The organism is Cellulophaga sp. 3_MG-2023 (assembly GCF_030546975.1).
In the GTDB taxonomy this organism is placed as follows: Bacteria; Bacteroidota; Bacteroidia; order Flavobacteriales; family Flavobacteriaceae; genus Cellulophaga.
The window spans coordinates 576,715-634,385 of sequence record NZ_JAUOPS010000001.1 but is presented as its reverse complement, the minus strand read 5'-3'; the positions used below and the strand labels follow the sequence as shown (position 1 = coordinate 634,385).

Here is a 57,671-nt window from a genome sequence, read left to right as displayed (position 1 = left end):
TAATAGGATCTTTTTTTGCCCACTCATCTAATAATGCATCTGGCACATAAGCAGTACCACTAGCCTCTTCATGGCCTCGCATTCTAAAAGTTAAAAACTCTATTAATATTGGTCTAGGATTTTTTCTAATGCTTTCGCACAATTGGTTAACCTTACTATATACCTCTATTATATTATTACCATCTATTTGGTGAGATTCTATGCCGTAACCAATACCTTTATCTACCAAATGCTCACAATAATATTGCTCTTTTGTTGGAGTAGATAAGCCGTAGCCATTATTTTCTATACAAAACAAAACAGGAAGTTGCCAAACAGCAGCAACGTTTAATGCCTCGTGAAAATCACCTTCGCTGGTAGCGCCTTCTCCTGTAAAAACAGCTGTTACTTTGCCATTATCTTTTAATTTATTAGCTAAAGCAATACCGTCTGCAACACCTAATTGTGGTCCAAGATGCGATATCATTCCAACAATATTAAATTCTTGTGTCCCAAAATGAAAACTACGGTCTCTACCTTTGGTAAAACCGTTTGCTTTTCCTTGCCATTGAGAAAATAGTCTATATAAAGGAATTTCACGAGTTGTAAACACACCTAAATTACGGTGCATAGGAAGAATATATTCGTTTTTTTGTAAGGCACTAGTGACACCAACAGCAATGGCTTCTTGACCAATACCACTAAACCACTTAGAAATTTTACCTTGACGTAATAAAATAAGCATTTTTTCTTCAATTAAACGCGGCTTTATCATACGTTTGTACAGTAATAACTGCTCTTCTGAAGAAATTGTTTTATTATTGAATTCCATTTAGCGGAAAATTTTATAAATTGAGAAATAAAAGTAACAAATTAGAAGAGATATTGTTATAAAAATTAATAATTTATCAGAAAATGTTAGATTATTATTAAATTTGAATATATAAAAAAATATTATACGATGAGTTCTATTCCAAGTGTCAATTTACAGGAATTTTTATCTGACGACAAGACACAAAAAGAAAAGTTTATCAATGAAATTGGTAGTGCTTTTGAAAACATAGGTTTTGTTGCCTTAAGTGGCCACTTTTTATCTGATAAGTTAGTGGCAGATTTATATGAAGAAATTAAAGTCTTTTTTAATCAGCCTCAAGAATTAAAAGATAGTTATGAGATTGAAGGTATTGGCGGTCAGCGTGGATATACTTCTTTTGGTAAAGAGCATGCAAAAGGTAAAAAAGAAGGAGATTTAAAAGAGTTTTGGCACTTTGGACAGTATGTAGAAAATGATGCTAAATTAGAAGCCGAATACCCAGATAATGTTATAGTAAAAGAGCAACCTAACTTTAATGTTATAGGTGAAGAAACTTTTAAAATGTTAGAAAAAACAGCTAAGTATGTACTTAGAGCTTTAGCATTGCATTTAAATTTAGAAGAGACGTATTTTGATGATTACATTAAAAACGGAAACTCTATTTTAAGACCTATACATTACCCACCAATTAAAGATGAACCTAAAAATGCAGTACGCGCTGCTGCCCACGGAGATATTAACCTAATTACATTGTTAATGGGTGCCCACGGTAAAGGTTTACAGGTTAAAAACCATAATGGTGACTGGGTAGATGCTATTGCACGTCCAGACCAGTTAATGATTAATGTTGGTGATATGTTATCTAGGCTAACAAACAACAAATTAAAGTCTACCATACACCAAGTGGTTAACCCACCAAAAGAATTATGGGGAACTTCTCGTTATTCTATCCCTTTTTTTATGCACCCTGTTAGTGAAATGCCACTAAATTGCTTAGAAAATTGTGTAGATGATAACAACCCAAAACAGTTTGAAGATATTACTGCTGGTGAATTTTTACACGAAAGATTGATAGAATTAGGACTTATTAAAAAGTAATAATTTTTAAAGAAGTATACACAAACAACTAAATATTGGTATTTTAAAACTCCAATATTTAGTTGTTTTTCTTTTTTAAATTGAAGAACCAATATCCTTAATAAAAGCATTTAACCAATATTATAGTAAAATGGACTTACAAGACCAATTAAAAAACCTTTTTCCGGACCATAAACCAAGTGAAGATGTAGAAAAAAAAGCACCTAAAAGTGATATTTGGCTGCAAGATGACCCTATTATTTGTAAGTACGAGAAAAGAAAAGGGAAACCAATTACCATACTAGAAGGTTATACAGGTGCAGATGCAGATTTTAAGTTGTTAGCTAAAGAATTAAAGCAAAAACTTAGCGTTGGCGGTAGTTTTAAAAACGATAGCATTATAATTCAGGGAGATTATAGAGACCAGATTATGAGCATACTAAAAGAGAAAGGCTTTAACGTTAAACGCGTTGGTGGTTAAAAGTGTTAATTTTTTTTTGATTATTTAGATAAAAATGTAATTTTAATAGTTCAAATCTAGAAAACTACTATGGGGTCCATCTTACACATAACCAACGGAGGAAACTTTACAGATAGATTGAAAAACTTACCTATAAAAGGAGACATTATTACCTGGAATGAGATGTTGTGCGAAGGCAAAACATTAAATAACGTAGGTAGTGAAAGTTTTTGGAAAGCTAGGTTTGATTTTTTAAGCAAAAACTATAAGGTTACTAAAGCAAAGTTTATTGATTTAACATTAAAAGAATACAGGTCTTTATGTAATCATAAAAAAGAAGATAAAATTGTTTTATGGTTTGAGTATGATTTGTTTTGTCAGATTAATATGCTTGCCGTTGTTAGTTGGTTAAAAATGCACCGCAGATACGCAGAAATATCTGTAGTTTGTAGCGGAGAAATAGAAGGAAAATCTAAACTTTATAGTTTATCTGAGTTAACAAACGACCAACTACTGCAGCATTATGAAGAGCGTACGTTTTTACGACAAGATGATATAGAATATGCAGATTATATATGGCAGTTGTATTGTAGTGATAACCCTATTAGGTTAGAAAACTTAACAGATTTTGCCAAATATAGATTTCCTTACTTAGAAAAAGCTATAGACCTTCATTTACAACGCTTCCCTTCTATTAAAAATGGCTTAAATGCAGTAGAAAATAATCTTTTGCAATTGGCATCAACCAAAAAACCAAAAACCAAAAACGAACTTATTAAAAAGTTACTTGTAGCAGATAATAACTACGGTTTTGGAGATATTCAATATCAAAAAATAATAACTTCTTTAAAACCTTTATTTGGTTCTTTTAACCCAGTTAAACTAACTAAAAAAGGAAAAGAAATACTAGAACAACAAACAAGTTATTACTCTTGTATACAAGATAATGACGTTTATTTAGGTGGTGCATTAAAGTATAACTTTTTGTACAACACCAATACAGACAGAATCCTTAAATTATAATATGCAATTAAGTCCATCGGAGTTAATTTTAAATGCTGACAATAGCATTTATCACCTTAATATATTACCAGAAGATATAGCAACTACCATAATTACTGTTGGCGATCCCGACCGTGTTGGTGAAGTATCTAAGTATTTTGATACCATAGAGCTTAAAAAAGGTAAAAGAGAGTTTATTACACATACTGGTGTACTTAACGGAAAACGTATTTCTGTTATTTCTACAGGTATTGGTACAGATAATATAGATATTGTTTTAAACGAATTAGATGCTTTAGTAAATATAGATTTTACTAAAAGAACTATTAAAGAAGAGAAAACAATTTTAGATATTATTAGAATTGGTACATCTGGTGCAATACAAGCAGATATTCCTATAAATTCTTTTCTAATGAGCGAATATGCCATTGGCTTAGATAGCTTGTTGCAATTTTATGATAGCAAACACGTACAGCATAATGAAATTCAGGATGCTTTTGTGACACATACAAATTGGGCAAAAGAGAAATCTACACCCTATGTTGTTACTTGCAGCACAAAACTAGCAGATAAAATATACTCAGATAAATTTGTAAAAGGTTTTACCGCTACAAATGTTGGCTTTTATGGTCCTCAAGGCAGAATTTTACGTTTAAACACTCAGGATAACGAGTTAAACAACAAAATAGCATCTTTTAGGCATAATAATTTAAAAGTTACCAATTTAGAAATGGAAACTTCTGGTATTTATGGCTTAGCAAAATTGCTTGGTCATAATGCATTATCATTAAACGCTATTTTAGCTAATAGAGCTAACGGAGAGTTTTCTGTAACACCATCAGAAACTGTAGAAGAGTTAATAAAATATACGCTAAACAAGCTAACATCATAGTATTGAAAACAGTTAAAATAATAGGAGTTCCGGAGCATTTTAATTTACCTTGGCATTTAGCTATAGAAGAAAATGCATTTAAAGACCGTGGTATAAATTTAGAATGGACAGATATTCCTGAAGGCACAGGAAGAATGTGCCAAATGTTGGCAGATAATGAGGCAGATATAGCTATTATACTTACTGAAGGTTTGGTAAAAAGTATAACAGCAGGTACAAAAGCAAAAATTGTACAAGAGTATATTGCAACACCTCTTTTATGGGGAATACATGTTGGTGCAAACAGCAAGTACCAGACTATAGAAGATCTTATAAATACCAAAGCAGCAATTAGTAGGTTTGGTAGTGGTAGTCATTTAATGGCATATGTTAATGCACAAAATAAAAATTGGGACACCAGCAAATTACAGTTTCAAATTATTAATAATTTAGATGGCGCTGTAGAAGGATTAACTAACGGTACCGCAGATTATTTTATGTGGGAACATTTTACTACAAAACCTTTAGTAGATAATGGAACTTTTAGAAGAGTAGCAGACTGCCCTACTCCTTGGCCTTGTTTTGTAATTGCTGCAACAGATAATTTTATTGCTGAAAATTCTGGTACACTACAACATATTTTAGAGGTAATTAATATGTATACTGAAGAATTTAAAACTATACCAAGTATAGATAGGACTTTAGCAAATAGGTATGAACAAAAGTTAGAAGACATACAAGAATGGATGTCCAAAACACGTTGGAGTCAGTCACAATTAAACACAAAAACATTAGAGAAAGTACAAGACACTTTACTTTCTTTAGATTTAATAGATAAAAAACTAGACAGTAACTCTGTTTTACTTTAATAAATAAGCTCAATTACCATTCTATCTGTGCCTTTCCACTATCTTTTAGAATGGTATTTGCAGCACTAAAATGTTTGTTTCCAAACCAATACCCTCTATTTGCGCTTAAAGGAGATGGGTGTCCGCTTGTTAAAATATGATGCTTTTTAGTATCTATTAATTTTGATTTCTTTTTAGCAAATCCACCCCAAAGTAAAAAAATAACACCTTCTTTTTCCTCAGATATTTTACTAATAACAGTATCTGTAAACGTTTCCCATCCTTTTTTTTGATGACTACCAGCCTCGTGTGCTTTAACAGTTAATGTAGCGTTTAATAACAAAACACCCTGTTTAGCCCATCGTTCTAAATTACCACTGTCAGGATACGGTATATTTAAATCGGTTTCTAATTCTTTAAAAATATTTATTAGTGATGGCGGATGCTTAATATCATCTTTTACAGAAAAACACAATCCGTTTGCCTGGTTTGGTCCGTGATAAGGATCTTGACCAATAATAACCACCTTAGTATCATTAAAAGAACTCCAATTAAAGGCTGCAAATATGTCTTTTTTTTCAGGATAACATGTGTTTTTTTTATACTCTTCAGTAACAAAAGAAGTAAGCTCTTTAAAATACTCTTTTTTAAACTCTGGTAAAATAATATGACTCCAACTTTCTGGTATACTTGTTTTCATTCTTTATCAAAACTAATTATTCAACTAAAATAATACTATCTTTAAACCCTTGAAAAAATATACGCATTGAAAAAATTAAAATTTCCTTCTGCACAAGCAATTTTATTAGTAATAGCAGCACTTGTAGCTGTTTTAACATATTTAGTGCCAGCTGGTAAATACGACACATTAACGTATAATGAAGCTGATAATACGTTTGTTAGAAAAAGTGGATCAGAATCTACTATAATACCTGCTACTAACGAGGTGCTAACTACATTGCATATTAATATTCCTTTAGAAAAATTTAAAAACGGAGATATAAGAAAGCCTATAGGTATACCTGATACTTATAAAGAGATTGAGGCACAACCACAAGGTGTAGCAGCTTTTTTAAAATCGCCTATAAAAGGAATAATTGAAGCTGCAGACATCATTTTTTTAGTCTTAATTATTGGTGGTTTAATTGCCATAATGAATTTAACTGGTGCTTTTGATGCCGGAATTGCGTGGTTAGCTAACAAATTACAGGGAAAAGAATACATATTAATAATTTTGGTTACTTGCCTTATTGCTTTAGGCGGAACAACTTTTGGTTTAGAAGAAGAAATAATAGCCTTTTACCCTATTTTAATTCCCATATTTTTAGCTGCTAAATATGATGCAATGGTTGCTTTGGCATCTATTTACATTGGTTCTTGTATAGGTACTTTAGCTTCTACCATAAATCCGTTTAGTGTTATTATAGCATCTAATGCAGCTGGTATAAACTGGACATCTGGTATAGATGGTAGAGTTATTACACTTGTTTTGGGTTTAATTATTTGTATTGTTTACATTACTAGATATGCACAGCGTGTTAAAAAGGACCCTACTAGGTCTATTATTTATGACCAAAAAGCAGAAATAGAACACCTATTTGGATCAGACGCTAGTAAGACTAGCTTAAAATTAACTGGTAGACTACGCTTAATATTGCTTGTATTTACAGCTTGTTTTGTTGTAATGGTATACGGTGTATCTAGTTTAGACTGGTGGTTTGTAGAGATGACAACTGTGTTTTTAGTAGGCTCTATAATCATAGGTATTATTGCAAAAATTAAAGAAACACAATTTATAGATACTTTTGTTAAAGGTGCAGGAGACCTTTTGGGAGTTGCTTTTATTATAGGTATTGCCAAGGGTGTAACCGTTTTAATGCAAGATGGTGCAATAGGAGATACATTATTATACTACGCGTCTAGTGTTACTAGCGGTATGGAAAAAGGTATTTTTATTAACTCTGTAATGTTGGTGTATAGCGGACTTTCATTTTTTATACCTTCTACATCTGGTATGGCTGTTTTAAGTATGCCTATTATGTCGCCTTTAGCAGACACAGCAGGTATTGGCAGAGAAATGATTGTAAATGCATATTTGTATGGTATGGGGCTATTTAAGTTTATAAACCCTACCGGATTAATACTTGCTTCTTTAGCAATTGTGAAGGTTGGTTACAATAAATGGCTAAAATTTGTATGGCCTTTAGTAGCTATTTTAACCATATTTTTAATGGTAGTGCTTACTGTATCTGTTTATTTATAAATAAAACTAGCTTTATATTTATAAAGTGATAGGAATTATTTTTTTCAACAACGTTAAAAAATAGAGTTGTCACAAATGGCGTATTCTGTAATTATGTACAGATATTTTTAAATACGCGATTCTCGTAGATTTGGAATTTTAAGTAAAAAATGATTTCTACTTAGTAGTACAATCTAAAATCTAGCAGTTTACACATTTTATAATGCCTTTGGTGTAACTCTTCTACAACATCAAACATATTATCATCTTCTTTAAATAAATTAAAGAATGCTTTATCTAGTTCTGAGCTAGTTACTCCATTAAATTCATTACCATAGCCAGAAACACCTTTTGCACCAGTTATGTCTATAAAATACTGAGCTTCTTCTTCGTCTAAATCTAAAACTTTAGCATTAGAAAAGTGTAAAATTTTATCTTGTAATTTACCTTCAAAAATTTCTGCTATTTCTTGTAAACTATAATAATAGTCATTTAAGCAAATACTATTTGCTTCGCCAGTTATAACTAAGTAAATTATTTCATAGTTTTTAAAATTATGATCATCTAAAAGCAGTGTATTTAAACTTGCTTCTAAACCTTCAATAGTGTCACAAGTTTTATAAATACTAGCTACACCATATTGCTTAGTTAACTCTACTAATTTTTTTTGAGCATCAGTAACTGTATCAATTTCTATATCATCTACCGCTTCTAAACAGTAAATAAAATAATCTGGATCTATTAATTCTTCTTGGGGTAATTGTTGCCTTTTTTCTAACAAACTTTAGTATTTATGATAACAAATAAAATGCAAAAATAATACTTATCTTTTAGTCTATTTATTTTTTAACACCCGTTAAAATTTCATCAGACAAGCCAATATCTTTACTCTTATGTATTACAGATATATCTCCGGTACTCTCTAAAACAACAGCTAAAGCTTCACTTTTATCTTTTACATTTGCCTCTCTAAGCTTAGCGTAAACATCTTTAGCATCTACATTTGTTTTTCTTAAATTATTAAGGATAAATTCTCCGTTTTCCATTAATAACATTGGTTTATTGGTAAACAAATTATTAAACCATTCAAAATTTCGTTTGCAATATGAAAAAACAGATTGAAATAAGATGATGCCACCCAAAGCTATTGCTCCTTTAGAAATAGATTGCCCTGAGTTTAAAACTATAGATGCTAATATAGAGCCTATTGCTATTGTAGAAGCAAAGTCAAAACTAGACATTTTTGCAAAAGTTCTTAGCCCAGATATTCTGGTAATTACAATAATTATTATAAAAATTGCTAAAATACTTAGTATAACTTTTCCTATAATATCACCTGAGGCAAACAACCAATTTTCCATATCTATTTTTTTATTTCAAAACTATAGATATTAGTATTTTGTAATTGTCTTAATTAGATTTTATGTTAACGCTATACATTTTTCAGACTTTTAAATAAAAAAGCACTAACAAAACCAGATGTTTACTAGTTTAATTAGTGCTTAAAACGGAATACTCTTTAATTAATACTCTGTTTTATCTTCTTTTTTAGTCCATTCGTTAAAAGGCTTTATTGCTATTTCTGGAGACAATTGCTCAAACGGGATGCTTCTTTCATTGTATGGTAACGGAATTTCTTTGTAAATAAACTCGTCATCAAACCCAATATTAGCAGCATCTGCTTGGCTACTACCGTAGTAAACTTTGTCTGGTCTAGCCCAATAAATAGCACCTAAACACATAGGGCAAGGCTCACAAGAGGTATAAATTGTACAACCATCTAACTGAAAAGAATCTAAATTTTTACACGCATCTCTAATTGCAGTAACCTCTGCGTGTGCAGTTGGGTCGTTAGTAGATGTTACTTTATTATTTCCTTTTCCTATAATTTTACCATCTTTTACTATAACGCAACCAAATGGTCCGCCTTCATTGTTTTGCATTCCTCTTAAAGCTGCATTTACAGCTTCTTGCATAAACTTTTCATCACTCATTTTATTTCTATTTTTTAGCAAAATACAAATCATTTTAAAATAAGCTCATATTTATTACAATTACTCGTTTTTGGGCATAAAAAAAAGTCCATCAAACTAATGATGGACTTTTTGTAAAAACTTGAAATATATATTTAGATAACTTTTACGTTTACTGCATTTAATCCTTTGTTTCCTTCTTGTAAGTCAAATTCAACTTCATCACCTTCACGGATTTCATCAACTAATCCTGAAATGTGTACAAAATGATCTTTCTCTACTCCTTCTTCAGTTATAAATCCGAATCCTTTTGTGTCGTTGAAAAACTTTACTGTTCCTTTACTCATAATAATATTGTATTAATAATTTGATATCAATAGTGCAAAGATAGTGCCAATAAAAATAGAAAGGCTCTTTTTTGTAACTTATTATTAATAAATAAATTACAAAAAATATTTAAAGTACTAATTAAAATGATTTTTAGTTGGTTTTATTACTGAAGATTTAATTGTTATTTAAAGGTATTTCTATTTCAAAAGGTACACTAATAGTATGCTTATTTATATAGTTATAACTGTATGGTTTGTTTGTTGTAATTATTTTAGCTGGTTTAGTTATAAAAAGTATAATTCTCTTTATCTATTTTTGATGAACTCTAAACTATATTAATAGTAATAATATCTCTAAATTGATGGTGAAAAACCAGTAATACGTATCTTTACAAACTTAAAACACTAGTATTTATAAGGTTTGGAGCAGATAAAAGCGTACTTAGATCAAATAGCAACAATTTCTAATGAAGATTGGGAGTTTTTTACCTCTAAATTACAACGTAGAGTAATACCCAAAAAAGAGGTTTTTTTAAAGCTAAATGAAATAGAAAACCATATTTCTTTTATAGAAACTGGTGTAGTACGTTTGTTTATACCAAAAGATAACCCAGACAAAGAAATTACGTTTGGTTTTAGTTTTGACAATCAATTTATTAGTGCATACGACTCTTTTTTAACTCAGCAGCCCTCTGCATACGAGTTGCAAGCACTTACCAAAACCACTTTATTAAGTATAACTTATGAAGATTTGCAGCAAGTATATGCAAAAACACAAATTGGTAATTTTATAGGTAGGTTAACAGCAGAGCGTTTATTTTTAATAAAGTCTAAACGAGAGCAAAACTTACTTAACCTTACCGCAGAAGAACGTTACCTAAAGTTATTTAAAGAACGCCCAGAACTTTTAAAGGTAATTCCATTAAAGTACATAAGTTCTTACATTGGCATTACAGCACAGGCTCTAAGCCGTATAAGAAAGCGCCTATAAGCTAGCATATATTGGCTTTTTATTGATTTAGGTTCATTGTTTTGCGAAAAACTCCAATTTACCTTTGCAAAAAAAAGTTATATGGCAGTAGTCATTTTTGTTTTGGTGTTATGGTACGGAGGTTTATTTTTTCAGTCGTTCTTTTTACACCGTTATGCAGCGCACCAAGTTTTTACAATGTCTAAAACTATGGAGCGTATTACCTTTGTATTAACTTGGATTTTTCAAGGTTCTAGTTATTTAAGTGCCTATGGTTATGGCGTAATGCACCGCATGCACCACGCCTATACAGACACAGAAAAAGATCCGCACTCCCCTGCTTATGACGACAATTTGTTTTCTATGATGTGGCGTACAAAAACAGTATACCAAGACATAAATAAAGAGCGTATTGCAGTAGACAAACGTTTTACTAAAAACGTACCACAATGGAAATCTTTTGATGCTTTTGCAAGCTCTAGATTCTCTAGGCTTTTATGGATAGCACTATACATTTTATTTTTTGCCTATTTTACTACAGCCGCTTGGCAATGGGCTTTGTTACCAATTGCTTTTTTAATGGCACCAATACACGGCGTTATTATTAACTGGTTTGGACATATTTACGGTTACGTAAATTTTAAAATGAAAAACACTAGTAAAAACCTTTTTAGGTTCGATTTTTTAATGATGGGCGAAGGTTACCACAACAACCACCACAAATATGCTAGTAGAGCTAATTTTGGAGTAAAATGGTACGAGGTAGATGTTACTTATGTTATTATTAAAATACTTAATGCATTTGGACTTATTAAACTTAGAACTATTAAAGTACCTAGTAAATAAGTTGTTTTATAGTATTAATATCGTTTTTAGTTTTACGTAATACTTTCGTAGGTCGGCCTAAAAGAATATTCTTATTGAATATTTTTCTTTTGTACTATTACTAAATCCTCTATTGTATCATTTATTTTTTTTATTGACTTATTTATATTTTCCAAGAAAAATGGAATTCGACCGACATAAGTATTCGGAGGAGTTATTTTACCTATACCACTGGTTTCTGCAATGCTTAAATCAAAAGTTGTTTTTATTTTTCTTTTAGTAATATCCTCATATGAAGCTTCAATTTTAATAGTTTCATTATTCACCTTAGTATGATTCTCTTTGTTAACATTAAGTAAATAATAACTAAATTTTTGATTTGGATAAAATGCTGCTACCCCGTTTTTAAACACACCTTTATTTTTCACATCAAAATAGTCATCAGAATAACTACTTAAATTACTTAAAAAAATAAAATTAACATTCAACGCAGTTCCAAAACCTTTGTTTTCTAGAACTAAATAAACATAATTAGTTTCTATTTCCCCTCGTTCAAAATATATCCTAATATCTGGCTTAAGTTGAAATTCCCTCATCATTCTTGTCTCTTTTACAAGTTTCCAAGTTAATATCGCATATACAATAGTTGAAAGAGTTACTATTCCTGAAAATATAATTTGTAAAATTTCCATATTTATTTTAAATAATAATTAACCCAAACCTACAAAAATTAACACGTAGCCTATTACGCTTTTCCGTAATGCTTTAAAATAGTTATTAACTAAACAATAAAATAGTTAAAAAAAGGTGCTATTTTAACTTTAAATAACACTTTTTTGAAATTAAATTGATAAAATATGCAATTTAATTAGGAAATACGTAAAAAAAATAGTATAATAAAGTAAGAGAATTATTAACTAAAACACATATATGAGGCAACTAAAGATCACGAAGCAAATTACAAACAGAGATACAAAATCATTAGAGAAGTATTTTCAAGAAATATCTAAATTAGATATGGTTACCGTTGATGAGGAAGTAGAACTGGCTAAAAGAATACGAGAAGGTGATCAGGTTGCTTTAAACAAATTAGTAAACGCAAATCTACGTTTTGTAGTTTCTGTTGCTAAACAATACCAAGGTAGTGGTTTACGACTATCAGACTTGATAAACGAAGGTAACGTAGGACTTGTAAAAGCTGCACAACGTTTTGATGAAACTAGAGGTTTTAAATTTATATCATACGCCGTTTGGTGGATTAGACAATCTATTTTACAAGCAATATCTCAACTATCTAGGTTAGTGCGTTTACCATTAAATAAAATTGGAGAAATTAGTAAAATAAACAAAGTATTTTCTTCATTAGAACAAAACTACCAAAGACCCCCAAATGCTGTAGAAATTGCTAAGGAATTAGATATGAGTGCCAGCCAAGTAAAAGGTGCTTTAAAAAATACAGGCAAACACTTATCTATGGATGCTCCTTTTGCAGAAGGAGAATCGTCTAACCTTTACAATGTTATATCATCTAAAGAAGCTAATAGTCCAGACGCTAAAATGATGCAAGAATCTCTTAGCTCAGATATTACTCAGCTTTTAAAGAACTTACCTCCTAGAGAAAGCGAAATTATACGTTTGTATTACGGTATAGGAGAAAAAACACCTTTAAGCTTATCTGAAATTGGAGAACTTTTTGATTTAAGTAGAGAGCGTGTTAGGCAAATTAGAGAAAAGGCTATTTTATTGCTACGCAGAAAGCCACAAAACCAACTTTTAAAAGCGTATTTATAGTATTTTTTATAAACCAATTATAAATACAATTAACCAATACAGAATTAAAAGAGAGTCATTTTTATAAAATGACTCTCTTTTTGTATAAATTCTGCTCTTACGTATTAAAAGAGTTGTTTTGTATGTAAGCTAAAAACTGTGGTTTGTATTGTTCTGAGACGGTTATACGCTGATTGTTTATTACTATTTGACTACGTTCTATAACTTCTATGTTCTTTAAAGAAACAATAAAAGAACGGTGTACACGCATAAAATCTGTACTTGGTAATTCTTCTTCTAACGCTTTTAAACTTTTTAAGGTTAGTATTGGTTTCGGGTTGTTTTTTAACCAAATTTTTATGTAATCTTTTAAACCTTCAAAATACAACACATCTGCTAATTTTATGCGTAGTTGTTTATACTCAGACTTTACAAACAAAAACTCTTTTTCATTTGTTTGTTGCTCGTTACGTTTGGTTAGACTAAACCAATTGTTTGCTTTATTGGCTGCGTTTAAAAACTCTGCATAATCAAACGGTTTTAACAGGTAATCTAAGGCTTCTACTTTAAAGCCTTCTAAAGCATACTGGTCAAAAGCTGTGGTAAAAATTACACGTGTATTTTTGGGTAACATTTTAGAAAATTCTATCCCTGTTAAATCTGGCATCTGTATGTCTAAAAATAATAAGTCTACAGGGTTTTCTTGTATAAAACTTAATGCTTCTATAGCACTATTGCACTTGTTTTTTAGCTCTAAAAAAGGTGTTTTTTGTACATAGCTCTCCACTAAATTAAGTGCCATAGGCTCATCATCTACAATAACACAAGTAATTTTTGAGATACTCATAATTTAACTAGTTTCAATTTCTAATTGGGCAACAAAATTATTGTCTTCTACGCTTGTAGTAAACAAATGCTTGTTTGGGTACAACAACTGTAACCGTTTTTCTATATTAGGTAAGCCAATACCAGAACCACTTTTATCGTCTGTTTTTTTAGGAAAATTAGTATTTACAATAGTAAAAAGTACTTTGTTATTGGTACAGCTCATCTGTATATTAATACTACTATCTTTACTTGCAGAAACACCGTGTTTAAAAGCGTTTTCTATTAAAGATATAAATAATAATGGAGCAATTTTTATTCCTGTTTCTGTAGTAGGAAAACTATAATTTACTGTTGTTTTATGAGATACACGCAATTTCATTAATTCTATGTATTTTTTCATAAAATCTATTTCTTTAGATAATGAAACCTGCTCTACATTAGTTTCATACAACATATAACGCATAAGTTTACTTAAACTATGTATAGCTGTTTTAGCCTCGTCTGGCGATACATCTACCATAGCATAAATATTATTTAATGAGTTAAAAAAGAAATGTGGTTGCAACTGATAGTGTAAATGTTGTAACTCTGACTTTAATTTAAAATTAGCAGCCTCTTTACGTTCTGCCTCAGTTTTAACCCAGCGTTTGGTTGTTTTAACCGCAATAGAAAACAACAATGGCGCCATATATGATACCATTTGAACATAAATAAACATTTTAAATCTTGGGCCTCCACCTTCTTTGGTATTGACGCGATTTTTGGTTAGCTCTTCAAAAAAAGTTGCTTCTATAGTCTCTTTACAAAAAATGAAAAAAGAAATTATAATTATGTTAATACCTACAAACCAAATTGTTTTTTTGGGAAACAAAAATTTATCAATTAGCACAAAATAATTAAAGTAAAATAGAATTGCTGAAAACACTAATGGAGTCCAAAAATGAATAACAACTCTATTTATTTCTTGTTCCTGTCCGTAAGATAATAAGTAAGGCATACTAAAAAGTACAAACCAGACCAGTATATGCGATAATAGGGTTATATTTTTGTTTTTTAACATCATAAATATTATTCGTAACGTAAAGCAGTTATAGGGTCTAAAGCAGAAGCTTTTCTTGCAGGATACCATCCAAAAAAGATACCTGTAATTGCACAAACAGCAAAAGATATTATTATAGAATACATAGCTACACTTGTTGGCCAATTTAAGAATTTTTCTATAAATACAGTTGCTCCCAGCCCTAAGATTACACCAAGCACACCACCTGTAATACTTATTAAAATGGCTTCTATTAAAAATTGCATTAAAATATCAGATCCTTTTCCGCCAACAGCCATTCGTAATCCAATTTCTTTTGTACGTTCTTTTACAGACACATACATAATATTCATAATACCTATACCTCCTATTAATAAAGATATACTGGCTACTGCAACTAGTAAAATAGTAAGCATTTCACTAGTAGAACTAAATGTAGAAATTAACTCCTCCATAGACCGTACACTAAAATCATCTTCTTGATTGGCTTGCAGCTTATGTTCTGTTCTTAAAATTTCAGATACTTGTGTTACTGCTGCTGGTGCATCATCTTCGCTAATTGCAGAAGCTATTATTTGGTTTAGATGGTCTATTGCCAAAATACGTTTTTGAACTGTTGTATAAGGAGCAATTACCACATCATCTTGGTCTTGACCAAAGGTGTTTTCTCCTTTTTCTTCTAAAACACCAATTACTTTAAACGGAATATTATTAAAACGAATCATTTGTCCTACTGGTTCTTGACCATCTGGAAAAACGTTTTCTACCACAGTCTGACCAATTACAGCTACTTTAGAAGCAGAAGTTACCTCGGCATCTGTAAACATACTACCACTTTGCAAACCAACAACCTTAATGTCTAAATATTCAGGGTTTACACCATAAATTGAAGAAGGCCAGTTGTTAGAACCATTAATAACCTGCCCAGAACCATTTACCACAGGAGTAATATAACTAAGCAAAGTAGATTGCTCTTTTATAGTTTTGTAATTAGCAAGTGTTAAAGTTTGTACATCACCACCACTACCTCTAGCAGGTCCTCTACTATCTGCTCCTGGTTGTATGGTTATCATATTAGATCCCATTGCAGAAATAGTAGTACGTATACTTTCTTTAGAGCCTTCTCCTATTGCAAGCATTGCAATTACAGAAGCTACACCAATGATAATACCTAACATGGTAAGCAAGGTTCTTGTTTTATTAAGAATAATTGCTTTTGTTGCTATTTTAAATAAGTTTAATAGTCTCATAATTAATGGTCTTGTTTAGGTAATTTAGCCAATTCATCTGCCGCGGATTGTACTTTATGATTTTTATAATCTTGCATAATTTCGCCATCTTTTAATACAATAGTTCTGCTACTAAATGTAGCAATATCAGGCTCATGCGTAACAAATGTTATAGTTATACCTTGTTTATTTAATTCTTGAAATAACGACATAATCTCGTAAGAGGTACGCGTATCTAAATTTCCTGTAGCTTCATCTGCTAAAATCATAACCGGATTATTAACCAATGATCTAGCAATAGCTACACGTTGTTGTTGCCCTCCAGACAACTGTGCTGGTGTATGGTGTAATCGCTCTCCTAACCCTACCATTTGTAAAGCTTTAATAGCACGTTCTCTACGTTCATCAGACGAAACTTTACTGTTGTACAACAACGGTAGTTCTACATTTTCAATAGCAGATGTTCTTGCAAGTAAATTGTAAGATTGAAAAATGAAACCAATTTTTTCGTTTCTAATGGTTGCTAATTGATTTCTGTTTAAATCCTTTACACTAACACCATCAATCTCATACAAACCAGAGGTTGGCTGGTCTAAACATCCTAAAATATTTAGCATTGTACTTTTACCAGATCCACTAGAACCCATTATGGTTACAAACTCACCTTCTTTAATATCAAATGATATTCCTTTTAGCGCATGAACAGTTTCTGTACCCATAGTAAACTCTCGTTTTAGGTTTTCTATTTTGATAATTTCTTTACTCATAGCTATTATTTTTTTCTGTTACCTCCTGGACGTTGTGGCATAAATGGACTTTCGCTTTTCTCTGAAGTTTCTGCTTCTGACTTAGACACACCTTTTAAACTGTATACTAATTTATCACCCTCATTAACACCACTTAAAATTTGAACATTAACACCATCACTAGCACCAAGTGTTACTACTTTAGGCACAATAGCTCCATTAGATTCTAATACCCAAAGTGCTTTATTTTCTCTAGATCTTTCACCATTACTAGCCTCTAATTTATGTTGCTGATTGTATGCTGCAAAGGTTTCTCTTTCTGGTTTAAAGTTAATTGCTTTAGCTTCTGCTGTTAATACATTATTTAACTCTAAAGTAAAAATAGAAATGGTTGCCGTTAAACCTGGTTTAAGTTTTAAATCTTCATTTTCTGCTTTAATTACAACAGTATAAGTAACTACGTTAGAGGTTACTGTAGGGTCTAAACGCACTTGAGTAACTATACCATTAAACGTTTCTCCTATGTAGGCATCTACTGTAAACTCTACACGTTGTCCCTCTATAACTTGCCCTATATCTGCCTCATCTACATTTGCCTCTACTTGCATTTCTTTTAAATCTTGTGCAATGGTAAATAATGTAGGTGTACTATAACTAGCAGCTACTGTTTGTCCTTCTTCTATATCTCTAGACAAAACCACACCATCTATTGGCGAGTAAATATTAGCATATCCTAAATTTGTTATTGCAGATTGTAAGTCAGAATAACGTTGAGTTACCGTTCCTTTTGCTGTTTGATAGGCGTATGCTGCATCATCAAAATCAGATTTACTTATAACTTGATTGTCATATAAAGTTTTTTGCCTGTCATAAATTGTTTTTGTATAATTTTTTTGACTAATTGCATTATCATAAGCAGCTTGTGCTTGTGTTTTTGCAGCTTGTAAATTAGTTTTGTCTAATTCTGCTATAAGTTGTCCTTCCTTAACAACACTATTGTAGTCAACATAAATTTTTTCAACTACGCCAGATACTTGTGTACCAACATCTACCTGGTTAATAGGCTCTATGGTTCCGGTAGCAGTTACCATTGTAGTAACATTTGCTTTTTTAGCAGTAACTGTTTTAGGTTCTATAATTATTGCATTATCGCTTTTAAAAAAGCTGTACCCAACAATTGCTAGTGCAGTTAATACTATACTGACTATTATTATGTTTTTTTTATTTTTCATAACTATATTGATTAAAGTTTTATGTCGTTTCCTTGGTAAAATTGTAATAATTCGTGATATAAAATATGTAGATACTTTGCTTGTAAATAGTCTTCTTGTGCACTGGTATAAGTGTTTTGACTAATTACCAAATCTGTTGTGCTTAAGCCTCCTAACTCATATTTTTTTTGAGCTAATTGGTAAGACTGTTTAGCAGCTTCCATAGAAGACTCTGCAGCAAACAATTGCTCTTGAGCTGATATTGCATTTTGATAAGCAGTTTCTACTTTACGATATATTTCTTTTTCTGTAGATAGCTTTGCTATTTGTGCTTTCTCAATATTAATTTCTGCATTTTGAACAGCCGCTTTGGTTTGATTTTTATTAAAAATTGGAATGTTAAGAGACAAACCTATTCGCTGGTTAAAATTAACTTCAAACTGATCTGAAAATGTGTTATTATTAATACTTGTATAACCTGTTCCTATGCTTGACGTTAAAGACAAAGTTGGTAAATAAGCTCCTTTGGCAATATCTAAATCTTTTTTGCTAGACGCTATATTTAAATCACTAGCATTTACCTCTGGTAGAATACCTAAAGCCTTACTATATATTTCTGTTTTATCTAATAATATAGATGAGTAATCTGTGTTGTTGTCTAGTGGCTCTATCACTATATCATTAGCAGGGTTTAGCTCTAGTAATTGTTTTAAGGCTATAACAAATTGCTGATATGTGTTTTTAGCATTTATTAAAGTATACTTATTAGATGCTTGCTGACTTTGAGCTTCTGTATAATCATTAAGTGCTATTGTACCAGCATCTAACCTTGCTTTAGCACGTTCTACCTCTGCCTCAGATGATTTTAAGTTGTTTTCTGCTATAGCAATACCTTCTTTAGCGTGTAACACTTGCAAGTAATTTTCTAAAACACTTAAAATAATATTGTTTTTAGCCTCTTCTTGCAAAAACAAACTTTGATTTGCTAGTATTTTATTTTTTGCAATTTCATTGTTAATTTGATTGCCCTGAAAAAGTGCAACTGAACTATTTAAACCTACATTGGTACTATATATTTGATCTGTTACAAAATCACTTGTAATAGGATCTATAGAGCTTCCATTGGTAAAGCTTTGAGACGCAGAGCCAAAAAGATTTGGCAACCTAGAAGATTTAGCTTTAAAATAAGCTACATCTGCTTGAGATTTGTCTAATGCTGCATCTTTTAGTGTTATGTTATTTTCTACAGCATAGGTAATACAATCTTGTAGTGTCCAAGTTGTTTTTGCTAATGCTTCATTTGTTTGTGCAAAACTTACTTGCACTAAAAAGCCTATGGTTATAATTAGTAATCGCTTCATATAACGTGTATTTTAATTTACACTTCAAAAGTGAAACAAAAGCCAACCATAATAAAGTGTAATAGACGTTTGGGGTTATTCTCTATACCAAAACCCTATTTTAATCGATGAGATTTTGAGCAACTAATTACAATTATAGATTATAAGTATAAGTGTTAATGCGTTGCATTTACAGCTAATTGAAAAAACATAAAGCAAAAAAAACCGACTACGGTTACGTAATCGGTTTTTAATAAACTGTAATGGTTAGTGTTTTTATTTATTTTTTTTTGGGTAAAGCTTAAACCAAAAATCTATTTTATTTTCTGTTGTTGCAGTTCTTTGCGGAGGTACACCACTGTTTCCTCTACCAGCACCACCACGGCCACCGCCTCTGCCGCCAGAAGGTCTGCCTTGGCCACCACCTTGTCTACCGCCCATACTTACACTAGGCTGTTGTTGGTTTTGTACTAACTTATTAGAAACAATACCTATAGATAGCTTAGTCAAATCTACGTTGTCTTCAGATATTTTAGAAGCTGGTATTTTTAGATGATATTCTAAAATTGGTCCTTCATTGGCATCTTCATAATTATAGTTCATTGTAATTCCTAAATCATTTATATCTAAATTAAAATCTCTGGAAAAATCAAAATAAGTATAATTTGCCATTTTAGGTAAATTTTCAATCATTTTAGCCATATCTGGCGCATTTTCATTGCTATTTTCACCTCTTACTTTACCTTCACCCCTTTCTGATCTAGCTCCTTTTTCTGGGCGTTCTCCTTTTAAAGGATATTGTATACTTACATTTTTCTTCTTCTTCCCTTTTACATCAAAATATATAGTATAGCCACGGTGCAACATAGATTGCATAGTTTCTTTAAACTCTGTGCGCAGCGTTAAATACAAATTTTCACCATCAAAAATTACTTTGTATTCTACATTATCCTCACGCCCTGTTAGAGTATCTTTTTCCTGTGCAGTAAGAACTGTACAGATTAAAATAAGTATAGCAGTTAATTTTATTTTCATAGTCTTATCGTAATTACATTCTTTATTCAAATCTATGTATTAAAAATTCCTCAAAAAGTAAATTTCTGTAAACACCATTCAATTTTCAGTGAAACCTCCATTCTATTAGGTTTTTGTTACTTAATCATTTCAATTATTATTACTAATACTCTACCTAAGTTATATATTCAAAAAAAATGACTATCAACTTTTAACATATATTTAATTATTACTCTAAAGGCCATATTCTACTAGTATTTTCTTAATTTTATCGTAGTCACATTGGGCTAATTAATAGACAGTATTTCTTTTTTAATAGTATTACTATTATATTTGCATCTAATAGTTTTAGTTATGAAAAAATTACTTTCAAATATTAAAATAGAAATACCTGAAGGAATTTATTTAAAAGATCCTGAATCATCTACATTAGGTAAAAAAATTATAGAACACAGTATTGTTCTTTTAGAAGAAATTGGTTTTGAAGATTTTACATTTAAAAAACTAGGTAAAAATATTGGCTCTAATGAGAGTTCTATTTATAGGTATTTTGAGAGTAAACACAAGCTACTTATGTACCTAACAGCTTGGTACTGGGGTTGGGTAGAGTACCAACTAGTTATAGAAACTTATAGCATTACAGACACTTCTGAAAAGTTAAAAAAAGCTATAGAGGTTGTTACCAAAACTACAGAACAAGATAATAAGTATAGCCACATAAACGAGGAGTTACTGTATTCTATTATTGTTAATGAAAACTCTAAGGCTTATTATACCAAAGGCGTAGATCAAGATAATAAAGAAGGTTTTTTTATGCCATATAAACGTACTGTACAGCGTATTGCAGAAATTATTACAGCTTACAGCCCTACTTATAAATACCCTTTAAGTTTTGCTAGTAATTTAGTAGAAGGTGCTTTACACCAGCACTTTTTAAAACTACATTTTAAGTCTATTACAAACTGTAATAGCAAAATTACACCAACAGATTTTTATACAGACTTAACTTTTAAAACACTACTAAATGTCAAATAAAACTTTAACACCTTGGAAACGATTTTTGGGGTTATTGCAGTTAGAGCGTAAAGATATATTACAAATTGGTTATTATGCTGTTTTTGAAGGGATTGTAGCGCTTAGCTTACCTATTGGTATACAAACTATTATAAATTTATTACAAGGTGCACAAGTATCTGCTTCTTGGATTGTTTTAATTGTTTTAGTTACTATAGGAGTTGCTTTTTCTGGTGTACTAAAACTAATGCAAATAAGAATTATAGAAACGATACAACAGCGTATTTTTACACGCGCCTCTTTTGAGTTAAGCTATCGTTTTCCTAAAATAAAAATGGTAGAATTAAGAAATTTACACTTTCCGGAATTGGCAAATAGGTTTTTTGATACCTTAACAATACAAAAAGGGTTATCAAAAATTTTAATAGATGTACCCTCTGCCCTATTGCAAATAATTTTTGCTCTAATTTTACTTTCTTTTTACCATCCGTTTTTTATTCTATTTGGAATATTGTTGGTTCTTTTAGCTTATGTTGTTTTTAAATACACTTCTCAAAAAGGATTAGACACTAGTTTAAATGAATCTAAAAATAAATATAGAGTTGCTCACTGGTTACAAGAAATTTCTAGATCTGTAATTAGTTTTAAACTATCTGGTAAAACATCATTAGCATTAGAAAAAACAGATTATTTGGTAGATAAGTATTTAAAATCTAGAGAAAGTCACTTCTCTATTTTAAAGGTACAATTTTTACAAATGATAGGTTTTAAAGTTATAGTAACAGCGGGTTTATTATCTATTGGTGGTTTTTTAGTACTAGACCAACGTATGAATATAGGACAGTTTGTTGCTGCTGAAATTATAATTTTATTAGTTATAAATTCTGTTGAAAAATTAATATTAGGTTTAGAATCTTTTTACGATGTTCTAACCTCTATTGAAAAACTTGGTCAAATTGTAGATAAACCTCTGGAACCACAAACAGGTGAAATTATTAATGAAAAGGATGATTTTACTTTAGAATTAAATAACATATCATATACTGTAGGAGAAAGAAATAAAACAATTTTAAAAGATATATCTTTTACGGTTAACCCTAAAGATAGAGTTTTAGTTACTGGAGAAAGTGGATCTGGAAAGTCTACTTTGTTACAATTAATGGCTGGTGTTGTATTACCTACAAGTGGCTATTTACACGTGAACGACTTGGCTATTAGTGGTTTATTTATAAATAACTATAGAGCTAACTTAGGAATGTCTTTGTTTGAAGAAACTACGTTTGAAGGTAGTATTAGAGAAAACGTAACCTTTGGAGACGAGGAGATTAGTGATGAAGCTATATACACTACTTTTCAGCACTTAGGATTAATAGATTTTCTAAAACAACAAACTTTAGGTTTAAATACAATATTAATACCAGAAGGCAAGCAAATTGCTTATACAACAACTAAAAAATTGGTTTTGGCTAGAGCAATAGTTAAACAACCCAAAGTATTAATTTTAGAAAATCCATTAGATTTATTTGAGGAACAAGAAGCAAATCAAATTATAGATTATTTATCGCTAAAAACTCACCCTTGGAGTTTAATAATTGTTAGTAATAATAGAAGTTGGGAAAATAAATGTAATAAGAAAATAACATTAAAAAATGGTGTTATAATCTCTTCTAAATCATAAGCTATGCTAAATATATCTAAAAATAAAGTAGCTAAAAATATAGACTTATCTAACTATAGGTCTGGAAAAGAAATATTTAATAAAGAGTATCACAAAGGTTTTAAAAATTTCCTGAAATTTTTTAGTGTCTTTTTGCTGCTAATTCTCTTTTTGCCTTGGACACAAAACATCACAAGCCAAGGCAATGTTACCACTCTTAAGCCTAACCAAAGACCACAAACATTACAATCTCAAATTCCAGGTCGTGTAGAGCAATGGTATGTACAAGAGGGTAATTTTGTAGAAAAAGGTGATACTATACTTAGAATATCGGAAGTAAAAAGTGATTATTTTGATGAAAATTTAGCGCAAAGAACTAATGATCAACTTACAGCTAAGTCTTCTTCTGTAGTTGCTTATAAAAACAAAACTGATGCCTTAAAAAATCAAATAGCTGCTTTGCAAAAAGAGCGTGTTTTAAAATTAGAACAAGCAAAAAATAAGGTAGCACAAACTGCTTTAAAAGTTACCAGTGACAGTATAGATCTTGAGGCTTTAAAAATTAACGCAGATATTGCAAATACACAATACCAACGTACAATTGCATTACAGACAGAAGGTATAAAAGCAGTTAAAGATGTAGAAGAAAAGCAATCTAAATTACAAGAAATAAATGCCAAGCTAACATCACAACAAAACAAATTGCTAAGCACTAGACAAGACTTAATTAACAGTAAGTTAGCCATAGGAACTTTACGTGCTACTTATGCAGATAAAATTGCAAAAGCACAAAGTAGTTTATATACTGCAGAATCTAGCGGGTTAGACACAGAAGCTCAAGTTTCTAAACTAGAGACTAGTTTGGCTAATTACACCAAACGTAGTAGTTTATTATACATTACTGCCCCACAAGCTGGTTACATTAATAAAACAATAAAAGCAGGTATTGGAGAAACCTTTAAAGAAGGAGAACCATTAGTAAATATTATGCCTGCTAATTATGATTTAGCTGTAGAAATGTATGTTAGCCCAATAGACCTACCTTTAATACATATTGGTGAAGATGTGCGCGTACAGTTTGATGGTTGGCCGGCAATTGTTTTTAGTGGTTGGCCAAATGTATCTTATGGTACCTACGGAGCAAAAATTGTTGCTATAGAAAACTTTATTAGTGCTAACGGAAAATATAGAGTTTTACTAAAACCTAACTCTAATGAGGTTGCATGGCCAGAAGCCATACGCGTTGGCTCTGGTGCTAAAACAATAGCTTTATTAGAAAATGTTCCTATTTGGTTTGAGATTTGGCGACAAATAAATAGTTTTCCACCAAATTACTATACTCCCAAAGCTCCCAAAGAAACAGCTTCATCTAAAAAATAAATACAAATGAGGAATTATATTATATTATTTTGTTCTTTATTTTGTGTTTTTACTTACGCACAGGATAATGATAGTATTCTTAGTTTAGAAGAGTATTTAGGTTACGTAAAAAAATATCATCCTATAGTTAAGCAAGCACGTTTAATAACTACAGAAAGTGAGGCTAAATTAATGAAATCTAGAGGTGCTTTTGACCCTAAATTAGAAGTAGACTTTAACAATAAAGAATTTAAAGGAACTACTTATTATGATAAACTAAACGCTGCTTTTAAAATACCTACCTGGTATGGCATAGAGCTAAAAGCAAATTATGAAAATAATGACGGCACCTATTTAAATCCAGAATACAATACTCCAGATGATGGTTTGTATAGTGCAGGTGTTTCTGTTTCTTTAGCTAAAGGCTTATTAACCAATAAAAGAATGGCCACTTTAAAACAGGCCAAATTATATACAAAACAAGCTAGTGCTAAACAAAAACAAGTAATAAACGACTTTTTGTTTGCTGCTACTGAAGCTTATTTTAACTGGTTAAAAAACTACAAAGCAAAACTTGTTTACGACGTATATTTAAAAAATGCAGAAACAAGATTAGTAAATGTTAAAAAGAGTTTTTATGCTGGAGACAAGCCTGCAGTAGATACCTTAGAGGCTAATATTAACTATAAAAATAGATTATTAGATATTGAAAAAGCAAAAATTGGTTATTTAAAATCTAAGTTAGAAGTCTCTAATTTTTTATGGTTGCAAAATAATTTGCCTTTGGAAATTGAAGATGCTATTGCACCAGATGTAACCACAATTAATAGTATTAATACGGTATTAAATAGTGCTATACTAAACACTACTGATGAGTTGGTTGAAAACCATCCAAAATTAAAAGAATTACAAGCTAAAAAGGAGATATTAACAATTGACAAAAGGTATAAAACCAATAATTTATTACCTAAAGTAGATTTACAGTATAATTTTTTAAGTTCAGATTATCAAAATTTAGATAGTTTTAATACATCAAACTATAAAACAGGATTAGTAGTTAGTTTTCCTCTGTTTTTGAGAAAAGAAAGAGCAGATTTAAAACTGGTAAAAGTAAAATTACAAGATCTAAATTTTGACATAATGGCTACTAAAGTAAGTTTAAGTAACAAAATAGAAAGCAGTTTACAGGAAATAGAATCTTATAATAATCAGTTTAAAATATTAAATAACCTAGTACTAGATTATAAAAAACTGGTACATACAGAAGAGCGTAAATTTAGTTTAGGTGAAGGTTCTTTATTTTTAGTGAATTACAGGGAGGTAAAATTAATAGAAAGTCAGCTAAAAGAGATAGATACGGAGTATAAATTGTTTTTAAGTAAGTCTAAACTATTAAGTACCATTAATGCTTTATAAAAATAAAAACACAGATTAAGGCTGTGTTTTTATTTTACAATATTATTATTTGATTTTAAAATTTAATATCCAAAGCTTCAAAAAAGTGGCTCATTGTCCAGGCCGGACCAATCATTAAAAATTGTAGATCTTTTAAAAAAGATGGTTTTTTGCCCTCGTGGTTGTGCCCTATAAATTGTCCTACCCAAGCAACTATAAAAATTAGCAACATACTTAACCACAAAGGAGCAGGAACAAACAATGCCACAAAATTTATGATTAAAAGTACTATTGTAGAAAAAAATACCATTCCTACAAACAAAGATTTAGATAATTTATAGTAATAAAATAAACCAAAAATTATTACAAGAGTACCTAAATGAGCATAAGGCAGTAAAAAAGTTGGTAAAATATTTTGTAATTCACTAGGCATAGGTATACTAGCCAACAAGCCAATTAGACTAAAAAAAATAAGTGGTACACAAATATAATGTATCGTTATATTTAGTTTTGTTTGATGACTTACAGCATATTCTGCCAATAGATTATCAATTTTTCTCATAGTTGTATATTTAGTTGGTAGGTAATTTTACAAATTTTCTAAGCTGTTTGTATTCCTCTAGGCCTTTTGTTGTTAAATAAGGCAATAAAATACTCCAAAGCATTTCTATAGATCTACATTTATTAACGGCATAACTGGCTGTATTTATAGCTAGTTTTTGAGATTGCCAAAATGTACTTGTCATCCAAATATTATAAATAGTCTTATTGTAGTTTATAAAATCATTTTCAGGTACAATTCGTTCAGTTTCTATATAATAATCTATTAGTTTTCTGGCATCTTTAAATCTCACAATATTAGATTTCTCATACTGTTTTGCTATCTCTGGGTAAGTTTTAATTATATGAACTATATCATTAAAAAAGAAGCAATAACGTTGCTGCAGATCATCAAACTTTAGCATCATTTCTTCAAAATGAAAAAGAGTTATATATGTATTTTCAGGAAGAATATAATCTAAAGTTTCCGCATACATATCACTATATATAACAGCCAAAAGTGTTTCTTTAGTTTTATAATGATATCTTAAATTGCCAGCACTAATTTTTAGTATATCGGCAACTTGTTTCATAGAAACATTGGCTATTCCGTTTGTGTTAAATATTGATATTGCTGTTTTTTTTATTTTCTCTTTCAAAATGAAAATATTTAAAAATACTAAATTAGTAAGCGTTTACTAATTTAATTAAAATATTAGACATTATTTACTTATTATAGTCAAAAAGCAAAAAAGACACTAAATGTGTTAGTGTCTTTTATAGTATTTAATAATCTTATAAATTATTTTTGCAACATAAATTCATCAATTTCTTTATTAGTAATTTTAGGGTTAGCACCTTCACTACCAGCAACCAAAGCCCCAACAGCACAAGCATAATCAATGGCTTTTTGTGGGTTGTCTTTTGCTAGTAATTTATTAATTAAAGTTCCTAAAAAAGAATCTCCTGCACCAACAGTATCTACAACATCTATTTGGTAACCACTATTGTAATAAAAAATACTATTATAATATAAAATAGCTCCATTACTACCTTTTGTTACACATATGGACTTTGTATTTGTTTTTAATGCTATAAATTTTATAGATTCTTCTAATGATTGAGTTTTTAAGTTTAGATTAGCTGTAATTTCAAAAATTTCATCGTCATTAAACTTAATAAAACTAGCCTCTTTCATTAAATAATTTAAAACTTCAGTTGTGTAATAAGGACTTCTTAAGTTCACATCAAAAATTTTAAACTTAGCTAGCCTTAATAAGCTATACAGTGTATCTCTAGATGTTGTGTCTCTAGCAACTAAACTACCATATATAAAAGCATCAGAACTTTTTGCAATTTCCTCTGTGTTGTTTGTGAGAACTATATTATCCCAAGCTCTAGGGAACTGAATGTCATAAGTAGCAGAACCTTTAGCGTTAAGTAGAACCTTTACTTCTCCGGTATGCAAAGTATCATCTACCTGAAGGTTATTGATATTTACACCTTGTTTTTGAATATATTTTTTAATTAATTCACCGTTTTCATCATCACCAATTTTACTGATGATTGACACATTATTATGTAAAGAATTTAATCTTAATGCAACATTTAAAGGTGCGCCTCCAATTTTTTTATGAGTAGGAAAAATATCCCAAAGGACTTCTCCAAAACATACAATTTTTTTCATTTAAATTTGACTTAAACTATTACTATTTATCTCTCTTAAACATTGCTCTACTCCATTATTAGTAATGTTATTGTATGCTTTAATGTATGCTTCTTTAAACTTTTTAGCATTTTTTAGTTCTCCAAAAATAGTATCTAATTCTAAAAATGCTTCTGGCTTAGTAATAGCAGCTGTTGCTTTTACATCTAACAATAATTTATTAGCATCTTTTATAATTAATGGCACTCCTTTTTCACTTTTACCAAGGCTATATATTGCCCAAGCTGCCACTACAAAAGCAGCTAAGTCTACAGAACCATTATTTTTTAATTGAGCATTAACCGTAGGCAAAATAAATATTGGAAATTTAGCAGAACTCTCAGAACAAATTCTTTCTATCTGATCCTTTATGTTTTTATTTCCAAACCTCTCTAATAGCGTTTTTTTATATAAATCTAAATCTAAGCCTTCTAAATTACCCAATACTGGTGTAACTTCTACATTCATATACAAATGTAAAAATGTGCTAATATTTTTGTTATGTACAGCTTGGTCTATGGTTTGGTAACCTAGTAAAGCTCCTAAAATACCAATTACAGAATGACCTGCATTTAACAAACTTAATTTCATTTTTTCATAAGGCACAACATCAGTAACAAACTGTGCTCCTACATTTTCCCAATCTGGTCTGCCTTGCACAAAGTCATCTTCAATAACCCATTGTTTAAATGGCTCACAAACTACTGGCCAAGCATCTAAAATACCTGATGTGTTTTTTAGATTAGCAATATCTTCTAAGGATGTAGCTGGTGTTATACGGTCTACCATTGCATTGGGAAAAGATACGTTTTCTTTAATCCAGTCACCTAAGCTTGGTTGCGCCTTTTTTACATAACTAAGTAACATATTTTTAATCATATGTCCGTTTTCTTGTATATTATCACAAGACTGTATGGTACAACCTTTTAAACCTCTTTCTTTTCTTAATTTAAAAGCTTGTGTTAAGTAACCGTATATGGTCTTAGGGTTATTAGGAAATTCTAAATCGTGCTTAATTAATGCATTATCAAAGTCAAAATCTTTAGTAGCTTCGTTATAGTTATAGCCACCTTCTGTAATGGTAAGTGTAATAATTTTCACCTCAGGATTAGCCATTTTTTGAATCACCTTTGCAGGGTTTTCTGGAGCAAATAAATACTCTACTATAGACCCTATAACTTGTTTGGTATGGGTACCATCTAACTCTTTAATTATTAGTGTATACAATCCATCTTGTTCCTTTAAGGTGTTGTAAATTTTAGCATCAAAATCTAATAGAGCAACACCACAAATTCCCCAATCTTTATTTTTATTGTTTTGCAAAAGCAAATCTGTATAATAAGCTTGGTGAGCTCTGTGAAAACCACCAATACCAACGTGTACAATACCTGTTTTAATGTCTGACCTATTGTAATTAGGAACCAAAACTCTTTCTGATATTTTAGAAAGATTACTGTTATTTAATTTTAAATTTTCCATTGATGAATCTTTTTTATTTACGCTCAAACCTTTGTAATAAAACAGCAAATATGATAATACCACCTTTAACTACTTGTTGTGGGTAAGATGGCACATTTAATAAGTTTAAAATATTACCTATAAGTCCTAAAATTAGCACTCCCATTAAAGTATTAATAGCAGTTCCTTTACCACCATTTAAACTGGCACCACCAATAACTACAGCAGCAATAGCATCTAACTCCCAAGACATTCCCATATTAGGAGAGCCTAAGTTTGTTCTAGAAGCTACAATTATAGCAGCTGTTGCTGCCAATGTGCCAGAAATAGCATATACTAAAAACTTATATTTATTAACCTTAATCCCAGAAAGCCTAGAAGCTTCTTCGTTACTACCTATAGCAATAATTAATCTACCAAAAACATTATACCTAAGCATAACCATAGTAATACCAACTATAACAAAAAATACAATTGCAATATTAGGAACACCCAAGGTAGAGTTGTTTGCAAAATTAGACATATATAGCCCTCCATAGGTTTTAAAAGTTACAGGAGAACCCTTAGAGTAAATAAAACCTAAACCACGAGCAATTGTCATTAATGCCAATGTTGCTACAAAGGGTGCCATTTTTTGATAAGCAACTAAATAACCTGAAATACTACCTAAACCAAAACCAATGGCAAGTGTCATTAAAATTGCTAATGGTAAAGCAAAAATATTTACTAAAATGGCAAATGTTACTGCAAGTAATGCTACCATAGAGCCTACAGAAAGGTCTATACCGCCAGTTAAAATTACTATAAGCATACCAATGCTTATAATTCCTATTCCAGATACTTGTTTTAATAAGTTAGATAAATTTACCGATGTAAAAAACACATCTGAAATTAGTGCAGAAAATAGCACTAATAATAAAAAAATAAATACTGTATTATATTTTACTAAAAATTTAAGAACACCACCTGGGCTGCTTAATTGCTCTTTTAATGTGATAGCCATAATGTTGGTTTTATATTATTAATTAGTTTGTTTTAATGGTTCTCCTATAGAGTAACGTAGAATGTTTTCTTCAGAAAATTGATGCTTTTGTAGCTCTCCATAAATTGTTCCTTGGTGCATTACCAAAATACGGTCTGTAATTCCCATAATTTCGGGCATATCAGAAGATATTACTACAACACCAACTCCTTTTTTAGCAACTTCATTTATAAGCTTGTAAATTTCAATTTTAGCACCAACATCTACACCTCTTGTTGGCTCGTCTATAAAAATTACTTTACTATCTATACTTAGCCATTTTGCTAATGCTACTTTTTGCTGATTTCCTCCACTTAGGTTTTTTACATTAACCTCTGAGTTTGGAGTTTTTATATTTAATTTTTCAATTAAACCCAATACCTTTTTATATTCACTATCTATATTTATAAAACCTAACTTGCTAGAGATAGATTTAAAGCTAGTAACACTTATATTGCGCCTAATAGATAATGGTAAAAACACACCTTCTTCTTTTCTGTCTTCAGACACAAAACCAATTTGGTGAGCAGCTGCATCTACAGGAGAATTTGTTTTAATTTCTTTTCCTTCTAAAAACAATGTGCCCGATTTTTTTTTGTCTGCACCAAAAATAAGCTTAGCCGTTTCTGTTCTTCCACTACCTCCCAAACCAGCAATACCTAATATTTCACCTGGTTTTACAGAGAAAGATACATCATAAACCATAGTATCTTTTGCAGTTAAATTTTTAACTTCAAAAACAGGAATTTCACCTATTAAATTATCTTTTTTAGGGTACAAATCCCTTAATTCACGACCAATCATTAAATGAATAACACTATCTTTATCTGTATCTGAAGTAGACATACTGCCTGTATCTAAACCATCTCTTAACACAGTAATGGTATCTGCTATTTTAAAAATTTCATCTAAATGATGAGATATATAAATAATAGAAATTCCTTTTTCTTTTAATTTAAATAGGTTACTAAATAGTTTTTTTATGTCTGTAGGGTCAAAAACTGTTGTTGGCTCATCTAGCACCAATACTTTAGTATCTTCAGAAATAGCTTTTGCTATTTCTACTACTTGTTTTTGTACAATACTTAAGTCTCTAACTCTTGCTGAAGCGTTAATTTTAAAACCTAAAGAGTCTAATAATTCTTGTGCATTATTGGTTAACTCTTTCCAGTTCATCCAAAATTTAGTAGTACCAAGTTTATGCAAGTAAATGTTTTCTGCAACAGATAAATCTTGCACCAATGACAACTCTTGGTACACCACGTTTATACCTAAAACCTGACCATCATGCGTGTTTTTTGGTGTAATTTCTTCACCATCTAAAACCACCTTACCCGTATCTTTTTGGTGTACACCGCTTAGTATTTTAATTAAGGTAGATTTTCCTGCACCGTTTTCACCTAGTAAAGCGTGAATTTCTCCTTGCTTTACTTTTATGTTTACATCTTTTAATACTGAAACATTTCCAAAACTTTTAGAGATTCCAGACATTATTAATCGGTACTCATTATCAGAATTTTTCATATTAAAATAATGCTTTTGGATTGTAGTATTTTGAGGCATTCTCTTTTGTAATTAACAATGGAGCTGTAAAAGATGTTTTGTCAAAATCTCTTTTGCCATTTAAGTACTCAATTGCATATTTTACAGAGTTTATACCAATTTGCACAGGACTATTCATTGCTGTACAACCATAAAAATCTGTGTCCATTATGTACTTTATAGCTTCTTTTTGTCCGTCTGCACCAGCTACAATTAATATCTCATCAGTTTTGCCAGCTTGTGCAATAGCTTTTATAGCACCAAGCACACAAACATCAGACTCTGTAATTACTACATTAATATCAGGGTGAGCCACTAAAATATCTTCCATAGCTTTTAGACCACCTGCATAAGACCAATCTGTGTAAGCTTGAGTTTTTACATTTAAGTCTATTTTACCTTGAGTTCTTAGCTGTTCTTCTGTAATACCTTGTAATAAACCTTGCTTACGTTTTTTACCAACAGGGTTACCTGCGTTACCACTTAGCAGGGCTATATTCATTTTAGTTTTCCCCATTTTTTTTACCAGCCACTCACCTGCTAATTCACCATTTGCCAAATTATTAGATTGTATGGTAGTAATATACTCTGCAGCAGGACTAATAGAACTATCTATAATAAATACAGGTATACCCGCTTTATTTGCCATTTTTGTTACACCAACTAAAGCATCAGGATCTTTAGGGTTTAAAAGCAATACATCCACACCTTTAGTTATTAAATCTTCTACGGCAGCTACTTGCTTATTTATATCATCCTGACCATCTGCAGAAATAAATTCCATTCCGTTTTTTTCTACAGTAGATTTAATGCTTTGTAATAAAGCTTGATAATAAGGAGCATTTAAAGATGGAGTACAATAGCCCACTTTTTTACCACTTAAATTTATAGCACTTTTAAAAATTTGTCCGGTTTCTTCTTCATCACCATTAGATTGCTTGGTTGTTTTTATTTCCTCTGCACAACCAACAATATTTATGAGTAAAGTAAACAACAGTAACGGCACACATAGCTTATTAAAAGCTACTTTAAAGTTCTTATTTTTCATAGTTTATTTTTTTGTTATTATTAAAATAAGGTTATATCTAATTGTAATACAGCTTTTTCTGCTTCTGGATTCCACATTAAAGTTACATCTACTGGCAATTTATACCCTTTTATATCTATATTTTTATTGTAAGTTGTACCAACGTTTATAATATTACCACTACTTTCTGTATAAAAAGTTTTGTCTGTTATAAAAGACCAAGCTCCACCAGCAAAAACTGACAAACTAGAGTTTTTATCTTGCCAAACTTTACTATTAATTTCAAAATAATGCGTCCAAGAATTTTCTAAACTTCCATCATCTAAAACTTCATAGTCTCCAGAACCTCCATTTATAATTGTTGCTAAGTATAATAATGTATTTGGTGTAACATTATATCCAAAATTAAGGTCTACAAAGTTGTATCCTTGGGTTTTATCATAACTCCAATAGCTTAATTTATCTCCTCTTTCTTCTACTCCAGTATAATTATTATGGGTAACTGCTTCTATAAAAAATTTGTCAGAAAAACGGTATTTTGTATAAATAGATAATTCTTTGTAATACGCACTTACATTATCTCCCGTATCTTTATTTATTACATCTGTAGTAGCAAAACTTCCTCCACCCCAAAAACCAAACGTAAACTTTTCATTTTTTGAGTTAAACTCTAAACTTGTAGCTAATACGGCTCCAGAGTGCACAACAAATCCGTGCCATATATGCATATTTTTAACGTGTGCACTAACGCTAAATGGCTTATAATCAACTATAGTATCATTTTGTGCATAAATTAAATTTACTCCAAAAACAAATACCAAACCAATACACAGACTAATATTTTTTGGTAATAATAGCTTTAAATCTTTCATATCTTATAACATATTATCTACATAATTTTATAAACGTCATTTTTACGTTTGTTTTCAAATGTAAATAAATAATAACTTAAAAACCTAATAAAAAGTATTTAAAATGTATTAATTTAACATTTAAGTGTATTATTTTACCCTTAAAATGAGATATTATCAATTTAAAATGAAAATCATAAAAACGTATTTAGTACGTTTAATAATAAAAAATACTTATATTAGCCTAAATATTATCTATAATCCTTTAGATTGACTTATACTATGGAACAGAAAAAAATATTAAACATATCTGTAGATTGTGTTGTTTTTGGTTTTGATACCATTACCAAATCTTTAAATGTTTTGCTCATTAAAAGGTATTTGGAGAAAGATAAAGAAGTACTTGTAGATGATTATGTATTAACAGGATACCATGTATATGAAGACGAGACGTTAGACCAAACAGCCACAAGAGTATTAGAAGAACTAACTGGTTTAAGAAATCAATATAAAAAACAATTTAAGGCTTTTGGTGATCCAAATAGATTGATGAATAAAAAGGATCTTGTATGGATTAGGAATGAAGAATTTAATTTACGAACCATAACTATTGCCTATTATTTTTTATTAAAGACAGATGATGTAGATTTAAATAAGAATAAATACAACGCTAAATGGTTTCCTGTTAACAACTTACCAGAAGTTGGCTTTGACCATAAAAACATTATCTTAGAAGCTTATGAAGATTTAAAAGTAAAATGCTTGTCTGAACCTATAATTTTTAAATTATTACCAGACAAATTTACCATTAATGAGGTTCAAGATCTTTACCAGTCTATTTTATGTATAGAAATTGATAATAGAAACTTTAGACGAAAGCTTATTAATAAAAAATACATCATAGCTTTAGATGAAAAACAGGTTGGCGTTTCTAAAAAACCTGCACAATTATATATGTTTAGTAAAGATATATATGATAAAATGTTTCAGAAAAATTATTTAATTAGCATATAATAAACTCTTAGTTATTAAAAATAAAAAACCGGTTATTAAAAAATAACCGGTTTTTTAAAACTAACTCAACTACTAACCAATTTAACTACCAACTACAAGTAGTTAAATCTCAATCAATCTAAAAAACTACTATTATCAAAAATCTTATTTACACTACAAAGATGCGGTATTTAGTAATGCTAATGTTGAACAATCTGTGTATTGGTAGTGATTTTCTGTAAATACCCTATTTAATTCTGTAATTGTATTTTACACTAATATACCTTTAGATGTGCATACTCAAAAACACAAAAAGCCAGTTATAGTAGAATAACTGACTTTTGTAAAATTGATATTGTTTACCCACTAATTTAAATAATTTTGAACCACTGTTGCGCGTTCGCTAACGTGATTTTTTAATTCGTCTACCGCTATATAAAAATCTGCACTAGAATTTAAGAATGTATGCCCTTCTAATTCTGTAGTTGCATAAGGTTCTATTAATGATGCATAATTGGTGTATTTAGATTGCATAGTACTAGTATTAAATGCATTGTCTACTACATCTTGCACATAAGCATTATAGGTAGTTTTATAAGTATCATCTGCATATAAATAGCCAATTAAAGGCCATTCTGTTGAGTTTATATCAGAAAAATCTAAAGCTAAAGAGCCTTGCATATTTCCATTTTGTAATGCTTCATTATTGTCCCAAGGTATCCATTGTAACTTTTCTGTATCTGGATTGTTGTATAAAAAGTAATTATGCGTCATTCTACCATACGTATCCCAGTTTTGTATAACAGTATTTACAGCTAAATATTTTAAAAACTTATCTGTATCAAAAACCGATTCTAAATTTGTTCTCCAAGTTTCAGGGTCTGTAGTTCTATTCTCTGCGTGTAAAACTTCAAAAACGCTTAAAATATCTGAATAATCTTCATCGTCTTCATTTGTTTTCTTTACAAAAACATCTTCAGTAAAAGAGCCATCTGCAAACCTTGCGCCATCACCATCTGGTTTGTACAAGTTTCCATCATTATCTGCAAACTGCGTATCTATAACTGTATCATCTACTTCTTCTACCATAGTGTATAAACCAAAATACACAGGTTCGTCTCCGTAATCTACATATACAGCATAAAAAGCAGTGTGTGAGCTAACAACACCTGCAGCTGTAAATATATCTGCAGCAACTTTTTCTCTAAGCATAGATTTGTCATTGTAGTTGTTTTTTAAACTCAATTTTTTAAATCCATAAAAACGTTGATTGTCTATTTGCGGGTATTCATCTTCAAACTCATCAAAGTCTAACTTAAATGATAGCTTTAAATTGCCATTAGACCAAGTAGATTGTAAACTTGAGTTTCCTTTAAAACGCAAACCCACTCTATACCATTCTTTACCTTCATAATAAACATCACCAGGAACAAAAATAGGATCTTCTTCTGTTTCTACTAATCCGTTACCGGCAGGAGGGCCACCAGCACCTGGACCTGAATTAGTACTTGTGCCAAATTCACCATAATTAGTTGTCATATCATTTAACATTGCTTGCCAACGTTCTTCTGTGATCACTAAATCTAACCTCTTTACCTCTGTGTTACTAAATACTTCATCAAAATTAGGATCTGCACTTTTACTGTGTGTAGCGTCTGTCCAGTCTGTAGCTTCAAAGTCACTATCTTCAAATGTTTCTACATAAGCTGTAGTTTCTGTTTCTGTCTGTTCTTCCGTTGTATCTATGCTATCACCAGAATCATTAGTACATGATATACATAATAAAAACGGGACTATAAATAGTATGTTAAATACGTTAATTTTTTTCATTATTATTTTGTATTAAAATTAAATTATATAACAAATATGAAAAATAGAATAACGTTAAATAAAGAGTTTCTGTGAACCAACCTCTGTTTTCTGTAAAAAGTTAAATGCAAGCAGTAAAATTATTTTAATGTACAAAAAAAAGTGCTATCCGTAGATAACACCCTTAATATTTATAAAACATCTAACTAATTAGTTGCTTTTGGGTAGTCTGTATACCCTTTTTCTCCTGGAACATAAAAAGTACTATCATCCCACTCTGCAAGTTCTACATTATCTCTAAAACGCTCCACCAAATCTGGGTTAGATATAAACGGTTTACCGTAAGCAACTAAATCTGCAAAACCATCTTCTATTACTTTGTTGCCAGATTCTTTATTAAAACCAGAATTAATCATTAATGTTCCATTATATAATGGTCTAAAGTGTTTTGCTATTTCGGTAACTGCAAATGGTATGTTAGACACATCTGTAAATGGTTCTGACAAGTGAACATAGGCTAAATTATAGTCGTTCAATTTTTTTATAATATATTCAAATGTAGGTATAGTTTCTTCATCCATAGTAATACCAAATAGTCCGTTTAAAGAAGGATTAAAACGTACACCTATTTTTTCTTGCGGAATTACTTGTTTCATTTCATCTAAAACTTCAAAGAAAAAACGAGCTCTATTTTCTATACTACCTCCGTACTCATCTGTTCTGGTATTAGACGTTGCTGTAAAAAACTGATGAAACAAATAACCGTTACTAGAATGAATTTCTACACCATCAAAACCTGCCTTTACAGCATTTTTAGCAGCATTTTTAAAATCTTGTATTGTTTCTTTTATTTCAGATAGTGTCATTGCTTTTGGCGTAACAGTATCTTTAAAACCCTCTTCTGTATAAGATTTTTCATTAGGATTAATAGCAGACGGTGCTAGTGGTAATTCTCCGTTATGAAAATCTGGATGTGATATACGACCAACGTGCCAAAGCTGAATAAATATTTTACCACCTTTATCATGCACTCGTTTTGTAACTTTTTTCCAGCCTTCTACTTGCTCGTCAGAATAAATACCAGGTGTATTTATGTAACCAACAGCTTTTTTAGAAACCTGAGACCCCTCTGTAATTAGTAAGCCTGCAGATGCTCTTTGTTCATAATAAAGTCCTTGCAACTCATCTGTTGCTGCTTTTTCTTTATTAGTTGCACGGCTACGAGTCATTGGTGCCATTGCTACTCTATTTTTAAGCTCTATATTTTTAAGCTCTATATTTTTAAGCTCTATATTTTTAGTATAAGGTTTTAGTAAGTTTTGCATACTCATTAAATAAAATTTTATAATTATGGTGAATTACAAATTTACAAGAGCTTATTGTCAATTTCATTGATCTATATCAATTATGATATATTTAACTCTTGAATATAGCACTAGAAATTTAGTTCTATTTAAAATAAAACCCAAATTTGTTAATAAACATAACACATTCTACCCATTCAAATAAGATTAATAATTATGAATATAGATAAAAAAATGTTAAAATAATGCCATTTAACAATAAAATACATCTACATATGTAGGAATATACTTTTTAATATTGCATCATATTAATTTAAAATTTTTACTATGATGAAACTAAAAATTAAACATGTGTATTTAGCAACAATGGCAACTATGCTTATTGGTTGCTCTAAAGAAATTGAAGAAGTAGAAAATACAGAACAAGCAGAAGTGCTTACAGAAGTAAGTGCACAAGCAACTAACTTTTATAAACCACCAACAGCAGCAGTTTTAGCTAATAAAGTAAACTTAGTAACTGCGTATGGGGTAAATAATAGAGACGCTAATGATGATACAGAAAAATTAAACAAAGCTATAAAAGACATTTCTGGGTCTGGGGGTGTAATTATTATTCCTGTTGGTAAATATTATTTAAATAAAGTTAGAATGCGCTCTAACGTTCATCTACAGATTGAAAAAGGAACAACAATTTACCCTACAAAAGGTTTGACTCCAGCAAAAAATCATAGAATTTTTGACTTTGCTAATAAAACAGAAGACAAAATAAAAAATGTTAGTATTACTGGTAAGGGAGGTAAATTTAATGTAGATGTTAGAGGTAATTCTTCTAAAAACATTATTGTAGCAGACGTTGGTAATGTAGATAATTTTAAAATAGCCAACTTTTCTATTAAAGATGACAAAACAGTATTTGCATCTATACTTATTAGTTTTACAGGCAAAGCTGGTGATGCTTGGCCACATAATGGTATTATAGAAAATATAAACCAAACCAATGCGCATACAGGTTATGGTTTAATACAAGCATATGCTGCAGATAACATACTTTTTAATAACCTAAGTTGTACTGGTGGTGTAACATTAAGATTAGAGACAGATAACCTTGCTATGAAAACGGCTAAAAAAGGAGGCGTAAGAAAAATATTTGCAACAAATATTGCAAATAAAAATGGTTTAACTCCTGTTATGTTCTCTCCTCACTTTATGGAAAATGGAAAAGTAACTATAGATGGTGTTTCTGCAGTTGGTTGTGCTTATGCTGTGCGTGTAGAACACGGTTTTATAGAACTTTTTGACAAACAAAACAGACCTAGTGCAGAAGCTTTTAAAAACTATATAGAAGGTATTTTAGGTGCAGGTTCTGTACAAATTGTTTACAAACGTAATAATGGAAGAACTTGGGCTGCTAGAATTGCTAACAATTTTAGTGAAATTGCATATAACCACCCTAACCCAGCTGTTAATGGTATTAAACCAGGAAGTTTTAAAAACTCTACAGTAAAAAATGTAAAAGTAACTTACAAAAACACAGGAGCTAAATTAAAACAAGCCTTTTTACCTTATTTACCTTGCTCAGAATGGTCTAAATTGTGTAAACCTGGGCCTTCAGGTTTTGAGTATAACGGTCCATCTTTAGGTGTAACCATAGACAACACTAAAAATGATAACAGTCTAGGTAATTACAATGTAAATGTAACTACATCTAGGGTACAAGGTTTTCCTAGCAATCATATTTTAAATGTAAAACACAACACTGCTAAACTTTGTAATAAAGGTGTTGGCACTATTAACTCTTGTAATTAAAATTACATTCTAATTTTATAAAAAAGCCAATCTATTTAGATTGGCTTTTATTAATTACTTCTCAATATTTTCTTCTAAGGCAGCTCTAATTTGTTCGCCATCCCAATGCCTATCAAATTCTACTATACCTCTTTTAAAATCTTGTTCTAATAATTTTTCTTGCTGTTCTAATTCTTTACGAGCTTTAAAAATATAATTATCATCACCAATTTTTTTCTCTTTGGCCAATCGTCTTATACTGTCTTCATCATATTTTATAAAATTTTGTATTTGACGCTGTAGTGTATATTTTCTAAAACCCATTTGACTTAGAACTTCACTAGCTAGTTTTAAAGAAGTCTCTAATGATTCTCTATAGATATGATCTATTTCCATATTTAAAAACTCATACGCTGCGTACCTACTTTTTGCTCTAACCATTAGCTTTACTTGTGGATAATTACTTTTTACTGTTTTAGCTAATTTTTTAATAACATCAGGATTATCCATAGCACATATCAATATATTTGCCTCTGCTATACCTGCAGATTCCAATAAATCTGTTCTTGTAGCATCTCCATAATAAACATCAAATCCCATTTTGCGTAAAAAATCTACTCGGTTAGAGTCGTGATCCAAAATAGTGGCTTCTACGCCGTGTGTACGTAAAAAACGACCTATAGTACTACCAAAATGTCCAAAACCAACTAAAATAATTTTTTGCGATTTTGCTATATGGTCCGTTGGTCTTTTTATGGACTCTTTTGTTCCTAAACGTGGTAATATAACCCGCTCGTTAATAATACCTATTATTGGTGTAACAGTCATTGTTAATGCTGTTACAACTAGCATAATATCTAACTGGTCTTGTTCTAATATATTTAAAGAAAAAGCAAAGGATAGTAATACAAAAGCAAACTCTCCTACTTGTGCTAAACTAAAAGTAAGTAATATTTTTTGGTTTAGTTTTAACTTAAAAAAAGAAGCTGTAATAAATAACACCAATGCTTTTAAACCTATTACGGCCAACAAAATACCACCTACAGTTAACGGACTTTTAGCTATTACAATAAAGTTAATAGATGCACCAACTGCCATAAAAAACAGTCCCAATAACAAATTTTTAAATGGTTCTAGAGTACTTTCTAACTCGTGTTTAAACTCGCTGTTAGATAATACTACACCTCCTAAAAAAGCTCCTAAGGCCGGACTTAAACCTACCAACTCCATTAAAAATGATATTCCAAATACAATAAGTAATGCCGCAGCAATTAATAATTCTCTAACACCTGTTTTTGCAACTTTACGTAGCATTGGAACTATTAAATAACGACCTGCTACAACTATTAAAACCACAGAAACTAAAATGGCCAAAGTTTGTAAACCCAAAGGCAAATTCTGTAATAAATTTGCCTTTTCGCTATGGTTCTCTACAACTGTATTATCTGTATTTGCTAATAAGGGTAAGGCACCAAGCATAAAAATTACTATAATATCCTGAAACAGTAATATAGAAAAAGATGATGCGCCAAATGTTGTATTTAACAGACCTTTTTCTTTAATTGTTTGCAAAGCTATTGCTGTAGAAGATAAAGCTACTGCCATAGAAAAAGTTAAAGCTACTTTCCAATCAAAATCAAATAATATAAATAAAAAATAAGAAAGTAACATTGTACCTGCAACCTGTACACCTCCCATTCCTAGAATAGTTTTTCGCATTTTCCAGAAGTTTTTAGGCTCTATTTCTAAACCAATTAAAAACAACATCATAACAACTCCAAACTCTGCAAAATGTAATATATCTTCTCCTTCATTACCTATAAACCCAAATACATAAGGGCCAATTAATACACCTGCTAATAAATAACCTAAAACAGAACTAAGTCCTAAACGTTTAGCTACAGATACACAAACAATTGCTCCCAATAAAAAAACTATGGCTTCAAAAAGAATACTACCCGTCATATATTTACGTGTTTAATTGTGGAATATCATTTAAAAAATAAAAGCCACTAACATCTGTTACAGCCATATTTTGTTGCAATAAGTCTAATAGTTTGTCATACTGCTGTGCATAATCATTTAAAATTTCTTGAGCCACTTTATGTGTACCCATAACTGCAAAAGGAGGAAAATAAAGCATTCCGCATAGGTTTGCTGTTTGCTCAAAAGGTCGTAAAAATTCGTTTACAGAAAAACTATTGGTTCCTGTTTCACAATACACTGCTCTAGAGCCACCTGTTGTAATAACATTTAAACTCTTTTTACCTTGTAAAGCATTTCCGTTGGGACCGTAAGCCCAACCAAATTCTAATACCATATCTATCCACTGTTTCATTAGAGGCGGACAACTATACCAATAAAAAGGATGATGCCATACTATAATATCGTGCTCTAAAAGCAGTTTTTTCTCAACCTCTACATCTATATTAAAGTCTGGGTAACACTCGTATAAATCGTGAAATTTCACTCCTTCTTTATTTTTAATTTTATCAACTAAAGCTGCATTTGCCCTAGATTTTTCAAACTTAGGGTGAGCAAATAAGACAAGTACTTTTTTCATTTTACTAATTTAGTTGAAAACATAAGATACAAAAAATGAATTTTAATTATTTATATAACATACTAATTTACAATGTTATATTGTTGCTAATTTTAATTAACTCTTCAATTTTAGTTTCGTTATAAGCATCTGGATGTGCTTTTGAGTAATCTCCTTTGTCATTATCAAAATAACTTTCTGTTTTAGCCATATCTGTTATACTTAAATCATACAAAATATCAACTCCTTTTTCTGCATGAGACCAATGCTGACCATAAGCCTCATTTGCCATTTTAGTGTTTAAAAGAGATCCAGGATTTACAGCAACTACTGTAATACTAGGTTCTTTTTTAGCTAAATTAAAACTCCACATTGTTAAAGCTAACTTACTCTGTGCATAGGCTTCATTAGCTCCTAAATTCATTTTACCTTGTAATGCTTTTAAAGAAATAGGAGATTGTGCAGCAGAACTTAGATTTACTATTCTAGGTGTATTAGATTTTTTTAATAAAGTTAACAATGATGTTGTAAGCTGATAAGGAGCTAAATAGTTAACCACTAAACGAATATCTATCCCATTTGCTGTAGCATCTGCTTTAGTCATTAAAACACCTGCATTATTTACAATAACATCTAATTTTGGTAATGTATTATTTATTTCTAACGCCATTTTTTTTACCGCGTCTAAATCTGAAAAATCGGCTAAAAAGCCTATAATATTATCGCTATTAGATTCTTTTTTTAACTCTGTTAACGTTGCATTCAATTTGGCTTTACTTCTTCCGTGAATGGCAATAAAATGTCCCTCTTTTGCTAACCGTAAAGCTAATAGTTTGCCTATTCCGTCTGTGCTTCCTGTAATTAATATATGTTTCATCTTTTTTTGACTTTAGATTGATTTAAATTAAATTATTGGCAGAAGTATATTCTGCCAATAATTTTTATCCTATTTTTTAAAACGGAGCAATGGTATCTTTAGGAGCCTCTGGTATACTCCAACGATCACGAGCACTAATACTTTGTGTTGCTACAACTTTAGATTCTGAGTTACCTGCACTACCATAGCTACTTGCTCCTCCTCTTGGTATTTGCATACGGTCTCCGTACAACCAAACCACTAAATTATTACGTTGTCCGCTAGTAATTGGGTGTGTAGCGTGTGGCACATTTCCTGTATGAATTATTGCTTTACCTGGCTCAAAAATAGTTTGTACAACTTTACCTGTGGTTCTGTTATGAAAATCTACTTCTGACCCTGTAAATTCTTCATCTGGTAAGTTAATATTAATATTTAAAGTAGCAGCAGAAGCATCCGTGTGTGCGTGTAAATCTTTGTCTTTATCTGGATTGTACTGAATAGAAAAACCAAATGTTTGGTTATCATAACCATAAGTACCAAGTAATAAACGAGCTATTGGGCGCATATAACGATCCATAATTTCATTATAAAATGCCTGAAAACTTGGTGCTGCAAGGTATCCTTCAGAGCGTGGATCTAGCATAACTCCGTAACGATTTAATTGAATACCGTAAGGTGCACGTCTAGGAATTTCAGAATTTACTGTAGCTTCTAAATACTTACGAAATTCCGCCAAGCGTTCTATATCAAAAAACTGAGCTACATAAACTCCAGGTATAACTTCTTCCCATAAATCTGCAACAGCGTTTTCCTTTTCAGGGTTTTCCCAAGCCTCATTTATCGCTTTTCTCAATTTAGGATCAAGTAGTGTTTCATCTGGAACTAACAAACTGTCTTTATTTTCAAATTCCCATACATCCCAAGCATCTTCAAGTAGTTTTCGGTTACTATTCCAGAAATGAGATACAGAAGGCTCTCGTCTTAAAGAAGCTTCTCTAGTAGGTAGTGTAAGCGCACGAGCTTCTGCAAGTGCATTTTTATTTGTTGTTGTTTTCATAATATCATTGTTTTTTGCTAAAAATTACTATCGCAGTATATTTTAGTTTTTATAACTATTTATTCGTCTTAATAATCTAATAACAAAGGTATTTAGACACACAAGCTTAAAAAGAGTAAAAAACAAAGGGCTTTTAGTAAAAAAAGAGGTAATTGGTAATTTATTAGGAGATGCTTGACTTGTAAGCGCCAATAGTCATCCCTTTATAAGTTTGGAAGGTCTTGTTAAGGTGACTAGAATCTGTAAAGCCCAATTCCATTGCAATTTCAGAGAATTGCAAATCTGTATATTTTAATCTAGTTTCAACAAGCTTTAATTTGTAGTTGATAATGTACTTTTTTAGCGACACATCGGTGTGCTTTTTAAAATATTCGCTGATATAATTATCTGCCATATGAAATTCCTCTGCTAAACTTTTAGTAGTTAACAATTCGGAATTATAAATATTAGAATGAATATAATTGATGATTTGCTGAATTTTAGACGATTTTACTTCTTTTACCGATTCTGAAGTGTTTATAAACTGAATATTTCTGGCAATTAAATGTAAAATAACCGACAATGAATTCTGAATAATGAAGATATCAAAAGACTGTTTGTTTAAATATTCGGTAGCCACCATATTTACTAAAGCTACTAAATGCGAGCGATCTGATTCGGTTTCAAATTGCATTTCACGAAGTTCGTGACTTTCACTATTTAATATTTCTTCAATTTTACGAAACCAATTATTAACAGGTAGTGTTTCATTTTGAGAAGACGTGTTTTTAAAAAAACTCTTTAAAAATTTAATAGCTACAGTTGTCGTTGCTGTTTCTGGATTAACAATATAAATATCATCAGGAATAAATACAAAAATGCTATTGGCTGAATAATTTACCGTTTTACCATTAATTTTTATAGTACCTGACCCTTTTTCAAAATAAATAATTTCAAAAAAACGAATGGTTGTGTACTTACAAAACTCAAAAAAAGTTTGTTCTTGATATTTAGCAATTACAATGTTTTCTATAATGGTACGTGCCATAATTAATGGTTTAATTATTTACAAAAAAAAGTTGCCCTAAAGCAACTTTTTAATTGGGGAACCGTCTTTTAGTAAGATACTAAAAAACAGCGTGTAAACGGTTAAGCTTATATTATTTTTTTATCTAAAAGAAATGCCTGCTACAATTGGCTTAAATCTGAAAATATAAAAAGGTTTTGTTGCCACATACCTTTTTCATAACTACTTTACTTTAAAATCTCCGTTGCTTCTAATGTAAAGAACTGTTTCTTTATCTGTTGAAATTACTGAAGTCCCATTTTTTTCTGCTCCAAAATAAGAAGGAGCATCTAATTGGTTTACAGCTCCTTTTTTGGAGAACTGGTGTGTTAATCCTCCCGAAATAACAACAGCTCTAAAATTCGGACTCAAATTTTTAATTTTTCCTTTAAAGCCTGCTGGCAATCTTAAAAGTGTTGCTCGTAATTGGTTTTTTTTATGACTTCCCCATAAAAAGGCAGTTTCTACATTACTTTTTGAAGATACCCACTCTATATCGTTAGCATTTAGCCAAACCAAATTTGTTTTATCAACGTTTATAGGTCGTTCTCCATTGTCAAAAGCTTCTGAGGTTGGTTGTACTAAATACGGTCCTTCTTGTATATCTAAAAATGCCATATTTTCTTGTCCATCTGCAGCAGTTATATGCGCTTCACCTGCTGGTTGTTGCCAATAAGAGCCTGCTGGTAACCACTGTTTTTCTGCTTTTTCATCATCATTATGCAATAATCCTTTTATCACCACACCACGATAGGTAATATTATGAATATGAGGTGGCGAAGAAAATCCTTTGTTGAATTTTACTAAAAATCCTGCTGGTTCGTTTTTTGTTCTGTCTCCCCAAAGTTTCCCTGCAGCCGGACTTTTATCTCCTCGTAACGGATTTAACCAGCCCCATTCTACGCTGTCTGCAGTCACTACTTCATTTACAGATTTTGTAGTATCTGTTGTTGGTGTCTGTGCATTTGCGTAAAAGCCAGCAACTAATGCTAATACGATTAAGATATTCTTTTTCATTTTAAAAATTTTGAAATTGTACTAATCTTGTTTCTCTGTCTTTTTTAAATAATCTGGTAATTCTTTAGACAGCCAATCTTCACGTACAGGAACGTGCACATCTAAATCTACAGTTTGTTCTAAAGCCCAAAATTCGTGAGGAACATTTTCAGGAAAAACAATTACTTCTCCTGCTCCAACTTCAACAAATTCTTCTTTACCATCAATAATAGTTTTGATTTTAACTTTACCAGACATTATGTATGTTATCTGTTCGTTTGGGTGTTGGTGCCAAGGAATATGTGCATCTTTTTCTAAATTAAAAATCGTCATTTGTCCTTTTTGACCGTGAAACCACTTACGTTTAATTCCCTTGCCAATAGTTTCAGATTCCATTTCATCAAAATTGAAATGTTGCACTTTTGATGTTGCTACAGAATCTATTGTATTTACTTGAGCATTTGCTGTGTTGCTTGCAGATAATGCTATTACAGCAAGTAGTATTACTATATTTTTCATTTTAAATATTGATTAATTTAAAAATGTCAATTAAAGTGATATTTTTTGTTTTATTATTTTCACCTTAATTGACATCTTCATAGTATGCTATTGGGTTTAAAATCCTTCTAAAACAATTTTACCTTTTGCTTTACCAGTTTCTAAAAAAGCGTGTGCTTTTCTAAGGTTTTCAGCATTTATAGTTCCAAAATTTTCTCCTAAGGTTGTTCTAATAGTTCCGTTATCTATCAATTCTGAAACCTCGTTTAAAATGTTATGTTGCTCAATCATATCATCCGTTTGAAACATAGAGCGTGTAAACATTAACTCTATATGTGTAGATACTGCTTTGCCCTTAAAAGGCATTACATTCATTACTTTAGGATCATCAATAAATCCAAATTTACCTTGTGGTTTAATTAATTTTGCAATTTCGTCTACGTGCTGTTCCGTTGCATTTAAACTCACCACATATTCTGGAGCAGGCAAGTCGTATTTTTCAAACTCCTCGCTTAATTTATTTCTGTGATTAATAACCGTATCTGCACCTAACTCTTTTAACCAAGCCGTAGTTTCTTCACGAGAAGCGGTCCCAATAATATTCAATTTAGTCAGCTTTTTAGCTAATTGGACCAAAATAGAACCCACACCACCAGCAGCACCAATTACTAAAATAGATTTGTTGGCATCGTCTTTGGAAACCTGCAATCTATCAAACAACATTTCATAAGCAGTAAGCGTAGTTAATGGCAATGCAGCAGCTTCTGCAAACGATAAGCTTGAAGGTTTTTTACCCACAATACGCTCATCTACCACTTGATATTCTGCATTACTCCCTTGACGTGTTAAATCGCCTGCATACCAAACTTCATCACCCACTTTAAAGAGTGTAACATCTTCTCCAACAGCAGTAACAATTCCGGTTGCATCCCAACCAATTACGCTCCAATTATCATCTGGTGACGGTCTGTTGGCTCTAATTTTATAATCTACAGGATTTACAGAAATGGCTTTAACTTCTACTAAAATATCTCTACCTGTTGCTTTTGGCACCTCTAATGTGATGTCTTGAAGAGAATTTACATTGTCAATTGGTAAATTCTCTTTGTATCCTATTGCTTTCATCTAACTAAAAAGTTTTTGAAATTATATTAGCGTAAAAATTTCACTTTCGGCCAATCTAGATTTTGGAGTTTTTTCTGTAGAGTTAAAATCCGATTCTGCTCTATATCCTAAAGAAACAGCAACTAAAGATGTATATCCTTTTTCTCTTAACCCAAATTCTTCATCTAAAGCTTTTACATCAATACCTTCCATTGGTGTAGCGTCAATACCTAAACTAGCAACACCTAATAAAAAGCTACCAATGTTAAGGTATACTTGCTTTTCCATCCAGTGTTGTAAATCTTTTAAATCGTATTTATGAATTCCAGCAAACGCCTTTACAGCTCCTAAAAATCCGTTTTTAATATCTTCGTTAGGAAATCTTCCGTCTTTATCTTCTGTATCTGCAATGTGTTTATAGTAAGTATCATCTGCATCTGTTTTTACACAAAATAAAACTACTGCTGAAGCATTGGTTACTTTAGGTTCGTTAAAACTAAAAAAGCCTTGCGTCCCTTTTGCTATACGTGCTTTACCTTCTGTAGTTTCTGCAACTATAAAATGCCAAGGTTGTAAGTTTACACTAGAAGGACTCATCCTTAACAAGTTTTTAACTTCAGCCATATCTGCTTCAGATATTTTCTTGGTTGTGTCGTATTCCTTTGTAGTGTATCTCCAGTTTAAAATTTCTTGTAAATTCATTTGTATGTGTTTTATAAGTTGATTAATAATTACTTTGCAAAGGTATATACATACACCTATAATTTTACTGTATAAAAAAAGGTAATACAGGTATAAAAGGAGGTTTTAAAGAGGTTTTTTCTTAAAATTTCCCTAAAAAAGGTAAAAAAAGATGTTTTTTGACATTAAAATGTACATTAAGCAAATGTTAAACCTTTATTAATACAATGTTTGCTATTTAAGCAATCCACCTAAAAGTTAAATTTATTCTTGGATGAATCTGCTTTTTTGTTTTAGGAATTTTATGTTTCCAGTTGTTCTGCGTAGCACCTTGCATTAATAAAAGACTACCATTTACCAAAGGGATATCTACACGTTGCAGATCTTTACGGGATACGTGTTTTAGTTGAAATGGTCTGGTTTCTCCAAAAGTAACCGATGCAATTACCGTGTTTTTACGCTGATCTCCTTTATAATCTTGATGCCAATCTACACTATCTTTTCCATCTCTATAATAATTTAAAAGACAGCGTGAGAATTTAACGTCTACCTCCTGTTCTATTCGCTCTTTGATAAAAAGTAAATCGTCATTCCATAAATGCATTTTACTTTTGGTATTGGTGTATTTTACGTCTTTATTAATATCGCCATACCAAGCGGTTAACCTAGGATAATCTACCAGTTTACCGTGAATAATAATTTGATCTTGTTGCCACGGTGTGTTATTTAATAAACTCCTATATAGCTTATTACTTTCTTCTATACTGAAGAAATTTTCGAATAAAATAACATCTGCTCCTGGTAAATCATATATTGTTTTACGAACTTCTTCTGTTGAAAATAAATTGGTTTGATTAAATAAATCCATAAACTAATAAGCTTTACATTTTTTAAACCTACACAAATATACTTGCTTTGCTGCAAAATTATCTGTAATTACATTGGTAACTATTGTATAAATAAAGGTTAAATTGAAAAATTACTTGTTTAATAACCCTTATTTAATCTAAATTTGCTTCGTTATCATTTAAAAATCATTAAAATGCAAGTATTAGAAGCTTATAAACCTTTTGAAATACAAGAAATAGAATTAACAGATTGGAAACAACGTCCTGTTAAAAACAATTTTTTCGAATTAGTTTTAATTAAAAATGGTGACGGAACTCAATGTATAAACTACAATGACTATGAATACGAAAAAGGAAGCATCTTTTTATTACCTCCATTAAAATGCCATTCTTTTAATATAAACAAACCAACAACATTTGTCTTTTTAAAATTTACTGACTCTTTTTTCAAAAATGCCAATAGAATAACTATTGACAGAAACGAGTGGTTTAAAGAAGCTTCCTATATTTTATCTAACTATAACCAACTTCCTGGAGATATTATTAAAAATGAAGTTGACAGAAATTATTTAGAAAACCTAGTTGGTATGATTTTACAAGAATCTAGAAGCTATGGAGAAGAGTCTGTAAATCTAGTAACAAGCCTTATGACTAGTGTGTTAGAAATATTAATACGTAATATAAAAAGGAGTACTTATTTTGAAACCCCAAAAAATAATACGGATGACAGAATTACAAAAATGCTGACATATATAAACGAAAATATAGACAAAACACAATTGCTTAAAGTTGAAAATTTGGCAGATGTTTTTAGTATGTCTCCTACTTATGTTAGTGAGTTTTTTAAAAAACAAATAAGTATGTCTTTACGAGAATACATTATTAAAGCCAAGCTTAAACTAGTAGAAATTCGTTTATTAAACTCAGACTTTACACTTACACAAATTGCAGATGAATTAGGTTTTACAGATGTTAGCCATTTATCTAAAACCTTTAAACGCTATGCAGGTACTAGTATACGTGAGTTTAAAAACAATGGTGAATATATGTTGTTAAAAAGAGGTGCTTGTGCTTCTCCAACAGCATAGATTTTAACTTCTAATTTTTAAGATTTTTTTAATATGTCAGCATAATATGTTGGCATTTTTTTTGCTGATAATATTTTACAGCTTAAGTGTTTAAGCTTTTGATTTTTTGTTTAATTTAAAATTTTTGTAATTATGAGCAATTTAATTAATGTTCCTAAAAACGGAGGTTTAACAAGCACAAATTCACCTATTAACTTCCCAAATTGGTCTAGAGTTATAGACGATATGTTTAATGTAGATTTACCTACGGTATTTACATCAAACTTTAATACTGGTATTTCTTTGCCCAAAGTAAACATTAAAGAAACTCCAGACTCTTATTTAGTCTCAATGGCTGCCCCTGGTTTGAGCAAGTCTAATTTTCAGGTAGAAATAGACAATCATTCCTTATCTATTTCTGCAGAAATTAAAGAAGAAGAGCAAACCAATGAAGAACAATATACACGTAGAGAGTTTGGATATTCTTCTTTTAAAAGGACTTTTACGCTTCCGGAAACTGTTAATGACTCAAAAATAGAAGCTACATACGATATGGGTATTTTAAACATTAATTTACCAAAAAAGGAGGAGGCAAAACAAAAGCCAGCCAGAAAAATTAATATTTCCTAATTACTAATTTTAACAGGAAGCAACTAAAGCTTCCTGTTATTTTATAGAGTCTAATTAATTTATAAGGTTATGAAAAAGTATATATTAATATCATTTCTAATTTTACTTAACGTTAGCTGTAACGGACAAAATAGCAGCAATAAAATAAATACAGAAACTACTAAAAAGGTACCAGAAGGCAATTGGAAAGTTAATAAACAATATGATGACAAAGGAAACTTGGTGCAATATGACAGTGTTTACTCTTGGTCTTCTTCTAATAAGTATGATAATTTGTCTGATGTACAAAGAGACAGCATTATTAGCAATTATAAATCTAAGTTTTTCTCTAGCTTTAATACGTTTCCTAAGCAAATGAGAATAGATTCTTTGTTTATGGATGACTTTTTTAATGAAGATTTTTTTTCTAGTGATTTTGGAGAAGACTTTATGCAACTAGACAAGATTAGAGATAGAATGATGCAACAGCAGCAGCAGTTTTTTAATAAATATTCTTCTAAAAATAAACTTAAAGAAAATGAAAAAACTAAATTATAAATAAATAAAACCCAAAACATAATTAATGTTTTGGGTTTTAACTTATCAAAGAGAATTATTATTTAGATATAACAATTTTTTGCTTTGTAGATTCTCCGTTTTTCTTAGCTAATTCTAGTACATACATACCATTTTCTAAAGAAGAAACATTTAGTTTACCGTCAGCTATATCTTTTCTTAATACAACCAATCCTTGTAAATTATAAACCTTAGCTTGTACATAGTCTGTATTGCTAATATTTACAGTGTTTTTAGCAGGTATTGGAAAAACAGTAAGTTCCTCTTCTGCTATTTTTTCTGTAGAAATTAGTGCTCTTGCTGCAGTATTAGATTTAGCAAAAGTTAATCTATTTAAAGACCAATACTCATTTGCGCTAGCAGAAACATCTACCTTTAAAACTCCATTAGAAACAACTACGTTACGTAACACTGCATTTTTATACTCACCTGTTTTTGTAGATACCTTAACAGATTTATTACCACAATTAATAGCATTATTTTTATGAGGTCCTAAACGATCTCCAAAAGTTGCTGTAACATCATAAGTACCATTTTCTACAGTAAATTGTAACGTTCTAGTGTTACCTAAACCATATGCAAAATCTCTATTTAAATCATTTGTACCGTTAAAGCTGCCTCTATCTGCATAATTAACTCCGTTTTTAGTAGTCCAAATATCATCATTTAAACCATAAGAAACTCTAGTGTAATTAGGAAAAAGTGCAGAACTCTTAGAACCAAAATCAAAAGATCCTGAATTTAAAACACCAGAATTTACAGCACTATTAGAAGCTACAGGCTTATAAACTCTAATCCAATTTACAAGTAAATTATTATCTTCAAAGTTGTCTAATTCTTCATCTGTAGAAGACCTATTGGCCTCTGCTTGCCAACTCTGGTCTTCTACATTAATTATAATATCCATTTCTTTTGTAAACTTTCTTCCATTACGTAAATAATTAAAAGGATCTATAACACTAATATTAGACTTGTTTTTTGCATCGTTTAAGCTTGTAGCAATTTTCATTTTTTGATAGCCATTTACTCTATCTAATTCTCCATTAACACCTGTACTTGTTACGCCTGCCGGATAAGTATACTGCCAAGTACCGTCTGCCAATCTAGTTTGTACTGCAGTATCATCCAATACACGTACCATTTGTCCGTCTACATAATACTCCAACCTTGTAGGCGAAACCCAATTAACTCCAATTCTTACTACTCTACCACCCCATTGTGATACTCCATCTTTACTCCACCAGCTATTAACATCTGCAGGTTGGTAATCTTTAAAATTAGGAGGTCTAATAAATACATGGTGACTTAGGTGAATTTTATTTGAAAAGAAACTATTTCTATTATCATCTCCAGGTCCACCGTAACACTCAATTATATCTATTTCTTGTGTATCATCTGGACTAAGTAACCAAATGTCTGATGCTAAAGATGAGTTCATCACTTTAATACTTGCCTCTACAAAAACTGGGTATTTAACACGAGTTTTATTAGTGATACAACCAGCTCTAGTTTCTGGTCTAGATATTAAGCTACCAGTAGAACCTACAAATGATTTTGTTGCTCCAGGTATTCTAGAAGCCCAAATGTTTAGACTTCCTCCAGAAACAGCAACATGATCTTGCCTCCATACGGTTGGTCCTGGTCCTGGCCAATTATTAGGTTGACCACTTGCTTGATTATGAAATTTATTATACCATTTAGCATTATTAGTGGGACCAAAATCTGATACACTATTTGTTGGCATAAATTGATAATTAAAATCATCACTGGCATTTGTTTGTAATTTCCACTGTTTACCAGAACCCGCATTTGCAGGTATGGGTATGTTATCCCAGTCGTACTGACTGTGAACTAATAGAAATTGAAAAAATGCAAAAATCGATAGTAGGCTAATCTTCTTCATAAAAATGTAGTTTAAATATTAATTAAATTATTTCTCTGTTGAAAATTCATATCCTGGGGAAGACTAAATTTTTATTACACAGCTAAATTAAAATTTAACAAGATTAATATGACAAGTCTAGACTAGACTTATACTCAACATTTCATATTTTAGAAATAAATGCACACATACTACCATTCGGTTAAACGTTTAAAACATTGGGTATTTTCAATGTATAGATACTTCAAATAGATAATTAATAATAAATTACTTACAAATTAATTTAATAGTAAAACTATAGTTTGTCTATATTATAAAACAAAAAAGGTTGCCTATAGGGACATAGGACAACCTTTATTAAAAGCGGGGACTGCTTTATATTGTATATTTAAAATTAGTCTTTTATGGTAAGTTCACCATTTTCATCGGCTTCAAACTCAACCTCGTAAAAATTAGTTACTATGTTACGCCCTTCTATAGTTTCGTTATTAGGTTCTGTAACATGTATTTCAAAATCTGATGATACCTTGTTTGTTTTGCTATTAGCTTCAATGTAATATTTTCTAACTTGGTAGTTATCTATTTCCATTTCATCTTCAATAAGCACAACTCCTTTATTTATATTAGAAAACATTGCATCTACATCTATATCACTGATTTTTAGTTTACCCTGAGCGTTTTTTATATAAAAGTTTTTCTGAAATGTATCACTCAAAGCCTCTTCATCTTCTAAAGTAGCTTCTACATGGCTCGTTTTTGTAGCGTAACGTCTGCTATACAATTTGCCATCTTTTAAATACTTAATAGTTATGCTTCCTAAATCTGAGTTTAAATCTTCTTTAGAGTATAACTCAAATCTGTAAACTTCTAAATCTGCTCCAAAACTAGTTATTGCTAATTGTTTGGCTGCTTGTAAGCCTTCTAGTGTAGAAATCCTAATTGTATCTTTATCGCTACCACAAGAGGTTATTGCCAACATAATAAGGATAAACGTAATTTTTAAAGTATTTTTCATTTTTTTGTTTGATTGTTTCACACTTCAAAACTAGCCAAACAGTAGTAAAATCTTACATTAGAATGTAAAAATGAAGCTATCTAATATATATTTAAGTGTAGTTGATATATTTCCGTACTAAAAGTAAAAAAACAATATCTAAGAAATAAGTAGTAAAGTAGCTCCAAACAATGAGCCTATAATTAAGCCTGTAACAACTTCTTTAGGTGTATGCCTTTTTAGCACTAATCTAGACCATAAAACAAGTAAGGTAAAAACAATTAATGTAGAGCCTAACATTAAGTTTACATGAATAATAGCAAGTGCCAAATAAATATTAATGGACACGTGCATAGAAATTTTGATGAAAAAATTAATTCCAAAAGAAACTATTAACATTAAAGTAGCTAAAGAAAAGCTTGTACATATATAGCTTGGCTGGTTTGTATACAATAAAAAAGCCAATACAATTAACATTAATGGTATGGCAAATATATATAAGGATTTACGCTCTTTTTTATTAGAGACATCTAAATCTGTATACTTACCTCTTCTTTTACCTATATAAACCCAAGCTATTAAGACCAAAAAAAAGATCCCATAAATAAGAGTTAGCGTGTGGGAAAAAGTGTTTTTAGTATCGTTTAGATTAAAAATTAGAATTAAAAAAGGAAATAGCAATAAAGGATGTCCTAATATTGATAAAAATTGAGCTATTTTAATTTTCATTTAAACCATTTATTATCACAAATATAGTTTTATTTGTACAAATAGTTAATTAATTACTGCAAGTGTTTTTTTTTACTTTAGATGATAACAAACCATAAAAATATAGAACTGCAATATACTGGTTATATAAACACTCCTTTATTATGGGTAGATAAACTTGTTTATGGGCTACAACAGTTTAAAATTAATAATATAAAAACAGCTGTCTTTAGCGAGCAATTACCCGCCAATTTACGATTAGGCAAACGAGTAGAACGCTATGTTAGTGCAGAACTAAATCAATTAAAAAGCATTAATGTTTTAGCAGAAAACATACAAATACAAAACAATAAACTTACCATTGGAGAATTAGATTGTATTTTAACAAAGGATGATGTTCCACATCACGTAGAAATAATATTTAAATTTTATTTGTTTGATGCCTCTGTTGGAAACACAGAAATAGAACACTGGATTGGGCCAAACAGAAACGATATATTACTTAAAAAGCTAACCAAGTTAAAAGAAAAACAACTACCACTACTCTACAACACACATACAAAACCATTATTAAAAAGTTTAAATGTAGACGCAAATGCAATACAGCAATTTGTTTTTTTTAAAGCTCAGCTATTTATACCCTTTAATACTAACGTAGAATTTAAGGACTTAAATAAAGATTGCATTAAAGGATTTTATGTTAAGCATACAGCTTTATTACAGTTTAAAGATTGTAAATTTTATATTCCGTCTAAAACTAATTGGCTACAAGATGTACAAACCCAAGTAAACTGGCTTAAATATGATGAGTTTATTTTTGAAATAAATACCTTAATAACAGCTAAAAAGTCCCCTTTATGTTGGATTAAGTTCCCAAACGGAGAGTTACAAAAGTTTTTTGTGGTTTGGTGGTAGTTATAAAAATTAGCCAGTTACTTTATCTAAAATACTTTTTCTATACAACTTTCCTAAGGGTAGTTTACTATTGTTTTCTAGTATAACCTGATTACCGTCTATTAGTTTTAGTTTATTAAAATTGATAATAAATGATTTATGTACACGGATAAATGAATCAGGTAGTTTTTCTAAAAAACTTGACAGTGTTTGTGGTGTTAAAATCATCTTATCAGCAAATATTTTTATATAATTACCGTAAGCTTCAATATATAAAATATCATCAAAATTAACTTTAATAATTTTCTTATCACTCTTTACAAAAACAGAAGTTTGTACTTTATTTAAATTTACTGCTAAGTTGCTAGTTTCAGTCTTTGGTTGTTTATGTTGTACTTTTAATACGGCTTGTAAAAAACGTTCTAAAGAAAATGGCTTTAGCAAGTAATCTGTAACAGCAAGCTCAAAACCCTCTATAGCATACTCAGGATATGCAGTTGTAATAATAACACTAGGTTTTTGTTGTATTGTTTTTAATAAACTTAAACCTGAAAATTTAGGCATATTAATATCTAAAAATAATAAATCTACTTGCTTTTCATGTAAAACCTCCAAAGCCTCAAGAGCATTTTTACACGATGCTATAACTACTAAATTTGGTATAGTTTCTATATAATTTTCTAAAATTTGACGTGCAATTGGCTCATCATCAACAACAATACATTGTAATTCTTTCATATTAAAAATGCAACATTAGCACAACACTAAAAGTTTCTTCTTTATTATTTATGGTTAAGTTATGTTTTTCTGGATACATTAAAGCTAGTCTTTTCTTTGCATTTACAAGACCAATTCCATTTTTTTCTTTTTCTAAACTGTTATGATTTAATGAGGTAAAATCTTTAGTATTTTCACATTTAAAAAAAAGTTTATTTGATTCTACTTTTAATGATATAGATACTTTACTTTTTTTAGCATTTAAAACACCTAAATGTTTAAACGCATTTTCTACGAAAACAATAAAAAGCATTGGCGCTATTTTTATAGAAGATGTATTACCCGATTTTTCAAAATTAATAATAGTGGTCTCCTCTAACCTTATTTTTTCTAAAGAAATATAATTATCTAAATATTCAATCTCCTTTTCTAATGGTACTAATTTTTCCTTTGTTTCATATAAACTATAGCGTAACAAATCTGATAGTTTTAACATTAAGTCAGGTAATTTATTAGACTTAATTACAGATAAACCATATAAATTATTAAGTGTATTAAATAAAAAAT

58 protein-coding genes (2 of these 58 only partly in view) are annotated in these 57,671 nt (G+C 30.4%); 19 read left to right on the top strand and 39 right to left on the bottom strand.

Annotated elements, in window-relative coordinates; genetic code table 11:
* Positions 1-811 carry the beginning of a dehydrogenase E1 component subunit alpha/beta gene (locus Q4487_RS02610; protein WP_303544505.1) on the bottom strand. Its footprint begins 1,166 nt before the window's first position, so the window shows 811 of its 1,977 coding nt (coding positions 1-811); it begins with the start codon at positions 809-811; the stop codon falls past the left edge of the window.
* 129 nt (positions 812-940) lie between these two features.
* Here Q4487_RS02610 and Q4487_RS02605 point away from each other — a divergent pair, with 129 nt between their 5' ends.
* From Q4487_RS02605 to Q4487_RS02585, 5 genes are all read left to right on the top strand, one after another.
* Complete coding sequence (locus Q4487_RS02605) at positions 941-1,891, top strand: isopenicillin N synthase family oxygenase (RefSeq protein ID WP_100895972.1); 951 nt, start codon at positions 941-943, stop codon at positions 1,889-1,891.
* A gap of 130 nt (positions 1,892-2,021) precedes the next feature.
* A complete protein-coding gene (locus Q4487_RS02600; RefSeq protein ID WP_100895973.1) occupies positions 2,022-2,351 on the top strand; it encodes a translation initiation factor in 330 nt (109 codons plus the stop codon).
* A 69-nt stretch (positions 2,352-2,420) separates the two neighbouring features.
* A complete protein-coding gene (locus Q4487_RS02595; RefSeq protein WP_100895974.1) occupies positions 2,421-3,353 on the top strand; it encodes a DUF1835 domain-containing protein in 933 nt (310 codons plus the stop codon).
* A gap of 1 nt (position 3,354) precedes the next feature.
* A complete protein-coding gene (locus Q4487_RS02590; protein WP_303544495.1) occupies positions 3,355-4,224 on the top strand; it encodes a nucleoside phosphorylase in 870 nt (289 codons plus the stop codon).
* 2 nt (positions 4,225-4,226) lie between these two features.
* Positions 4,227-5,072 (top strand): substrate-binding domain-containing protein, encoded by an 846-nt coding sequence (locus Q4487_RS02585; RefSeq protein WP_303544492.1) that lies wholly within the window; start codon positions 4,227-4,229, stop codon positions 5,070-5,072.
* A 13-nt stretch (positions 5,073-5,085) separates the two neighbouring features.
* Here the strand turns inward: Q4487_RS02585 and Q4487_RS02580 are convergent, their stop codons facing one another.
* Positions 5,086-5,751, bottom strand: coding sequence for a uracil-DNA glycosylase (locus Q4487_RS02580; protein WP_303544489.1), 666 nt, complete (start codon positions 5,749-5,751; stop codon positions 5,086-5,088).
* 66 nt (positions 5,752-5,817) lie between these two features.
* Here Q4487_RS02580 and Q4487_RS02575 point away from each other — a divergent pair, with 66 nt between their 5' ends.
* Positions 5,818-7,314, top strand: coding sequence for a YfcC family protein (locus Q4487_RS02575; protein ID WP_303544486.1), 1,497 nt, complete (start codon positions 5,818-5,820; stop codon positions 7,312-7,314).
* A gap of 160 nt (positions 7,315-7,474) precedes the next feature.
* On the opposite strand, the gene Q4487_RS02570 is transcribed toward Q4487_RS02575, so the two are convergent.
* The 4 genes from Q4487_RS02570 to Q4487_RS02555 all read right to left on the bottom strand — a co-directional run bounded on the left by Q4487_RS02570 (position 7,475) and on the right by Q4487_RS02555 (position 9,613).
* Positions 7,475-8,074, bottom strand: a complete 600-nt coding sequence (locus tag Q4487_RS02570) for a DUF6642 family protein (RefSeq protein ID WP_303544483.1) — start codon at positions 8,072-8,074, stop codon at positions 7,475-7,477.
* Between the two features lie 58 nt (positions 8,075-8,132).
* Positions 8,133-8,654: a DUF421 domain-containing protein gene (locus Q4487_RS02565; RefSeq protein WP_303544480.1), complete on the bottom strand. Its 522-nt coding sequence runs from the start codon at positions 8,652-8,654 to the stop codon at positions 8,133-8,135.
* 162 nt (positions 8,655-8,816) lie between these two features.
* Complete coding sequence (locus Q4487_RS02560; protein ID WP_303544477.1) at positions 8,817-9,287, bottom strand: nucleoside deaminase; 471 nt, start codon at positions 9,285-9,287, stop codon at positions 8,817-8,819.
* A gap of 134 nt (positions 9,288-9,421) precedes the next feature.
* Positions 9,422-9,613, bottom strand: coding sequence for a cold-shock protein (locus Q4487_RS02555; RefSeq protein WP_027075965.1), 192 nt, complete (start codon positions 9,611-9,613; stop codon positions 9,422-9,424).
* A gap of 403 nt (positions 9,614-10,016) precedes the next feature.
* Here Q4487_RS02555 and Q4487_RS02550 point away from each other — a divergent pair, with 403 nt between their 5' ends.
* Both Q4487_RS02550 and Q4487_RS02545 read left to right on the top strand, forming a co-directional pair.
* Positions 10,017-10,586: a Crp/Fnr family transcriptional regulator gene (locus tag Q4487_RS02550; RefSeq protein WP_100895982.1), complete on the top strand. Its 570-nt coding sequence runs from the start codon at positions 10,017-10,019 to the stop codon at positions 10,584-10,586.
* 81 nt (positions 10,587-10,667) lie between these two features.
* Positions 10,668-11,411: an acyl-CoA desaturase gene (locus Q4487_RS02545; protein ID WP_303544462.1), complete on the top strand. Its 744-nt coding sequence runs from the start codon at positions 10,668-10,670 to the stop codon at positions 11,409-11,411.
* 71 nt (positions 11,412-11,482) lie between these two features.
* Here the strand turns inward: Q4487_RS02545 and Q4487_RS02540 are convergent, their stop codons facing one another.
* Positions 11,483-12,082, bottom strand: coding sequence for a hypothetical protein (locus tag Q4487_RS02540; protein ID WP_303544460.1), 600 nt, complete (start codon positions 12,080-12,082; stop codon positions 11,483-11,485).
* A gap of 238 nt (positions 12,083-12,320) precedes the next feature.
* Between Q4487_RS02540 and Q4487_RS02535 the strand changes: the two genes are divergently transcribed.
* Positions 12,321-13,181 (top strand): RNA polymerase sigma factor RpoD/SigA, encoded by an 861-nt coding sequence (locus tag Q4487_RS02535; RefSeq protein WP_100895985.1) that lies wholly within the window; start codon positions 12,321-12,323, stop codon positions 13,179-13,181.
* 97 nt (positions 13,182-13,278) lie between these two features.
* Here Q4487_RS02535 and Q4487_RS02530 read toward each other — a convergent pair whose 3' ends face one another.
* From Q4487_RS02530 to Q4487_RS02500, 7 genes are all read right to left on the bottom strand, one after another.
* Positions 13,279-14,007 (bottom strand): LytTR family DNA-binding domain-containing protein, encoded by a 729-nt coding sequence (locus tag Q4487_RS02530; protein WP_303544457.1) that lies wholly within the window; start codon positions 14,005-14,007, stop codon positions 13,279-13,281.
* Positions 14,008-14,010: 3 nt separating this feature from the next.
* Positions 14,011-15,051, bottom strand: a complete 1,041-nt coding sequence (locus tag Q4487_RS02525) for a sensor histidine kinase (RefSeq protein WP_303571874.1) — start codon at positions 15,049-15,051, stop codon at positions 14,011-14,013.
* Between the two features lie 5 nt (positions 15,052-15,056).
* Positions 15,057-16,277: an ABC transporter permease gene (locus tag Q4487_RS02520; RefSeq protein WP_100895987.1), complete on the bottom strand. Its 1,221-nt coding sequence runs from the start codon at positions 16,275-16,277 to the stop codon at positions 15,057-15,059.
* Positions 16,278-16,279: 2 nt separating this feature from the next.
* A complete protein-coding gene (locus Q4487_RS02515) occupies positions 16,280-17,023 on the bottom strand; it encodes an ABC transporter ATP-binding protein (RefSeq protein ID WP_100895988.1) in 744 nt (247 codons plus the stop codon).
* A 5-nt stretch (positions 17,024-17,028) separates the two neighbouring features.
* Positions 17,029-18,234 carry an efflux RND transporter periplasmic adaptor subunit gene (locus tag Q4487_RS02510; protein WP_303544451.1) on the bottom strand — a complete coding sequence of 402 codons (1,206 nt, stop codon included), beginning with the start codon at positions 18,232-18,234 and terminating at the stop codon, positions 17,029-17,031.
* Between the two features lie 11 nt (positions 18,235-18,245).
* Positions 18,246-19,574 carry a TolC family protein gene (locus Q4487_RS02505; RefSeq protein ID WP_303544449.1) on the bottom strand — a complete coding sequence of 443 codons (1,329 nt, stop codon included), beginning with the start codon at positions 19,572-19,574 and terminating at the stop codon, positions 18,246-18,248.
* Positions 19,575-19,829: 255 nt separating this feature from the next.
* Positions 19,830-20,588, bottom strand: a complete 759-nt coding sequence (locus Q4487_RS02500; RefSeq protein ID WP_303544447.1) for a hypothetical protein — start codon at positions 20,586-20,588, stop codon at positions 19,830-19,832.
* A gap of 333 nt (positions 20,589-20,921) precedes the next feature.
* Between Q4487_RS02500 and Q4487_RS02495 the strand changes: the two genes are divergently transcribed.
* From Q4487_RS02495 to Q4487_RS02480, 4 genes are read left to right on the top strand one after another with little or no spacing between them, the layout of a single operon-like run.
* Positions 20,922-21,602 carry a TetR/AcrR family transcriptional regulator gene (locus Q4487_RS02495; protein ID WP_303544445.1) on the top strand — a complete coding sequence of 227 codons (681 nt, stop codon included), beginning with the start codon at positions 20,922-20,924 and terminating at the stop codon, positions 21,600-21,602.
* Positions 21,592-23,259 (top strand): peptidase domain-containing ABC transporter, encoded by a 1,668-nt coding sequence (locus Q4487_RS02490; protein WP_100895993.1) that lies wholly within the window; start codon positions 21,592-21,594, stop codon positions 23,257-23,259. The genes Q4487_RS02495 and Q4487_RS02490 overlap by 11 nt, the downstream gene beginning before the upstream one ends.
* 3 nt (positions 23,260-23,262) lie before the next feature.
* Positions 23,263-24,618, top strand: a complete 1,356-nt coding sequence (locus Q4487_RS02485) for an HlyD family secretion protein (RefSeq protein ID WP_303544442.1) — start codon at positions 23,263-23,265, stop codon at positions 24,616-24,618.
* A 6-nt stretch (positions 24,619-24,624) separates the two neighbouring features.
* Positions 24,625-26,013: a TolC family protein gene (locus Q4487_RS02480; RefSeq protein WP_303544439.1), complete on the top strand. Its 1,389-nt coding sequence runs from the start codon at positions 24,625-24,627 to the stop codon at positions 26,011-26,013.
* Between the two features lie 55 nt (positions 26,014-26,068).
* Here Q4487_RS02480 and Q4487_RS02475 read toward each other — a convergent pair whose 3' ends face one another.
* The 8 genes from Q4487_RS02475 to Q4487_RS02440 all read right to left on the bottom strand — a co-directional run bounded on the left by Q4487_RS02475 (position 26,069) and on the right by Q4487_RS02440 (position 34,157).
* Positions 26,069-26,554, bottom strand: coding sequence for a DUF962 domain-containing protein (locus tag Q4487_RS02475; protein WP_303544436.1), 486 nt, complete (start codon positions 26,552-26,554; stop codon positions 26,069-26,071).
* 10 nt (positions 26,555-26,564) lie between these two features.
* A complete protein-coding gene (locus Q4487_RS02470) occupies positions 26,565-27,191 on the bottom strand; it encodes a TetR/AcrR family transcriptional regulator (protein WP_303544433.1) in 627 nt (208 codons plus the stop codon).
* A 143-nt stretch (positions 27,192-27,334) separates the two neighbouring features.
* A complete protein-coding gene (locus tag Q4487_RS02465) occupies positions 27,335-28,219 on the bottom strand; it encodes a carbohydrate kinase (protein ID WP_303544429.1) in 885 nt (294 codons plus the stop codon).
* Entirely contained in the window at positions 28,220-29,716 is a 1,497-nt protein-coding gene (locus Q4487_RS02460) for a mannitol dehydrogenase family protein (protein ID WP_303544426.1), read from the bottom strand.
* Positions 29,717-29,729: 13 nt separating this feature from the next.
* Positions 29,730-30,698, bottom strand: coding sequence for an ABC transporter permease (locus Q4487_RS02455; protein WP_100895999.1), 969 nt, complete (start codon positions 30,696-30,698; stop codon positions 29,730-29,732).
* An 18-nt stretch (positions 30,699-30,716) separates the two neighbouring features.
* Complete coding sequence (locus Q4487_RS02450) at positions 30,717-32,240, bottom strand: sugar ABC transporter ATP-binding protein (RefSeq protein ID WP_303544423.1); 1,524 nt, start codon at positions 32,238-32,240, stop codon at positions 30,717-30,719.
* A 1-nt stretch (position 32,241) separates the two neighbouring features.
* A complete protein-coding gene (locus Q4487_RS02445) occupies positions 32,242-33,306 on the bottom strand; it encodes a substrate-binding domain-containing protein (RefSeq protein WP_303544420.1) in 1,065 nt (354 codons plus the stop codon).
* A 20-nt stretch (positions 33,307-33,326) separates the two neighbouring features.
* Positions 33,327-34,157 carry a hypothetical protein gene (locus Q4487_RS02440; protein WP_303544418.1) on the bottom strand — a complete coding sequence of 277 codons (831 nt, stop codon included), beginning with the start codon at positions 34,155-34,157 and terminating at the stop codon, positions 33,327-33,329.
* Positions 34,158-34,418: 261 nt separating this feature from the next.
* Between Q4487_RS02440 and Q4487_RS02435 the strand changes: the two genes are divergently transcribed.
* A complete protein-coding gene (locus Q4487_RS02435) occupies positions 34,419-35,150 on the top strand; it encodes an NUDIX domain-containing protein (RefSeq protein ID WP_303544416.1) in 732 nt (243 codons plus the stop codon).
* A 345-nt stretch (positions 35,151-35,495) separates the two neighbouring features.
* On the opposite strand, the gene Q4487_RS02430 is transcribed toward Q4487_RS02435, so the two are convergent.
* Both Q4487_RS02430 and Q4487_RS02425 read right to left on the bottom strand, forming a co-directional pair.
* Positions 35,496-36,959 carry a CotH kinase family protein gene (locus Q4487_RS02430; protein WP_303544413.1) on the bottom strand — a complete coding sequence of 488 codons (1,464 nt, stop codon included), beginning with the start codon at positions 36,957-36,959 and terminating at the stop codon, positions 35,496-35,498.
* Between the two features lie 185 nt (positions 36,960-37,144).
* Entirely contained in the window at positions 37,145-38,263 is a 1,119-nt protein-coding gene (locus Q4487_RS02425; RefSeq protein WP_303544410.1) for an alkene reductase, read from the bottom strand.
* 306 nt (positions 38,264-38,569) lie between these two features.
* Between Q4487_RS02425 and Q4487_RS02420 the strand changes: the two genes are divergently transcribed.
* A complete protein-coding gene (locus tag Q4487_RS02420; RefSeq protein WP_232732627.1) occupies positions 38,570-40,048 on the top strand; it encodes an Iota-carrageenase in 1,479 nt (492 codons plus the stop codon).
* A gap of 54 nt (positions 40,049-40,102) precedes the next feature.
* On the opposite strand, the gene Q4487_RS02415 is transcribed toward Q4487_RS02420, so the two are convergent.
* From Q4487_RS02415 to Q4487_RS02370, 10 genes are all read right to left on the bottom strand, one after another.
* Entirely contained in the window at positions 40,103-41,992 is a 1,890-nt protein-coding gene (locus Q4487_RS02415) for a monovalent cation:proton antiporter-2 (CPA2) family protein (protein ID WP_303544407.1), read from the bottom strand.
* A 4-nt stretch (positions 41,993-41,996) separates the two neighbouring features.
* Positions 41,997-42,590: an NAD(P)H-dependent oxidoreductase gene (locus Q4487_RS02410; protein ID WP_303544404.1), complete on the bottom strand. Its 594-nt coding sequence runs from the start codon at positions 42,588-42,590 to the stop codon at positions 41,997-41,999.
* A 67-nt stretch (positions 42,591-42,657) separates the two neighbouring features.
* Positions 42,658-43,446 (bottom strand): SDR family NAD(P)-dependent oxidoreductase, encoded by a 789-nt coding sequence (locus Q4487_RS02405; RefSeq protein ID WP_303544401.1) that lies wholly within the window; start codon positions 43,444-43,446, stop codon positions 42,658-42,660.
* 76 nt (positions 43,447-43,522) lie between these two features.
* Positions 43,523-44,485 (bottom strand): 2OG-Fe(II) oxygenase, encoded by a 963-nt coding sequence (locus Q4487_RS02400; RefSeq protein ID WP_303544399.1) that lies wholly within the window; start codon positions 44,483-44,485, stop codon positions 43,523-43,525.
* A gap of 163 nt (positions 44,486-44,648) precedes the next feature.
* Positions 44,649-45,512, bottom strand: a complete 864-nt coding sequence (locus tag Q4487_RS02395) for an AraC family transcriptional regulator (RefSeq protein ID WP_303544396.1) — start codon at positions 45,510-45,512, stop codon at positions 44,649-44,651.
* A 201-nt stretch (positions 45,513-45,713) separates the two neighbouring features.
* Positions 45,714-46,547, bottom strand: coding sequence for a DUF4437 domain-containing protein (locus Q4487_RS02390; protein WP_303544393.1), 834 nt, complete (start codon positions 46,545-46,547; stop codon positions 45,714-45,716).
* 21 nt (positions 46,548-46,568) lie between these two features.
* Positions 46,569-47,045 carry a cupin domain-containing protein gene (locus Q4487_RS02385; RefSeq protein ID WP_303544390.1) on the bottom strand — a complete coding sequence of 159 codons (477 nt, stop codon included), beginning with the start codon at positions 47,043-47,045 and terminating at the stop codon, positions 46,569-46,571.
* 96 nt (positions 47,046-47,141) lie between these two features.
* Positions 47,142-48,149, bottom strand: a complete 1,008-nt coding sequence (locus Q4487_RS02380; protein ID WP_303544387.1) for a zinc-binding alcohol dehydrogenase family protein — start codon at positions 48,147-48,149, stop codon at positions 47,142-47,144.
* Between the two features lie 21 nt (positions 48,150-48,170).
* Positions 48,171-48,830, bottom strand: a complete 660-nt coding sequence (gene nfsB / locus Q4487_RS02375; protein WP_303544384.1) for an oxygen-insensitive NAD(P)H nitroreductase — start codon at positions 48,828-48,830, stop codon at positions 48,171-48,173.
* A gap of 217 nt (positions 48,831-49,047) precedes the next feature.
* A complete protein-coding gene (locus Q4487_RS02370; RefSeq protein WP_303544383.1) occupies positions 49,048-49,677 on the bottom strand; it encodes an alpha-ketoglutarate-dependent dioxygenase AlkB in 630 nt (209 codons plus the stop codon).
* Between the two features lie 174 nt (positions 49,678-49,851).
* On the opposite strand from Q4487_RS02370, the gene Q4487_RS02365 reads away from it, so the two are divergent.
* The 3 genes from Q4487_RS02365 to Q4487_RS02355 all read left to right on the top strand — a co-directional run bounded on the left by Q4487_RS02365 (position 49,852) and on the right by Q4487_RS02355 (position 51,891).
* The gene (locus Q4487_RS02365; RefSeq protein WP_303544380.1) at positions 49,852-50,745 is read left to right on the top strand and encodes an AraC family transcriptional regulator; all 894 of its coding nucleotides are present in this window, start codon (positions 49,852-49,854) and stop codon (positions 50,743-50,745) included.
* A 132-nt stretch (positions 50,746-50,877) separates the two neighbouring features.
* Positions 50,878-51,354, top strand: a complete 477-nt coding sequence (locus tag Q4487_RS02360; protein WP_100896017.1) for an Hsp20/alpha crystallin family protein — start codon at positions 50,878-50,880, stop codon at positions 51,352-51,354.
* Between the two features lie 69 nt (positions 51,355-51,423).
* Positions 51,424-51,891: a hypothetical protein gene (locus Q4487_RS02355; RefSeq protein WP_303544373.1), complete on the top strand. Its 468-nt coding sequence runs from the start codon at positions 51,424-51,426 to the stop codon at positions 51,889-51,891.
* A gap of 58 nt (positions 51,892-51,949) precedes the next feature.
* Here the strand turns inward: Q4487_RS02355 and Q4487_RS02350 are convergent, their stop codons facing one another.
* The 3 genes from Q4487_RS02350 to Q4487_RS02340 all read right to left on the bottom strand — a co-directional run bounded on the left by Q4487_RS02350 (position 51,950) and on the right by Q4487_RS02340 (position 55,514).
* Complete coding sequence (locus tag Q4487_RS02350; RefSeq protein ID WP_303544370.1) at positions 51,950-53,812, bottom strand: T9SS type A sorting domain-containing protein; 1,863 nt, start codon at positions 53,810-53,812, stop codon at positions 51,950-51,952.
* Positions 53,813-54,185: 373 nt separating this feature from the next.
* A complete protein-coding gene (locus Q4487_RS02345; RefSeq protein WP_303544368.1) occupies positions 54,186-54,806 on the bottom strand; it encodes a hypothetical protein in 621 nt (206 codons plus the stop codon).
* A gap of 138 nt (positions 54,807-54,944) precedes the next feature.
* Positions 54,945-55,514 (bottom strand): phosphatase PAP2 family protein, encoded by a 570-nt coding sequence (locus tag Q4487_RS02340; RefSeq protein ID WP_100896021.1) that lies wholly within the window; start codon positions 55,512-55,514, stop codon positions 54,945-54,947.
* 81 nt (positions 55,515-55,595) lie between these two features.
* Between Q4487_RS02340 and Q4487_RS02335 the strand changes: the two genes are divergently transcribed.
* Entirely contained in the window at positions 55,596-56,408 is an 813-nt protein-coding gene (locus Q4487_RS02335) for a DUF1853 family protein (RefSeq protein WP_303544365.1), read from the top strand.
* A gap of 9 nt (positions 56,409-56,417) precedes the next feature.
* On the opposite strand, the gene Q4487_RS02330 is transcribed toward Q4487_RS02335, so the two are convergent.
* Positions 56,418-57,125 carry a LytTR family DNA-binding domain-containing protein gene (locus tag Q4487_RS02330; RefSeq protein WP_303544363.1) on the bottom strand — a complete coding sequence of 236 codons (708 nt, stop codon included), beginning with the start codon at positions 57,123-57,125 and terminating at the stop codon, positions 56,418-56,420.
* A 1-nt stretch (position 57,126) separates the two neighbouring features.
* A protein-coding gene (locus Q4487_RS02325; RefSeq protein WP_100896024.1) for a sensor histidine kinase crosses the window boundary here: on the bottom strand, positions 57,127-57,671 show its 3' portion. Its footprint extends 433 nt past the window's final position; 545 of the gene's 978 nt are visible here — the last part of the coding sequence; the start codon falls outside the window, past its right edge — the gene reads right to left on this strand; it ends in the stop codon at positions 57,127-57,129.

Bases quoted from the DNA above. Each gene is read 5' to 3' on its own strand.
- Q4487_RS02605 (WP_100895972.1), top strand. From the start codon at position 941: ATGAGTTCTATTCCAAGTGTCAATTTACAGGAATTTTTATCTGACGAC.
- Q4487_RS02600 (WP_100895973.1), top strand. From the start codon at position 2,022: ATGGACTTACAAGACCAATTAAAAAACCTTTTTCCGGACCATAAACCA.
- Q4487_RS02595 (WP_100895974.1), top strand. From the start codon at position 2,421: ATGGGGTCCATCTTACACATAACCAACGGAGGAAACTTTACAGATAGA.
- Q4487_RS02590 (WP_303544495.1), top strand. From the start codon at position 3,355: ATGCAATTAAGTCCATCGGAGTTAATTTTAAATGCTGACAATAGCATT.
- Q4487_RS02580 (WP_303544489.1), bottom strand. From the start codon at position 5,751: ATGAAAACAAGTATACCAGAAAGTTGGAGTCATATTATTTTACCAGAG.
- Q4487_RS02565 (WP_303544480.1), bottom strand. From the start codon at position 8,654: ATGGAAAATTGGTTGTTTGCCTCAGGTGATATTATAGGAAAAGTTATA.
- Q4487_RS02560 (WP_303544477.1), bottom strand. From the start codon at position 9,287: ATGAGTGATGAAAAGTTTATGCAAGAAGCTGTAAATGCAGCTTTAAGA.
- Q4487_RS02555 (WP_027075965.1), bottom strand. From the start codon at position 9,613: ATGAGTAAAGGAACAGTAAAGTTTTTCAACGACACAAAAGGATTCGGA.
- Q4487_RS02545 (WP_303544462.1), top strand. From the start codon at position 10,668: ATGGCAGTAGTCATTTTTGTTTTGGTGTTATGGTACGGAGGTTTATTT.
- Q4487_RS02540 (WP_303544460.1), bottom strand. From the start codon at position 12,082: ATGGAAATTTTACAAATTATATTTTCAGGAATAGTAACTCTTTCAACT.
- Q4487_RS02535 (WP_100895985.1), top strand. From the start codon at position 12,321: ATGAGGCAACTAAAGATCACGAAGCAAATTACAAACAGAGATACAAAA.
- Q4487_RS02530 (WP_303544457.1), bottom strand. From the start codon at position 14,007: ATGAGTATCTCAAAAATTACTTGTGTTATTGTAGATGATGAGCCTATG.
- Q4487_RS02525 (WP_303571874.1), bottom strand. From the start codon at position 15,051: ATGATGTTAAAAAACAAAAATATAACCCTATTATCGCATATACTGGTC.
- Q4487_RS02520 (WP_100895987.1), bottom strand. From the start codon at position 16,277: ATGAGACTATTAAACTTATTTAAAATAGCAACAAAAGCAATTATTCTT.
- Q4487_RS02515 (WP_100895988.1), bottom strand. From the start codon at position 17,023: ATGAGTAAAGAAATTATCAAAATAGAAAACCTAAAACGAGAGTTTACT.
- Q4487_RS02510 (WP_303544451.1), bottom strand. From the start codon at position 18,234: ATGAAAAATAAAAAAAACATAATAATAGTCAGTATAGTATTAACTGCA.
- Q4487_RS02505 (WP_303544449.1), bottom strand. From the start codon at position 19,574: ATGAAGCGATTACTAATTATAACCATAGGCTTTTTAGTGCAAGTAAGT.
- Q4487_RS02500 (WP_303544447.1), bottom strand. From the start codon at position 20,588: ATGAAAATAAAATTAACTGCTATACTTATTTTAATCTGTACAGTTCTT.
- Q4487_RS02495 (WP_303544445.1), top strand. From the start codon at position 20,922: ATGAAAAAATTACTTTCAAATATTAAAATAGAAATACCTGAAGGAATT.
- Q4487_RS02490 (WP_100895993.1), top strand. From the start codon at position 21,592: ATGTCAAATAAAACTTTAACACCTTGGAAACGATTTTTGGGGTTATTG.
- Q4487_RS02485 (WP_303544442.1), top strand. From the start codon at position 23,263: ATGCTAAATATATCTAAAAATAAAGTAGCTAAAAATATAGACTTATCT.
- Q4487_RS02480 (WP_303544439.1), top strand. From the start codon at position 24,625: ATGAGGAATTATATTATATTATTTTGTTCTTTATTTTGTGTTTTTACT.
- Q4487_RS02475 (WP_303544436.1), bottom strand. From the start codon at position 26,554: ATGAGAAAAATTGATAATCTATTGGCAGAATATGCTGTAAGTCATCAA.
- Q4487_RS02465 (WP_303544429.1), bottom strand. From the start codon at position 28,219: ATGAAAAAAATTGTATGTTTTGGAGAAGTCCTTTGGGATATTTTTCCT.
- Q4487_RS02460 (WP_303544426.1), bottom strand. From the start codon at position 29,716: ATGGAAAATTTAAAATTAAATAACAGTAATCTTTCTAAAATATCAGAA.
- Q4487_RS02455 (WP_100895999.1), bottom strand. From the start codon at position 30,698: ATGGCTATCACATTAAAAGAGCAATTAAGCAGCCCAGGTGGTGTTCTT.
- Q4487_RS02450 (WP_303544423.1), bottom strand. From the start codon at position 32,240: ATGAAAAATTCTGATAATGAGTACCGATTAATAATGTCTGGAATCTCT.
- Q4487_RS02445 (WP_303544420.1), bottom strand. From the start codon at position 33,306: ATGAAAAATAAGAACTTTAAAGTAGCTTTTAATAAGCTATGTGTGCCG.
- Q4487_RS02440 (WP_303544418.1), bottom strand. From the start codon at position 34,157: ATGAAAGATTTAAAGCTATTATTACCAAAAAATATTAGTCTGTGTATT.
- Q4487_RS02435 (WP_303544416.1), top strand. From the start codon at position 34,419: ATGGAACAGAAAAAAATATTAAACATATCTGTAGATTGTGTTGTTTTT.
- Q4487_RS02430 (WP_303544413.1), bottom strand. From the start codon at position 36,959: ATGAAAAAAATTAACGTATTTAACATACTATTTATAGTCCCGTTTTTA.
- Q4487_RS02425 (WP_303544410.1), bottom strand. From the start codon at position 38,263: ATGCAAAACTTACTAAAACCTTATACTAAAAATATAGAGCTTAAAAAT.
- Q4487_RS02420 (WP_232732627.1), top strand. From the start codon at position 38,570: ATGATGAAACTAAAAATTAAACATGTGTATTTAGCAACAATGGCAACT.
- Q4487_RS02415 (WP_303544407.1), bottom strand. From the start codon at position 41,992: ATGACGGGTAGTATTCTTTTTGAAGCCATAGTTTTTTTATTGGGAGCA.
- Q4487_RS02410 (WP_303544404.1), bottom strand. From the start codon at position 42,590: ATGAAAAAAGTACTTGTCTTATTTGCTCACCCTAAGTTTGAAAAATCT.
- Q4487_RS02405 (WP_303544401.1), bottom strand. From the start codon at position 43,446: ATGAAACATATATTAATTACAGGAAGCACAGACGGAATAGGCAAACTA.
- Q4487_RS02400 (WP_303544399.1), bottom strand. From the start codon at position 44,485: ATGAAAACAACAACAAATAAAAATGCACTTGCAGAAGCTCGTGCGCTT.
- Q4487_RS02395 (WP_303544396.1), bottom strand. From the start codon at position 45,512: ATGGCACGTACCATTATAGAAAACATTGTAATTGCTAAATATCAAGAA.
- Q4487_RS02390 (WP_303544393.1), bottom strand. From the start codon at position 46,547: ATGAAAAAGAATATCTTAATCGTATTAGCATTAGTTGCTGGCTTTTAC.
- Q4487_RS02385 (WP_303544390.1), bottom strand. From the start codon at position 47,045: ATGAAAAATATAGTAATACTACTTGCTGTAATAGCATTATCTGCAAGC.
- Q4487_RS02380 (WP_303544387.1), bottom strand. From the start codon at position 48,149: ATGAAAGCAATAGGATACAAAGAGAATTTACCAATTGACAATGTAAAT.
- nfsB (WP_303544384.1), bottom strand. From the start codon at position 48,830: ATGAATTTACAAGAAATTTTAAACTGGAGATACACTACAAAGGAATAC.
- Q4487_RS02370 (WP_303544383.1), bottom strand. From the start codon at position 49,677: ATGGATTTATTTAATCAAACCAATTTATTTTCAACAGAAGAAGTTCGT.
- Q4487_RS02365 (WP_303544380.1), top strand. From the start codon at position 49,852: ATGCAAGTATTAGAAGCTTATAAACCTTTTGAAATACAAGAAATAGAA.
- Q4487_RS02360 (WP_100896017.1), top strand. From the start codon at position 50,878: ATGAGCAATTTAATTAATGTTCCTAAAAACGGAGGTTTAACAAGCACA.
- Q4487_RS02355 (WP_303544373.1), top strand. From the start codon at position 51,424: ATGAAAAAGTATATATTAATATCATTTCTAATTTTACTTAACGTTAGC.
- Q4487_RS02350 (WP_303544370.1), bottom strand. From the start codon at position 53,812: ATGAAGAAGATTAGCCTACTATCGATTTTTGCATTTTTTCAATTTCTA.
- Q4487_RS02345 (WP_303544368.1), bottom strand. From the start codon at position 54,806: ATGAAAAATACTTTAAAAATTACGTTTATCCTTATTATGTTGGCAATA.
- Q4487_RS02340 (WP_100896021.1), bottom strand. From the start codon at position 55,514: ATGAAAATTAAAATAGCTCAATTTTTATCAATATTAGGACATCCTTTA.
- Q4487_RS02335 (WP_303544365.1), top strand. From the start codon at position 55,596: ATGATAACAAACCATAAAAATATAGAACTGCAATATACTGGTTATATA.
- Q4487_RS02330 (WP_303544363.1), bottom strand. From the start codon at position 57,125: ATGAAAGAATTACAATGTATTGTTGTTGATGATGAGCCAATTGCACGT.